36 protein-coding genes and 3 pseudogenes are annotated in these 46,712 nt (G+C 38.2%); 17 read left to right on the top strand and 22 right to left on the bottom strand.

The genetic code is table 11. The features are described from left to right. Positions 1–105: 105 nt before the first annotated feature. Positions 106–1,480 (top strand): annotated as a pseudogene (locus tag L654_RS01000000125410) (IS4 family transposase). 47 nt (positions 1,481–1,527) lie between these two features. Here L654_RS01000000125410 and glnB read toward each other — a convergent pair. Further along, positions 1,528–1,866, bottom strand: a complete 339-nt coding sequence (glnB, locus tag L654_RS0103430; RefSeq protein WP_002962211.1) for a nitrogen regulatory protein P-II — start codon at positions 1,864–1,866, stop codon at positions 1,528–1,530. A 160-nt stretch (positions 1,867–2,026) separates the two neighbouring features. On the opposite strand from glnB, the gene L654_RS0103435 reads away from it, so the two are divergent. After that, a complete protein-coding gene (locus tag L654_RS0103435; protein ID WP_024607275.1) occupies positions 2,027–2,578 on the top strand; it encodes a GspH/FimT family pseudopilin in 552 nt (183 codons plus the stop codon). 79 nt (positions 2,579–2,657) lie between these two features. Then, positions 2,658–3,188 carry a GspH/FimT family pseudopilin gene (locus tag L654_RS0103440; protein ID WP_024589415.1) on the top strand — a complete coding sequence of 177 codons (531 nt, stop codon included), beginning with the start codon at positions 2,658–2,660 and terminating at the stop codon, positions 3,186–3,188. Between the two features lie 6 nt (positions 3,189–3,194). On the opposite strand, the gene L654_RS0103445 is transcribed toward L654_RS0103440, so the two are convergent. The 13 genes from L654_RS0103445 to murJ form a co-directional block, all read right to left on the bottom strand. Further along, positions 3,195–3,611: a type IV pilin protein gene (locus L654_RS0103445; protein ID WP_024607276.1), complete on the bottom strand. Its 417-nt coding sequence runs from the start codon at positions 3,609–3,611 to the stop codon at positions 3,195–3,197. A gap of 9 nt (positions 3,612–3,620) precedes the next feature. Beyond that, positions 3,621–6,803, bottom strand: coding sequence for a PilC/PilY family type IV pilus protein (locus L654_RS0103450; protein ID WP_024607277.1), 3,183 nt, complete (start codon positions 6,801–6,803; stop codon positions 3,621–3,623). 1 nt (position 6,804) lies between these two features. Next, the gene (locus tag L654_RS0103455) at positions 6,805–7,308 is read right to left on the bottom strand and encodes a hypothetical protein (RefSeq protein ID WP_024589418.1); all 504 of its coding nucleotides are present in this window, start codon (positions 7,306–7,308) and stop codon (positions 6,805–6,807) included. After that, positions 7,296–8,291, bottom strand: coding sequence for a PilW family protein (locus L654_RS0103460; RefSeq protein WP_007581375.1), 996 nt, complete (start codon positions 8,289–8,291; stop codon positions 7,296–7,298). Before L654_RS0103460 ends, L654_RS0103455 begins: the two co-directional genes overlap by 13 nt. A 1-nt stretch (position 8,292) precedes the next feature. Then, positions 8,293–8,853, bottom strand: coding sequence for a type IV pilus modification protein PilV (gene pilV / locus L654_RS0103465; RefSeq protein ID WP_007581374.1), 561 nt, complete (start codon positions 8,851–8,853; stop codon positions 8,293–8,295). Positions 8,854–9,036: 183 nt separating this feature from the next. After that, complete coding sequence (locus L654_RS0103470; protein ID WP_024607278.1) at positions 9,037–9,738, bottom strand: LytTR family DNA-binding domain-containing protein; 702 nt, start codon at positions 9,736–9,738, stop codon at positions 9,037–9,039. Further along, complete coding sequence (locus L654_RS0103475; RefSeq protein WP_010555108.1) at positions 9,735–10,769, bottom strand: histidine kinase; 1,035 nt, start codon at positions 10,767–10,769, stop codon at positions 9,735–9,737. The genes L654_RS0103470 and L654_RS0103475 overlap by 4 nt, the downstream gene beginning before the upstream one ends. A 39-nt stretch (positions 10,770–10,808) precedes the next feature. Beyond that, positions 10,809–11,738 carry a 4-hydroxy-3-methylbut-2-enyl diphosphate reductase gene (gene ispH / locus L654_RS0103480; RefSeq protein ID WP_007581370.1) on the bottom strand — a complete coding sequence of 310 codons (930 nt, stop codon included), beginning with the start codon at positions 11,736–11,738 and terminating at the stop codon, positions 10,809–10,811. Beyond that, on the bottom strand, positions 11,738–12,178 hold the full coding sequence (gene fkpB, locus L654_RS0103485; RefSeq protein WP_002958231.1) for an FKBP-type peptidyl-prolyl cis-trans isomerase: 441 nt from the start codon (positions 12,176–12,178) through the stop codon (positions 11,738–11,740). Before fkpB ends, ispH begins: the two co-directional genes overlap by 1 nt. Further along, the gene (lspA, locus tag L654_RS0103490; protein ID WP_007376920.1) at positions 12,175–12,675 is read right to left on the bottom strand and encodes a signal peptidase II; all 501 of its coding nucleotides are present in this window, start codon (positions 12,673–12,675) and stop codon (positions 12,175–12,177) included. Before lspA ends, fkpB begins: the two co-directional genes overlap by 4 nt. A 12-nt stretch (positions 12,676–12,687) precedes the next feature. Further along, positions 12,688–15,495 carry an isoleucine--tRNA ligase gene (gene ileS, locus L654_RS0103495; RefSeq protein ID WP_024607279.1) on the bottom strand — a complete coding sequence of 936 codons (2,808 nt, stop codon included), beginning with the start codon at positions 15,493–15,495 and terminating at the stop codon, positions 12,688–12,690. Positions 15,496–15,500: 5 nt separating this feature from the next. Beyond that, positions 15,501–16,451 carry a bifunctional riboflavin kinase/FAD synthetase gene (ribF, locus tag L654_RS0103500; protein WP_024607280.1) on the bottom strand — a complete coding sequence of 317 codons (951 nt, stop codon included), beginning with the start codon at positions 16,449–16,451 and terminating at the stop codon, positions 15,501–15,503. 84 nt (positions 16,452–16,535) lie between these two features. After that, positions 16,536–18,113: a murein biosynthesis integral membrane protein MurJ gene (gene murJ / locus L654_RS0103505; protein ID WP_024607281.1), complete on the bottom strand. Its 1,578-nt coding sequence runs from the start codon at positions 18,111–18,113 to the stop codon at positions 16,536–16,538. Positions 18,114–18,366: 253 nt separating this feature from the next. On the opposite strand from murJ, the gene rpsT reads away from it, so the two are divergent. After that, entirely contained in the window at positions 18,367–18,627 is a 261-nt protein-coding gene (gene rpsT, locus L654_RS0103510) for a 30S ribosomal protein S20 (protein WP_002958225.1), read from the top strand. Positions 18,628–18,702: 75 nt separating this feature from the next. Here the strand turns inward: rpsT and L654_RS0103515 are convergent, their stop codons facing one another. Beyond that, a complete protein-coding gene (locus tag L654_RS0103515) occupies positions 18,703–19,086 on the bottom strand; it encodes a response regulator (protein ID WP_002958224.1) in 384 nt (127 codons plus the stop codon). Between the two features lie 113 nt (positions 19,087–19,199). On the opposite strand from L654_RS0103515, the gene L654_RS0103520 reads away from it, so the two are divergent. Both L654_RS0103520 and L654_RS0103525 read left to right on the top strand, forming a co-directional pair. Further along, on the top strand, positions 19,200–19,643 hold the full coding sequence (locus tag L654_RS0103520) for a hypothetical protein (RefSeq protein WP_024589425.1): 444 nt from the start codon (positions 19,200–19,202) through the stop codon (positions 19,641–19,643). A 106-nt stretch (positions 19,644–19,749) separates the two neighbouring features. Beyond that, entirely contained in the window at positions 19,750–19,995 is a 246-nt protein-coding gene (locus tag L654_RS0103525) for a hypothetical protein (protein ID WP_002958222.1), read from the top strand. A 178-nt stretch (positions 19,996–20,173) separates the two neighbouring features. Here L654_RS0103525 and L654_RS1000000128105 read toward each other — a convergent pair whose 3' ends face one another. Both L654_RS1000000128105 and L654_RS0103535 read right to left on the bottom strand, forming a co-directional pair. After that, a complete protein-coding gene (locus tag L654_RS1000000128105) occupies positions 20,174–20,320 on the bottom strand; it encodes a hypothetical protein (RefSeq protein WP_007581365.1) in 147 nt (48 codons plus the stop codon). 97 nt (positions 20,321–20,417) lie between these two features. Then, positions 20,418–21,338 carry a glyoxylate/hydroxypyruvate reductase A gene (locus L654_RS0103535; RefSeq protein WP_024607282.1) on the bottom strand — a complete coding sequence of 307 codons (921 nt, stop codon included), beginning with the start codon at positions 21,336–21,338 and terminating at the stop codon, positions 20,418–20,420. Between the two features lie 129 nt (positions 21,339–21,467). Between L654_RS0103535 and L654_RS0103540 the strand changes: the two genes are divergently transcribed. Beyond that, positions 21,468–23,174: a lysophospholipid acyltransferase family protein gene (locus tag L654_RS0103540; protein WP_024607283.1), complete on the top strand. Its 1,707-nt coding sequence runs from the start codon at positions 21,468–21,470 to the stop codon at positions 23,172–23,174. A gap of 47 nt (positions 23,175–23,221) precedes the next feature. Here the strand turns inward: L654_RS0103540 and dapE are convergent. Continuing rightward, positions 23,222–24,404: pseudogene (dapE, locus tag L654_RS01000000125415) on the bottom strand (succinyl-diaminopimelate desuccinylase). 263 nt (positions 24,405–24,667) lie between these two features. On the opposite strand from dapE, the gene L654_RS0103550 reads away from it, so the two are divergent. Beyond that, on the top strand, positions 24,668–25,321 hold the full coding sequence (locus L654_RS0103550; protein WP_002958218.1) for an OmpW family outer membrane protein: 654 nt from the start codon (positions 24,668–24,670) through the stop codon (positions 25,319–25,321). Between the two features lie 81 nt (positions 25,322–25,402). Here L654_RS0103550 and L654_RS0103555 read toward each other — a convergent pair whose 3' ends face one another. Next, entirely contained in the window at positions 25,403–25,936 is a 534-nt protein-coding gene (locus L654_RS0103555) for a thioesterase family protein (RefSeq protein WP_002958217.1), read from the bottom strand. 105 nt (positions 25,937–26,041) lie between these two features. Between L654_RS0103555 and L654_RS0103560 the strand changes: the two genes are divergently transcribed. Continuing rightward, complete coding sequence (locus L654_RS0103560; protein ID WP_024607284.1) at positions 26,042–26,536, top strand: hypothetical protein; 495 nt, start codon at positions 26,042–26,044, stop codon at positions 26,534–26,536. Positions 26,537–26,564: 28 nt separating this feature from the next. On the opposite strand, the gene tyrR is transcribed toward L654_RS0103560, so the two are convergent. From tyrR to bcsE, 3 genes are all read right to left on the bottom strand, one after another. Further along, complete coding sequence (tyrR, locus tag L654_RS0103565) at positions 26,565–28,121, bottom strand: transcriptional regulator TyrR (protein ID WP_007581355.1); 1,557 nt, start codon at positions 28,119–28,121, stop codon at positions 26,565–26,567. Positions 28,122–28,314: 193 nt separating this feature from the next. Beyond that, a complete protein-coding gene (gene bcsG / locus L654_RS0103570) occupies positions 28,315–29,895 on the bottom strand; it encodes a cellulose biosynthesis protein BcsG (RefSeq protein ID WP_024607285.1) in 1,581 nt (526 codons plus the stop codon). Between the two features lie 169 nt (positions 29,896–30,064). Then, a complete protein-coding gene (gene bcsE / locus L654_RS0103580) occupies positions 30,065–31,687 on the bottom strand; it encodes a cellulose biosynthesis protein BcsE (protein ID WP_024607286.1) in 1,623 nt (540 codons plus the stop codon). A 114-nt stretch (positions 31,688–31,801) separates the two neighbouring features. Between bcsE and bcsR the strand changes: the two genes are divergently transcribed. From bcsR to L654_RS0103620, 8 genes and pseudogenes are all read left to right on the top strand, one after another. Then, positions 31,802–31,990, top strand: a complete 189-nt coding sequence (gene bcsR, locus L654_RS0103585) for a BcsR/BcsP family cellulose biosynthesis protein (protein ID WP_007581346.1) — start codon at positions 31,802–31,804, stop codon at positions 31,988–31,990. A 20-nt stretch (positions 31,991–32,010) separates the two neighbouring features. Further along, a complete protein-coding gene (gene bcsQ, locus L654_RS0103590; RefSeq protein ID WP_024589432.1) occupies positions 32,011–32,727 on the top strand; it encodes a cellulose biosynthesis protein BcsQ in 717 nt (238 codons plus the stop codon). Between the two features lies 1 nt (position 32,728). Next, positions 32,729–35,401, top strand: a pseudogene (gene bcsA / locus L654_RS01000000125420) (UDP-forming cellulose synthase catalytic subunit). Next, on the top strand, positions 35,394–37,640 hold the full coding sequence (gene bcsB, locus L654_RS0103600; protein ID WP_024607287.1) for a cellulose biosynthesis cyclic di-GMP-binding regulatory protein BcsB: 2,247 nt from the start codon (positions 35,394–35,396) through the stop codon (positions 37,638–37,640). Before bcsA ends, bcsB begins: the two are co-directional and overlap by 8 nt. Continuing rightward, positions 37,640–38,770, top strand: a complete 1,131-nt coding sequence (gene bcsZ, locus L654_RS0103605; RefSeq protein WP_024607288.1) for a cellulose synthase complex periplasmic endoglucanase BcsZ — start codon at positions 37,640–37,642, stop codon at positions 38,768–38,770. Before bcsB ends, bcsZ begins: the two co-directional genes overlap by 1 nt. Beyond that, the gene (locus L654_RS0103610; RefSeq protein WP_024607289.1) at positions 38,761–42,579 is read left to right on the top strand and encodes a cellulose synthase subunit BcsC-related outer membrane protein; all 3,819 of its coding nucleotides are present in this window, start codon (positions 38,761–38,763) and stop codon (positions 42,577–42,579) included. The genes bcsZ and L654_RS0103610 overlap by 10 nt, the downstream gene beginning before the upstream one ends. Before the next feature lie 247 nt (positions 42,580–42,826). Continuing rightward, positions 42,827–44,320 carry a peptide MFS transporter gene (locus L654_RS0103615; protein ID WP_024589437.1) on the top strand — a complete coding sequence of 498 codons (1,494 nt, stop codon included), beginning with the start codon at positions 42,827–42,829 and terminating at the stop codon, positions 44,318–44,320. 147 nt (positions 44,321–44,467) lie between these two features. Continuing rightward, the coding region (locus L654_RS0103620; protein ID WP_024607290.1) for a metallophosphoesterase at positions 44,468–46,712 on the top strand (2,245 nt) is incomplete at its 3' end.

Here is a 46,712-nt window from a genome sequence, read left to right on the forward strand (position 1 = left end):
AGCTGTCTCTTATACACAAATCCCTGCTAAGAAATTAGCGGGGATTTTTTTGAACTAAATCTCAATGTCATGATCAGATCTTCAAATCTTGTTTGAGGGCACATTATGATTAACGAACATACTCATTGGGCAAAACAACAATTCGGTAAATCGGACTTAGGTGATCCAAGAAGAACAGCGCGTCTGGTAAAGTTAGCATCAACGCTTGCAAATGAACCAGGAAAACCACTTGTGAACATCACTCAATCCCCCGCCNGATATGGAAGGTGCCTACCGCTTTATTCGCAACGAGAATATTGACGCAACGGCTATAGCAGAGTCAGGCTTTAAAGCCACGGTTGAACAAGCAAAAAGTCATAACTTATTGCTCGCATTAGAAGACACGACCACACTAATTTATAAACATTCCTCCATTCGAGATGATTTGGGTCATGTCGGACGAGGAGCAAAACAACGAGGCTTGTTAGCTCATAGCGTATTACTGTTTGCGCCAGACACAAAGCAAGTTGTGGGATTAATTGAACAGTCTCGCTGGAGTCGTGATATCAACACGATTGGAAAAAGAGAAAAACACGCGACGACTTCTTACGAAGAAAAAGAAAGTTACAAGTGGGAGTCAGCGTCACGAGCGATGGCAGAGCGGCTGCAAGGACAAATGGCGAACGTGATATCGGTGTGTGACCGCGAAGCGGACATCTACGAATACTTGCAGTATAAACTGACCGAGCAGCAACGATTCGTCGTACGCTCGATGCAAAGTCGTCATATTGAAGAAGGTGAGGATAAGCTCTATGCGTTCGCAAGCGAGCTGATGAGTGCAGGCACCAAACACATCCACATTGCACAAAAAGGAGGAAGAAAAGCCCGAAGCGCAACACTGGATATCACCTATGCGCCAGTGACACTCAAAGCGCCTTACAATAAGAAAGGACGCTCCCTACCAGTTTACTATGTCGGCTGTGCAGAGCGAGGAAACGCTGAGAACGGCTTAAGCTGGCACCTATTAACCAGTGAACCAGTCACCAGCAAAGAAGACGCCTTAGCTATCATCACCTACTATGAGCACCGTTGGCTTGTAGAGGAATACCATAAAGTCTGGAAAAGTGATGGCACGGATATCGAAAGTTTACGCCTTCAAAGCCAAGATAACATGGAAAGATTGGTGACGATTAATGGCTTTATTGCGACGCGAATATTGCAACTAAAGTTCACCAATGAGCAGCCTGATTCTCCAAGTTGTGAACAACTGTTATCTCCCAAAGCATGGAAGTTATTGTGGTTAAAGAGAATAAAAACACCATTGCCTGAAACTGCTCCAAATATGTCATGGGCGTATCAGGAACTGGCAAAGTTAGGAGGCTGGAAAGATACCAAGCGCACAGGGCGTGCATCTGTGAAAGTGTTATGGCAAGGATGGCTTAAGTTACAAGCCATCCTTGAAGGCTACGATTTAGCAAAATCTCTTGAGTCAGACTTGTGATCAAGAGACAGCTTAGTAAGCGCCTTTTTACTGCGTAGAAGAAAATCTTAAATAGCTTCTTCATCTTCCTCAGCAGTACGAATACGTATAACGCGCTCAACATCAGTGACAAATATTTTACCGTCACCGATTTTTCCTGTTTGTGCCGTTTTTACAATAACTTCAATTGCACGGTCTACATCTTCATCAGTCAATACTATATCAAGTTTTACCTTAGGTAAAAAATCGACCATATACTCTGCACCACGGTAAAGCTCAGTGTGACCTTTTTGACGCCCAAAGCCTTTAACTTCGCTTACCGTCATACCTGTAATACCTACATCCGACAACGCTTCACGCACATCGTCTAACTTAAAAGGTTTGATAATTGCTTCTATTTTTTTCATATTAATTACTTTTGAAAGCTCCAGTTGCCTCGATTTTAGACAATCATGATGCTCATAGCAAACAAAGCGATTGAATTACGGTGATAAAACAACCGATCATGGTATAATTTATTGTATAAAAATAGCGATACTTAAATGACTAGCAGTAAATGAGATTAATATGAAAAATAAACAAAACGGATTCACTCTTTTAGAACTCATGGTAACCGTTGCTATCGTTGGGATCATTGCATCCATTGCGATCTGGAATAGCAGCGATATGCTAGAAGAAAATAGAGCTGAGAATTTTTTGTTGGAATTAAAAAGAAGTATTACTTATGCACGCTCTCAAGCGGCAAGTACGGATGAAATAGTTATTTTATGTCCCGCACAAGAAGGCGCTATTAAACAAGCTAAAGATGAGTTTGAATGTGAACCAGAATGGGACACGAATAAAATCATTGTTGTTTTTGTTGATGCTGATAACAATGGAAGTTATAACGTAGCTAACGATGCCTTGTTGAGAGTTATAGAAAATATTCCTGCAACTGATAGCCTTAGTTATAGTGGTAACGAGACAAGTCTTCGTTTTAATACCAGTGGTCGTATTACAACAAATCCGGGAGACTTTATCTATTGCCCTAATAGTGATAATGAAAATAACAAAGCTTTAACAGTATCTCAATCTGGTACTTCTTTTTATACTGGTGATACAGCTCAGACTTGCGGTTAAAAAAAATACAAATTAATCTTGTCATATTTGTATCATTTACTAGACTGAGTTAATCATTTATTAACTCAGGTCTTCAAGGATGAGATTATCAATATCAAAAAACAAGGGAGTGACACTTCTTGAATTAATGGTTTCAATTGCTGTTGTCAGTGTAATCAGTCAATTATCGATGTGGTTTTATCCAGACTTCTTGGCTAAAAACCGATTAGATAACCATGTGAATCTACTACACCGAAATATAAATTATGGCCGTCTTTACGCAATTGAAAATGGTACTTACGTCACGCTTTGCGCACTAAAAGGCAGTCAATGCACAAAGGACGAGTGGGATGGTCAAATGTCACTATTTATCGACAAAGATAAATCAACGACTCTAGATGATGATGAGTTACTCTTAAGCACTTTCGAGGATGTTCATGATGCTGATACTTTAGAGTATCCGCGCAACGCCATTACATTTCGTCCAGATGGTTCTTTAAATGGTTTTCAAAATGGGACTTTTATATATTGCCCCAATAGCGATAAAGCCAATCTCGAAGGATTGGCTTTATCTGTAAGTCAAACGGGTAGAATTCGCATCAAATCAACTGATAAGTGTCAGAAGAAGTAATCTAGGCTATCGACCCCAGCAATAGTCAACATCTGAGTCTCCTTTAGACCCTTTTGCACCTTTGAGGCCTGTGTCAGTAATTGTAAGCTCTTTACAATCATTATCGCCTTTTACAGCACCGTCTATAGGTTTAGCTGTAATAGTGAAGGTATTGCTATCGACTACCTTTATGGATAGCTCAAAATGGCCATTTTCGGTTTTACTTTGCAATCCTAAATCAGTAAATGTCTCTGTATATTCCCTATTATCGACAAAATATTGCTCTTCCTTGTTTGCAGCATCTAACAATGCTGCAGCAGCTTCAGCGCGCGAAGCACGCTTTACATATTCAGTATAGTTAGGTAGCGCAATTGAAGCGAGTATGCCGACGATAGCAACGGCTATCATCAGCTCAATTAAGGTAAACCCGTGTTGTTTTTTCATCTAATTTCCTTAATTATTAACTTCGTCATTTTCTTCACGTTTATAGATATATGTTTGTTGGGTTTTAAAGCCAAACCCTACTGCATTGTCATTAACCAACACAACTTTACCATCAACAACAGTTAAACCAGGACCTTTTATTTCTACAGGTTTCATTGGATTTTCCGCATTTTCACCTTTAATACCAGGCCCAATTAAATAAAACTGACTTTCTTGTATTACGTCAACTGTTGGGTTGTCATCACATTTACCATCGCCATTACCATCTACACATGAAGGGCTTTCACCAAAGTATAACTGAGGTGTGTCTGGTACATCATAGCTGGTTGTAAATTTAAGGTCGTCATACACCTTAGTACCGTAATGTAAGTGAAAAGCGTATAAAGAACCGCCACCACCACTTAGCGAACATTGATTTTCAGTCGATGTATCTGATGCAGGTGTGAAGCTTGTAAAATAGGCAACACCTCCAACAACTGTGGCAGCAGCTAGCGACTTTTCACCCGTTCCTAACTCATATCTCCAGCCATTAAATTTAGCCAAGTCTACTTCTAAGTCAACAAAATCATCAACGTCATCTAGGGCATTACCAAATGGATCTGAGTTCATTTGCATTAAATCAGCAGGCACAATAGTATCTGGTGCATTCGTTTTATACGATTTAGTAACCGTATTTTCATCTCTGATCATAAACAATTGATCTTTCTCATTGGTGCCGGTTGGTTTTGAGCGGTTACCGCTACCAATAACTATCGCATCATACGGTGTATCTAAGCGTGTTATAACGGTACTACCATCAACTGTTGTCTCGCTTACTTTACTATAAATGGTTCGTGCAACGAGTGGTTTATAAAAAAAGCGTCGATCCTCAGTTGCTTTATTACTACCAAGCTCAGCTAATTTAAAGTGACTAAATTCACTAGTACTAGTCCCTGGCATATCTATACGCCAAATATCTCCACCTGTATCTGCCGCATAAATTCGGTCTATATATCCATCATAATCAGAGTCAAGCGTGGTTATATCTGCAGCAATACTATGCTTACCTTTAAAGCCATTAATATCGGGTGTTAATGCCCATACTCTTTTACCTGTTTCGGCTTCAACAATATAGATACCTCGCCCTGTACTATCTTCACTACGGATAGCTGCGTCTTTATTAGTATCATAACCAGCACCAAAAACTAATAAGGGTTTATCCCCAAATGCTTTAATGTAGGCTATTTGTGGCTTTGACCAGGTTTGTGCAAGCTCTTTAAAATCACCTTTACCACCTTCGATTGGAGCGTCCCATAATTTTTTCGGTATGTTCGGATTTGTTATATCAAGTCCGTAGTAATTTTTACCACCGCGACGCATCCCCGCAAAAGCCCACACTTTATCGTCGCCACTCGCATCAATAATACCGTCATTTAAACCATCACTATTTAAGTTTTTATTATCAAAATAAATACTAATAGGACCATCCACACCATATACTTTCGTATCGGCTTGATTTTCACGTAGAGGTTCAATAATGTTGTATAAAGCAGACGGTATAAATGCCCAACTTTCACTTACACTATCATCTGAATCCTTAAACATATGTAAAAAGCCAGCATTAGTTCCTATCAAAACTCGAATATCATCATTACCATAATCGATTGCAACAGGTTTAGAATGCAGAGGGTCACCAAAAATATCTTTGCGCTGATCAACGCTAGACCCATCGCCATCTTCATCATCAACGTCTATACCCATTGCCCATTTGATATCATTACTCGATAAGCTTAGCGGATTGTTATCGACTAAATTGAGAATATCACTCACAACTGAGGTATTAAAATTTACTATAGTTCCCTGATTGTCAGTGTATAAATTACGGCTATCTGAATCTAATGTCGTTAAATGAAGGTTCACACCACCTTGTGCAACTAAGTTACCATCCGCTGGCTCCCCACTTGGCAACCAAAATGTTTCTGCATTTTCGTCAATTAAGCCATTCTCATCAAGTGCCGACAATCCTTTTGAATCAACAATTTGATTCCCTGATACTTTCAGTTTTTTTAAGTTTCCACGCCAACGAGCACCGGTTTCAGGGTAAAACATGGCAAAATAAACAGCATCCCGGCTACGAGTTTGATCTACATTATTACTCGCAACTGAAGGCGATGAAAAACTATCATTTACTTCTCTAATTCTTGAAATAGTATTTTTTAATGCTTCAGATAAAGCTTCTGAAGTTCGCGCCTCTAAGTACTGGCCTCCACCAACTGATGCAGCTTTCTCTAGTAAGTCGATACCGCCCTCGCTCATTCCTGTGCCAAAGCCAATGGTAAAAACTCTACCAGTATCTAGCACATCACTTGTATCAGAGTATAAATCTACTTTTGTATTATTTGTTCCATGTATTATTTTTGATAGAGCAACTAAATAGCTATTAGAATAATCACCGCTCACAAAAGGGATTGAATCATTAAATAAATTATTATGTACACTTTTAATCTGATCATCACGACCATCATCGTTAGTAGGGTCTCCATCAGTCATCAAAATAATATTAATTGAGTTATCGCACCTGAGAGGATCTCCTGATTCCTTTTTAAATGGTGACTTATAAGTTCCATTAGCATCGGCTGCTTTATCTCTGCTGTTAATACCATACCCATAATAAAGGCTTTGCCCAGTAATATACCTATACGCCTCCCATAATGTTTCAGTTAAAGGAGTTGCACCACTTGCAGGCAAATCGTCAACTTCATTAAGTAAAGTGTTTTTGTTAGCACCAAGCCTTGCTAGTACATAGCCACCTGAACTTTCTCTAAATCTCATTAAACCAAAATCAATATCATCATTATCGGTAATAAGTTGGCTAACAGCGTTTTTTGCTACTAATAAGCGGCTATCTTCACAAACAGCTTGTGCATATCCGTTTACAGACTTGTAACATTGCTGTGTGTAACTAAAGTAAGTCTGACTTTTAAAACAATCTGATGTATAAAACTGTCCATTTTGATATCGACGATAACACTGGCCTCCATCTACAACATCCCAGGCCATACTCCCAGAGGTATCAAATATCATTAACACTCTTGGATTTTCGTCTGTCTCTACATCATGATTTACATAAAGCTCAATATCCTCAGCGAATACCGACATACTTATTGTTAAGCCAAGCAAAGAGGCTAACACTTTGTTTAATTTAAATTTCATCTTAAATCCCCTTGCTTACGCTAGCCATTTCTTGTGCTATACCTGTAACAATAGTTAGTTCATGTTTACTTTTAGATCCATATTCTATTGTTGTGGCAACCTGTAACATATTGCACGATATACCTGCAGTAAAATTAAAGCGTCGAGGACATTCTAAATCTAACGCCCCCTTGTTCAGGTTAGTCATTTTGCTTTGCATATCTGCATGATTTGCAATCACCATACCTTTGTCATCACCATCCGCGATTGCAGTTACTTCATCGGGAGTCAGGAAGAACTGATTATTAGCGCCTTGATTTGCCTCATCAGAGATCATGCGCTGCACTTCACCAATGAGTTCATTTTCGGCCACTTCGCGCTCTTGTGCTGCATTGGTAATTTTAATATCAATACTACTACTGCTCATAAGTGTCACAGCAATACCGGTCACTGCAATAACCATTATTAAAGCTGTAATTAGAACTACACCTTGCTGTTTTTTTTGTGATTGTTTTAAATACGCCATAAATTTGATCCAACATTATTTAATCGAATAGTAGTAGTAAACACAGTACGTCTGAAATTATCGGTAAATGTTAATACACGCTTATCTTCATCCTCACCTAACGTATAAGTTTGGTTTTTAATTTTAACTCCTGGGTCTGGCTGTAATGCGCGTATTAATAAAAAAACCTGAACAGTTAAAATACCTTTACGATTTTCCCAATCTGTATACTTCATATCTTGAATACTTCGGTAGGTATCTACACGATTATCACTGTTAGTATCAAGACCAAAAACAAACCGCATGTTCTCAACACCTTCCATAATAGTTTCTGTGTTGATGCTTCCACCAACCAGGCGCTTTCTCATTAATGCAGGTACAGTTAAATTTTTATTATTAACTTTATAAGTTTGTTCTGATAGATAATAAACATGATGGCTGTAAGGCCAAACGGTTGCATTAACATTAAGAGTCGCAGCGTTAACCGTTCCACGGAAAAATTGAGCTTTCTCTTGCTCAGCTACAAAGTAGTTTTCATCGGCCTGAGTCTCATTAGTTACTGTATTAACTGTTAAACTCTTACCTTGTAAAAATTTTAATTGAATAATGTCAGTGCTTTTAATCGGATTATTTAGGCAGTTAAGCTCTTTTGATTCTCCAGCAACCTTTGCGTAAATAGTTCTAAAATTACTAGCTGTAGCAAAATCAGGAAAACTCCCATTATTTAACCCTTCAAAGCAGTCTGTTCCAGGGTTTGCTAGTGTATCTGTATTTACTGCAGTGAACGAATCGTCATAATAAGTTCCCCAAAAGCCAATTTGTTCAATATCACGTTGCATTATGTTAATTGCAAGGCGCCCTGATTCTTGAAGTTCACCGATAGTCATCGTATCTTTAGTGGTTACTTTCATACCTATATAGGTGAACATAACGCCACCTAGTATTAATCCACCAATAAATAATGAAATCATCATTTCTACAAGTGTAAAACCTTTTTGCTTCATGTTAGCTCCTAAGGTAAATGTAACTAGTTAAAACAACTAAGCGGCGCTTTTTGTCAGCCGTTCCACACTTTATAGCGCCAGTAGCATCATTTGCATTAAACTCTTGTCGACCTTGCCACGAAACAATTACTTCTAAATTAAATGCCTTACCACCCGAGCCAGCAACTGCTGTAGGTGCAATACATACGGTAGCACCATCTAAAGACCCCGTATTTTCTCGAGCTCTTATAGCCCTTTTCCACTGCTCAAGATCTAAGGCCGCAACTTGCGCTGCGCTACAAGTATTTGTAAAGCACGTTTGCGAGGTTGTCGTTGCAGTTTCACTATCAAATGTTTGTGTGTACAGTCCGGCTATTTGAGGGGTATCGTTAGCACGGATACGCTGCACAATATCATTACCAAGTGCAACTGCAGCAGCACGTTGCATAGAATCAAAGCTTGCTTGCTTTGCTTTTGCTTGCAGGGCAACTGCGCCTAAAAGGCCAAAACTAAGAATAATAAATGCAATTAACACTTCAATTAGAGTGAAGCCTCTTTGCACTTTTGTTTGAGATGACTGCATAGTAGAACCAAATAAAAATTATCTGATTATAAGTTTATGCTATTTATTTGAGGAATCAATGAGGACTAAGACAAGCGGTTATATTTGTTGATAAACGGTTAATTAAATCGGCTCATTCAACAAAACAGTAGTAATTAAGCGTAAATGCATTTAAGTCAGAGGCAACTTAATTGCGAAATAAGTCTAAAGCGTATTTTTAACTAATTTAAGCTCGCGGCGGCTCACTGGCAATAACTCACTGCACCCTTGTAGCTCAATCATATGATTGCCATTCCCTTTTGAATGCAAGGCTATTACTTTTTGTTTATTCACTAAAGTATTGCGGTGAATTCGTAAAACATATGCGGGATATTGCAGCTCTAATTGCTTTAGGCTTTGCTCCAGTAAAGCTTCTCCACCCGAGAATATCATTTTGGTATACTTTTCTTCGGCACTAAAATACAAAACATCATTTATATCAACACTACGTAGAGTACCCGCTAACTGATAAGATACTTTTACATTTTGTTGTTTTTGAATATGTACTTTATTTAAACGGCCTACTTGCTTAAGTACCTTCTGCAGTGATTGCTCTGAAATAGGTTTAACTAAATAACCTGCAGCGCTTAATTGTAAAGCATCGAAGGCATGCTCAGGGTGGGCAGTTATAAAAACAATAGCAGGAGGTAGAGTTAGACTATTGAGCTCATTAGCAACTTGTAAACCATTCATACCAGGCATATCAACATCTAAAAAAATCAAATCAGGCGTTTGCTTTTTAGCAAGTACTAGAGCTTCCTTACCATTACTTGCCTCACCTTGTACAACTATGCTTTTATCATGTGCCAACAAACGGATTAAGCGAGATCTCGCAAGAGGTTCATCATCAACAATGAGTACATTCATACACTGCCCTCAATTAGCTTAGGGATAACGACCTTGACCCTAAACACATCATTTTTATTAGTAATTGTTAGCTGCGCTTTATTTTTATAATAAATATTTAATCGCTGGCGAATATTTTCAAGCGCCATTCCGTTATTAGGCCTAGTTTGAGCATTAGAAATTGTTATAGGGTTAGAAACAATCATGGTTATATAGCCGGTAGTGATATGTAGCTCTACTTTTATTTCTGCACCATGCTCACTTGTTTCAACGCCGTGGCATACCGCATTTTCAATTAATGGCTGCAGGGTTAAGCAAGGAATACTCAATGCGGGTAGTTCATTAGGTATTTGCCAATCAACTCTTAAGCGATTACCAAAACGCCACGTTTCAAGTGCGATATATTGCTTACTCAACGTTATTTCATCTTCAAGAGATACATTCTTCCCCGAGTGCATTGCAGCCTGCGATAATGCGGCTAATGCTAAAATAGCCTGTTCTGCCGCATCGGCATCATGATGAGTAAGCTCTGCAGCAGTGTTTAAACTATTATATAAAAAATGAGGACGTATTCTAGCTTGTAGGGCATCAAGCTCTGCACGAGAAAGTGCTTTAGTTTGCTGCTCTTTTTCAAAATGAATTAATAAAAACTGGACGAATAAAGCAGCCAGCAAAGCCACTATAATGCAATTGCGAAGTGTGAAATAAATTAAGTTATTTGTATCATCTATATCAAAAGCAAAATGAGAAAATAAAATACTAAAAATACAGGTAGATAATAAAAAAAAGGCAAAAAATAGACTTAATTGAAAAGTTTGAGTACGTTTTTGTAAGAAAAATCTACAGAAGTATAAAGAAGAGGTACCGACTAAAACAATTAAATGCATAAACAAACTAATGATCCCAAGTCGTAGCCAAATATCTCCTTCTACATTAGGTGCAAAAGCTAAAACAATAGCAATAACTTGAGAAACAATAAGCGTGGCTAATACGCCTCGTTCATTAAAAAGAGCCGAAAAAAGCAAACCATCATTTTGAAGTGACTTGCTCATAACGACTCTCCTTTAATCTAAATGTTTAATATATTTAAATTAACGTAGCTCTACAGGAACAGCAAATACTATATTTTCTACTTCACCTGGGTTCTCAACAACCTGTGTGCCACCTAGCTCTTTTAATCGGCTTATTACTTGTTGTACAAGTACTTCTGGCGCAGATGCACCCGCAGTTACACCAACTGATTTAGAGCCTGAAACCCACTGCTCTTGTACATCAGTTGCGTCATCAATTAAATAAGCAACTGTGCCCATTTTATCTGCAAGTTCACGTAAGCGATTAGAGTTAGAGCTATTTTTAGCGCCAACAACTAATAGCACATCAACTTTATCAGCTAAGTCACGAACAGCGTCTTGACGATTTTGCGTTGCATAACAAATGTCATCTTTACGAGGTCCGTCAATTGATGGAAACTTATTGCGTAGTGCATCAATAACATCTGCTGTGTCATCAACTGAGAGTGTTGTTTGGCTGCAATAAAAAAGATTTTCAGCATTTTTTACATTAAGCGCAACAACATCATCAACGGTTTCAACAAGATAAATGCCACCGGCTGAGTTATCATATTGTCCCATTGTTCCCTCTACTTCAGGGTGGCCATGGTGTCCAATTAAAATACACTCAATACCTTTACGACTCGCACGTGTAACTTCCATATGTACTTTAGTTACAAGCGGACACGTTGCATCAAATACTTTTAAATCACGACGTTTAGCCTCTGAGCGAACAGCTTGCGAAACACCATGTGCACTAAAAATAACAATGCTGTCGTCAGGTACTTGATCAAGCTCTTCAACAAATACCGCACCACGACTTTTTAATCCATCAACCACATAGCGGTTATGTACTACTTCGTGGCGCACATAAATTGGCTTTTCAAAAATATCTAGGGCGCGCTCAACAATACTAATAGCACGGTCAACACCAGCGCAAAAGCCGCGTGGATTAGCTAGTAATATTTCCATTAACCTTCCACCTCAATAATATCAACTTCAAACGTTAAACGTTGGCCAGATAAAGGGTGATTAAAATCAATCGTTACCGACTCACCTTGCACTTCGCGAACTAATCCAGGAAGCTCAGTACCGTCTGGTTGAGTAAACGCAATAATTGCACCTACCTTAGCTGGTGTTTCTGGGCCAAATTTACTACGGTCAACGTAGTAAATATTATCTGGATTTGGCTGACCAAACGCATCTTCAGGTTCTAATTCAAACGTTTTACTTTCGCCTGCAGTTAAACCTAATAAACACTTTTCGAAGTTTGCCGTTAAGCTGCCATCGCCCATTGTTAATTTAGCAGGTTTGTTGTGCACCTTGGTAGAATCAGCGGCAGAGCCATCTTCTAATTTAATAGAAAAATGGAAAATAACTTGCGAGTTTTCACCAATTACAGCTTGGCTCATGCTTTATGCTCCTTCGGACTCTCGCCGGTAAAGGCATCAAATAACAATAATGCTGCGCCAATACAAATAGCGCAATCAGCAATATTAAATACAGGAAAATGTGAGTCTTTATAAAATACGTGAATAAAGTCGATTACATAACCATACGCAATACGATCGTATAAATTACCAATAGCGCCTGCAAGTACCAGTGCATAAGCACCGCATAGTACTTTGTTTGTTGCAGGTAAGCGTTTTAGCCACCACACAAGCAAAGCACTAATAGCAATAGCAATCGCACTTAAAAACCAACGCTGCCAACCACCCGCTTCACTTAAAAAGCTATAAGCAGCACCATAGTTATGCACATAAGTAATACTAAAAACAGGGAGTAAGTTTATCGACTCTTGATAAGCCATAGTCCCTACAACAAGTGTTTTACTGGCAAAGTCTATTACTAATAGTAATAGACTCAACCAAAGCCACACTAAACCACTTTTTTGGGCTAGTTTGCTCACTAAGAATAACTCCTAAGCGAATTGACGCTTTTCGCCTTCGCCGTCAACATTACTTACACAACGACCACAAATTTCAGGATGAGCAGGGTTAACACCTACATCTTCACTGTAATGCCAACAACGCTCACATTTAGCAGCATCTGTTGCAGCAACACTAATGAATAAACCTTCAATTTCGGTAGCTTGTGTATCAGCTGGCTGACTATCAACTTCAGAAACATTTACGGCCGATGTTAATAATACAAAACGCAGTTCATCACCAAGTGCATTTAATTTAGCGGCAAGCTCTTTACCCGTGAATAAATTAACCGTTGCTTGAAGCGTTGCACCAATGACTTCTTCTTTACGTGCAGCTTCTAATAAGCGGTTTACTTCGTCGCGTACTGTTAGAATTTCTAACCAGTCATCGTTACTAAATTGGCTATTTGTTGGCGCTTGTAAGCCATCATACCAAACAGATGTAAATACGTAGTCACTACGCTCACCCGGTAAAGCTTCCCAAATTTCTTGTGCGGTAAAGCTCATAATAGGTGCCATCCAACGCGTCATTGCTTCTGCAATATGATAAAGCGCTGTTTGACAAGAACGACGTGCATGGCTGTCACTCTTAGCTGTGTACTGACGATCTTTAATGACGTCTAAATAGAACGAACCAAGCTCACCCGTACAGAAGTTCATTAGCTTTTGCGTTACTAATAGCATTTGGTAGCTATCGTATGCGGCTAAAATTTCGTCTTGCAACTGAGCAGCACGACCAACAATCCACTTATCAAGCTCAACCATATCATCAACAGCAACTTGATCTGTTTTTGGATCAAAACCATTTAGGTTAGCAAGCAAGTAACGGCTANGATCGGCAGAGCGTTTAAATATTTCATCCGACACAGTCATTTCTGCCGTGTAATCGGTAGAGGCAACCCATAAACGTAGAATGTCGGCACCTAGTTTATTCATCACATTTTGTGGTGAAATAACATTGCCTAGTGACTTAGACATTTTTCGGCCGTTTTCATCAACAGTAAAACCATGAGTCAATACTTGGCGGTATGGCGCATGACCATTAATAGCCACTGATGTCATCATTGATGACATAAACCAACCACGGTGTTGATCAGAACCTTCAAGGTATAAATCAGCTGGACCAACCAAGTCTTCACGTGCATCTACAACACATGCGTGTGAAACACCTGAGTCAAACCATACATCTAGCGTATCTTGCACTTTCATGTATTGCTTGGCATCTTCTTCACCAAGTAATGTAGCTGGTTCTAAATCGTACCATGCCTGAATACCAGATTTTTCAACTAACTGTGCAGCTTGCTCAATGAGTTCTTGAGTATTTGGATGAAGTGCACCGGTATCTTTATCTGCAAACAATGCAATTGGCACACCCCAAGTACGTTGGCGAGATATACACCAATCTGGGCGGCTTTCAACCATGTTCGAAATACGGCTTTCGCCCCACTCTGGCAACCACTGCGTGTTTTTAATTTCTTTTAAAGAATCTTCACGCAAGTTAGCCTGATCCATACTTACGAACCATTGCGGTGTAGCACGGAAAATAATTGGTGTTTTATGGCGCCAACAATGTGGGTAACTATGAGTTATAGCATGATGATGCATTAATGCACCGTGCTCTTTTAATACTTCAATTACGCTCGCATTTGCTTTAAATACATGCTGACCTGCAAAAAGTTCAGTATCTGGTAAATAAACGCCATTAGCGCCAACAGGGTTAGCTACTTCAAGGTTGTAATTTAAACCCGCCACGAAATCTTCTTGACCATGCCCTGGTGCTGTATGTACAACACCGGTACCTGAGTCAGTCGTTACGTGTTCTGCAACAATCACGGGTACATTAAAATCATAAAAAGGATGGGCTACTTGTAAGTTTTCAAGTGCAGCACCTTTTACATAACCTAATACGTGGAAGTGATTAAAACCAAAGCGGTCCATTGCATCTTTAACAAGCTCAGAGCCTAAAATTAGACGTTGTTGTACGCCTTCATCTTCAACCTGCACCAATGCATATTCTAAATCGGCATGCACAGCTACTGCGCGGTTTGCTGGAAGCGTCCACGGTGTTGTTGTCCAAATAACAGTACCAACACTGCCTTCACCTTTATGACCATCAGCCAAATCAAATGCACTTACAACAGCATCTTGATCAACAAATGTAAAACGTACATCAATCGCTGGTGATTGCTTGTCTTGGTACTCAACTTCAGCCTCTGCTAATGCAGAACCACAATCTGTACACCAATGCACAGGCTTAGCACCTTTATGCAAATGACCTTTTTCAATAATACGACCAAGTACACGAATTGCATTCGCTTCAAAGTCAAAGTTCATTGTTAAGTAAGGCTTATCCCAATCTGCAAATACGCCTAAACGTTTAAAATCAACTTTTTGACCTTCAACTTGTTTTTTAGCGTATGCACGGCATTTTTCACGAAACTCGCTCGCGGTTACTTTTACGCCCGGCTTGCCTACTTTTTTCTCAACCATTAACTCGATTGGTAAACCATGACAATCCCAACCTGGGACTAATGGTGAATCAAAGTCAGATAATGTTTTAGACTTAACAATAATGTCTTTTAATATTTTATTAACTGAGTGGCCTAAATGGATGTCGCCATTTGCATACGGAGGGCCGTCATGCAAAATAAAGGTCTTTTTACCTTTCTTAGCGCTGCGAATTTGACCGTACAGGTCGTCTTCATACCATGCTTTAAGCATTTTTGGTTCACGTTGTGCCAAATTGCCACGCATTGGAAACGGTGTTTCCGGTAAGTTCAAAGTATGTTTATAGTCGCTCATTTATCCTACATTCCGTCTCTATCGGCTACCTGATTTAAACCAAAACACTGCTTAGCGGCAGCAACATCAGTTGCTATTTGCGCCGTTAATTGTGTTAATGTCTCGAATTTTTTTTCATTGCGAAGTTTTTTTATTAACTCCACATGCATAAATTGTCCGTAAATATCCTGTGCAAAATCAAAAAGATGAACTTCTAATAATGCACGAGTTCCATTAAATGTCGGCTTATTGCCTACATTTGCAACTCCAAAAATCTGTTTTCCTGCAATCGTTGCTTGCACTGCAAACACCCCGTTGACAGGACACACTTGGCGTTTTAGGGCAATATTTGCCGTTCTAAAACCGAGTTCACGTCCTCTTTTCCAGCCGTGTATAACACGCCCAGAAATAGCATAATCGTGACCAAGCATTGTTTTAGCACTTGCTAAGTCACCAGATGCCAAAGCATCTCGTATTAAAGTGCTGCTTACTCTAGCATTTAATTGACGAAAACTCGCGGTGCTTTTTACGTCCATGCCCGCTTGCTTGCCCATGCTAGCAAGTAAGTCAAAGTTACCTTGGCGCTGCTTTCCAAACTTAAAATCATCGCCAACAGTGAGAGCTTTAACACCTAACTTTTTAATCAAAATATCATTAACAAATTGCTCAGCATGCATGTTTGCAAATTGCTGATTAAAGCTAATGCAAATAACTCGCTCAATACCTAAATCACTAAGCAAACGTAGCTTATCTCGTAAGCGCGTTAGCCGTGCTGGGGCATTGTTTTTAGCAAAAAATTCTTGTGGCTGGGGTTCAAATAGCATTACAGTGCTAGACAAACTATGCGCTTTAGCATCAGTAAGTAAGCCTTTTAGTACTTCTGCGTGGCCTAAATGAACACCGTCAAAATTACCAATAGTTAACACACAACCAAAGTGGTGTGGGCGAATATTGTGTATACCTCTAATTAACTCCATGCCACCTAATGCCTTGTTTAGCGAGCTATTAATTACGACTAAAAATTAATTAAAGCCGCAGAGTTGCCGATTATAATCTTTTTTTTAGTTTGATTCAGTAATTGCTACACTTTTTATCGTATTTAGTCTAACGCCCATCAAAAATAGCATTGCAAAGTAACTAATACCTGCCAAAGCCACGAGTGCTATTAATAAGACTACCTGCTGTGTAAAAGCCCATGTAGCCCAGTAATAGTAACTGCTCACAAACCATGTAACAGCTCCCATAACCATACTTGCAACAACACATTTTAGTGTAAAGCGCATACTCATTGATGAAAATTGATACACATTTTCTTTTTTAAGCTGCCTATACAGCAAAAATGCATTACAACNCGATAGCGAAGTAGCGAGTGCTAATCCTAAATAACCAATGAAAGGAGCCAGCATAATATTAAATACCATATTCAACACTAAGGTAATAATACCAATACGCACCGGCGTTTTTGTGTCTTGACGAGCATAAAAGCCAGGAGCAAGTACTTTAATCAGCATAAAGCTTACAAGCCCTACTGAATATGCGACTACGCCTAAACTAACTGCTTTAACATGATCAACACTGTCTTCTTTAAACGCACCGTGGTCGAACAATACGGTGATAATAAGCGGGCTGATGATCATTAGACCTATCATTGCTGGTAGGCCTAAAAATATAACAAAACGCACCCCCCAGTCGAGGGTATGCTGAAAGTCACTACTTTTTTTACTGCTATGTAACCTAGAGAGCGCCGGTAAAATAACTGTCGCAATACCAATACCAAATAAGCCCAACGGAAATTCAATTAAACGGTCTGAATAATAAAGCCATGCAATCGAGCCTGTCATCAGTAATGAAGCAATCATGGTATCAAGCAACAAATTAATTTGGCTAATAGATACACCAAACAAAGCAGGAAGCATAAGTTTACGTACTTTTTTTACGTTTTCGTCTTGCCATGCCCAGCGTGGACGCGCCAACATTTTTGCACGGTATAAAAATGGAAGTTGAAACAATAACTGCACAACGCCACCAATAAATACGCCAATTGCGAGAGAATAAGCCCCGACACTAAATTTATCATGTAAAAAAATTGCACACGTAATAATAGAAACATTGAGTAGAACAGGTGTAAATGCAGCAACAGCAAAACGGTTATACACGTTCATTACCGCACCACTAAGCGCAACTAAGCTTACAAAAAACAAATAAGGGAATGTAAATTTAAGTAATGAACTTGCAAGTTCAAACTTTTCGGCATTGGGTCCGCCTTGCCACCAATCTATAAACCAACCGGTGCCAAACAATGCTGCAATAACGGGTGAAGCAACAACACCTATAATAGTGACAATCAGTAAAATGGTTCCTAATGTGCCTGCTGCTTGCGCAACAAAAAGTCTGACCTTGTCGTCGCCTTGCTGTTCTTTAATTTCACTCAGCACAGGTACAAATGCTTGTGCGAAGGCACCTTCTGCAAATAAACGACGTAAAAAATTAGGAATACGGTTAGCAAATAAAAAAACATCAGCCGCCGCACTTGCGCCTAATAAATTGGCAACAACAGCATCTCGAACGAGCCCTAAAATACGCGATATCATAGTCATACAACTAACAATCATACCGGATCGAAATAAACCTTTTGACACCTTAAACCTACTCAAAAATCCTCAAGATAGGCGATTATGCCACAGTCTTTTTTATAAATCGCTTTAAAGCACTAGGCTGGGGGTCTGTGCTTTGTTACAATGTCGGTATTAACTGCTAAAGCGGCAAATTGATGCTCGTTATATGGTGCAGTTTTTCTTGGATTGTTAAATTTAAATTGACATCCATGATAGAAACAGGCATATTCCACGGCCTTTAATTTAAGCTTTATTTTAAGATTGTTAGGAGCAAACCTTGGCTAACATCAAGTCTGCAAAAAAACGCGCTATCACAAGCGAAAAAAACCGTCAGCACAACGCAAGCCGTCGTTCAATGATGCGCACTTACTTCAAAAAAGTAATTGTTGCTATTGAAGCGGGCGATAAAGAAGCTGCACAGCAAGCTTTTTCTGTTGCTACACCTATCCTAGACCGTTACGCAACTAAGGGTCTAATTCACAAAAACAAAGCAGCTCGTCATAAGAGCCGTATAGCAGCTAAGATTAAAGCTCTATAATTTGTTTTTGATAGAATATAAAAAACCGGCTTTTGCCGGTTTTTTTTTGTTTAAATTTTAAATGTACTTACTTTATTAGACATTTTCTAAATCTGGATAAAACTTCTTAAGCATTGCCGCTATTTTTTTAGGTGTAAATGGCTTTACTACAAACCCTTTAGCGCCTTTATCAATTGCATCCTTAACATTCTCAATACCTGAATGTGCAGATACCATAACCACATTTGTCTCTGGGCTTAATTCATTGATTTGTGCAATCAAATCTTTACCATCACCGTCTGGCAATTCAATGTCTAAAAAAATGATATTATAATTTGCAGCTTGGCACTCACTAATACATTGTGAGGCAGTAGATGCTTCCTTTACGTTATCTATCCCTAAGTGCATGAGCGTTTGGCTCAAAAAACTACGCACTGTGCTAACGTCATCTACAATTAAAATTGATAGCTGCGTATTCATCTTTATTCCTCGTAGGCTATAAGCTAACTTTAAGTTATCATAATAATTAGCTTAGTATATAAATTTACTCATTTAATTATAGAGACCTACGGAAAAAAGGCCAGATTTGCTTTATGTCTAAAACCCCAAATAAACAATCGTTGCTAGGTAAAGCACCGGCAAGAAAAAAAACAGCGCAAAAAAGAAAACCTCAGCGTTCTACTCAGCGCCCTTCACCTGGCGAGTTAAATTCCAGTGCAAAGAATGATATAAGCCAAAAAAAAACGCAAAAAAAAGGACTGTTTATATCACTCGCTGTCGTTGCTGTAATAATTTTAGCTTTTCCAAAACCTACCTTACTCACCTATAAAAAATTAGGGATGGTAAGTGAGAGTGTTTACTGGCCCGGATTCTTTGGCAAGGGGGCTACTTTAATTGATTCAAACCTACACCCCACCTATGATTCTAGCCGTGAGTCCCTTTATTTATGCAGTGACTTACAAAAACCGCAGAGCTGCCAAAAGTATCAAGTAATTGCTGATAATGGTTTATTTTCAGCAATCGGTAGCTACTTTTAGCATTAAAAAAACTAATCTGAAAATTTAAAATTACTTGGTTGAAAGGTGCGCAAAAGATCAACATAATGGCGCTCCTTTTTTCAACAACTGAACTATTGAAACGACCATGCTAAACGAGCTAGATTGGCTTTTAAATACTACACTACTTGCACTAGGTTTAGGTGCATTCTTTATTAACCAGATAACACTGCTGCGCGTTGCCGCCATTAGTGCGTGTGGTTTATTATTCTTATCATTTAGCTTAGATCTTATGTCGTCGAGTGTTATTTCAAATATGAGTTTAGTGTTGATCAATACTTTTTACTTGTTTAAAGTTTATACATTTGGGCAATTTAATGTAACCCAAAGTTAACAACTTTTCCCTAGAATATTTAATAGCCCAGCATTGCTGGGCTTTTTTTTGTTAAGAATTTAAAAATATTAAAAAGCACTTTCAATCAAGATGAAAATTAGAGCTTCAGGGGCACACAAGCACTACTGTGAAAATAATGCTTGTATACTGCTAAAAAGAGGAATACATAGTAAGTAGGCTAGTCCGCTATTGTTAACTCGCTTTGGGTTTGTATTTTAGAAGGAGTATCCTCTGCATTAGCCTGATTAAACCAAGCTGAAACACCAAGTATAATAATTGAAACAATAACTAGGCTTAATTTAACGCCACTTTGACTCGATTTCATAACACCCTCTTTGTATTTTTTATTAGTGAGAATACCTTTTACACTAATGAAAATTACAAATGTTAACAAGCTGTTTTTTAAACTAATTAGCTATCAGCTAATAACCTTTAGTTCTATCTATTGGATTATTAAGTACTAACCCCTTATTCAAGCATTCAATATTATCGGCTATTTGCTCTATAACACTATTTAAATCAGAAATCGCCGCGCAATGTGGTGTAAGCGTTATTTTGGGGTTTCCCCAGTAAGGGTGATTCGACGCTAAAGGTTCTTGATCAAATACGTCGAGTGTAGCTGCGCGTAAGCTATCGTTATTTAATGCACTTAGTAAGTCTTGCTGAACAACATGAGCACCGCGTGCCACATTAATAACAACAGCATGTTTAGGTAGCTTTGCGAGCATTAAGTGATTAATAATGCCTGTCGTTGCTTGCGTAAGGGGTAATAGACATACAAGGTAGTCAACATCAGAAAGCATACTATTGAGGCCTTCCTCGCCATAAAAAATTTCGACATTAGTCGCGCTTTTATTACTTTGCGCCCAGGCACTTACCTTAAAGCCATTATTTATAAGCTTTTGCGCGCATGCTTTACCTAATTCACCAAACCCAAGTATGCCGACATGTTTATTACTATGCGCCCGCTTTGGCTTCCATGTTTGCTGTGTTTGTTTAATGTAATATTCTTTTAAACGTAACTTTTGAGCTAACACATGTGTCAGTACATATTCCGCCATATCTTCAGCTAGTTGCATGTCAACAATACGAACTACTTCAACACTTTCCTCGAGTAATGTTAAATCGATACTGTCTACGCCAGCACCAAATGACGACACAGCCTTTAAGTTAGGTAGCTGTGGCCACATAGATTCTGGCGCTTTCCACGCAAGTACAAAATCCACATCATGTGCGTTTTTGCAATCAGGCCATTGCTCTATCAGCGTATTTGGTAATCGCTCTTGTAACTTCGTTATTAGTTTTGTGTTGTCACGCCCAGTTATAGCAACCAATACCGACATAAATTCTCCTAACAATACACAGTTTATAAGTTAGCACTTTAAAAAGTCACACTACTGCAAAGTAACTGTCACACCCTTTTTTTAATCTTACATGTATGGCGAATAGGCCAAACGGAATATGAGGTTAATATGATAAGTGTTGATAAAGTAATTGCTGCAAACTTACCACAACTAGAGAACTCTCCAAAAGTAAAAGGTTTAGTAAAAAAAGGCCTAGGCTACTTATTACATGAACAAGAGTTTGTTGCTTTTGGTGATGCCTACCCTCACCTACAAGGATTAGAATTTGTTGAACAAGTGCTCGATGAACTCAATTTTGATACGCGCTATAAACCTAAGCAGATAGAACATATTCCTAATGAGGGTAAACTTGTTATCGTTGCTAACCACCCTATTGGTTCATTAGATGCTTTAGCACTTATCAAAGTACTTTCAACTGTAAGACAGGATTTAAAAGTAGTGGCAAACCGCATGTTGATGTCGGTTACTCCAATGCACTCACTTTTACTCCCCGTAGATAACTTATCAGGTATGAGTAAGAAACAAGAGCTTAGTAATATACAAAACCATTTAAAGGATGAAGGCGCATTACTTATATTTCCGGCAGGAGAAGTATCGCGATTAGGGCCAACAGGTATTAAAGACTGCAAATGGAATAGTGGCTTTTTACGTATGGCAAAAAAAGCTAACTGCCCTATTTTACCTATTTATATTAAAGCCAAAAACAGTCCACTTTTTTATGGCACATCAATGATTTATAAACCTTTGGCAAGTTTACTATTAGTGGCCGAGATGTTTAAGCAGCGCCAAAAATCTTTAGAGTTTGAGATTGGCGCCTCTATCCCTCCTGAATCTTACTTAATAGAAAATCTTAAAGATAAAGAAGTTGTAAACCTCATCCGTAAACAGCTTTATAGGCTTACAACAAAAAAAGCACTGCCGCTAAAAACACAAACACCTATCGCTGTTCCCGAGTGCAGAAAGGAGCTAAAAAAAGCAATTGAGCAATGCCAACTACTTGGTAAAACGCAAGACGGTATGCATATTCATCTATACCAATATGCAGGTAGCTCACCTATTTTTAGAGAGTTAGGGCGCCTGAGAGAAATAGCATTTAGAGCAGTCGGTGAAGGTAGTGGTAAGCGTCGTGATATAGATAAATACGATATGGATTACCAACACCTTGTACTGTGGGACCCAATACATCTAGAGCTGGTAGGTGCTTATCGATTAGCCTGTGCACAACAGATAATACAAAAACATGGCCGCGAAGGTTTGTATACCGATAGCTTATTTTCTTATAGCGACGCTATGACGCCCTATCTAAAACAAGGAATTGAGCTTGGTAGAAGCTTTGTACAGCCAAAATATTGGGGACGTAAGAGCCTCGACTATTTATGGTATGGCATTGGCGCTTTTATAAAAAGCTATCCACAGTACAGATACTTGTTTGGTGCTGTAAGTGTATCAAATGCTCTACCCGAGCAAGCAAAAGCCATGCTCGTTTATTACTATCAGCATTACTATAAAAGTGGTATTGAATTAGCTACGCCTAATAATGAATTTAAATTAACTGAGCAACAGCTAACCCAGTGCAATACTCTTTTTTGCGGCAATGACGTAAAAGAAGATTTTGTAGAGTTAAAGCATGTGTTAGCTAATATGGGGGCTCAAGTCCCTACTTTATTTAAACAATACACTGAACTTTGTAAACCAGGTGGCGTGCAATTTTTAAGCTTTAGTATTGATCCCGATTTTAATAATTGTATTGATGGATTGGTATTGGTCGATCTTGAAAATGTAAAAGAAAACAAAGCCAAACGTTATTTAGAATAGCCAATAATAAGTGAGTGCTTTATATTTATAAAGTACTCGATTTATATTTAATTATTTATAAATATCTGCTCAAGTAAAGTTGTATAAATAGCTTCAATTTTAAGTAAATCACTAATAGATACGTGTTCATTAGCTTGATGAATCGTATTGTTTCGCACACCACATTCAATAACTTGAGTATGGGGGCTGGCAAAAAATCGTCCATCTGATGTCCCTCCATTTGTACTTAGTAATGGGTAACTTGAAGTGTTTTTATAAATAGCCTGCTCAATATGAGTAAGTAAACTCCAACCCGTATTATGGCTTGTATAATAAGGCTCGCATGGGCGTTCCCACTCAATTGTAAAATGCTCAGCAAACTTGTTTAGGGTATTCATTAATTGCGTTTTAACTGCTGCGCTACTGTAACCGTGGCTATAACGTACATTAAATGTAATCTCACAATGACTTGGCACTAAATTATCGACCACATTATTTATGTTAATTCCAGTCACTTGCAGTGTGGTTTTTGAGCTAGCCACATCGAGTAACCAGATCTGATCACTCAAGCTATTTACTATTTTTGCAGCAATATGAGCAGCATTGAGTGTGTTTTGAGGATAAGCTACATGACCTGCCTTACCAGTAACTAAAATCCGAGCTGAAAGCGCACCACGACGGCCATTCTTAACCGTATCGCCAACTTGTGCCACACTTGATGGCTCCCCTACAATACAGCCATCTAATACAACACCTTGCTTGGCAAGCTTATTAACTATTTCTTGGGAACCAAATTCAGCCTCTCCCTCCTCATCTGACGTAATAAGCCAGTAAAGAGTCCCTACTTTAGCGGATTCACTATTAATTAACTTTTTTGTGGCGCTAAGCATGGCGGCAACACCACCTTTCATATCNCGCCCCTCTACCGTATATTGCATCATTGCGCACTCGCCCTTCAAAAGGAGGACTTAACCAACCGCTACTTGTTGCTGGTACTACATCAATGTGCCCTGAAAAAGCAACACATGGGCCATCTTTGAATTTTATGCAGGCAATTAAATTGGTTACACCATTTATAGTAAATTGCTCGCAACTTAACCCTAAATCCACCAATTTATCTGCAAGCCAATCAATTGCACCCGCTTGGTTAGGGGTTACTGATTCAAAGCGAATTAGTGTTTGTAAGTGCTCTACAACTTCTTTTTGAATATCCGTTGTTTTTGATTTTTTTTCGAATGCTTCTAAAAACATGTTAAACACACTTTATTATTTAATGTGCCTTTATTAAAACGTGAGTTTATGACTAAGCGATGTCAGCCTTAATACATTCATATGACTGTTGATGAAATAAATATGTCAATCTTTTCAAAAGCAGAACGACGCTAAATTTAATCTAAATCAATAAAGCATTCCACAAGGTTAAAATGTTTTTTAAACTTTGATCTAGAACAAGTTTTCATTTTTATTGCTCGGTAATAATAGCGCCAATCAAACAGTAGTTCTTGGAGAACAACATGAAAACTCAAATTAGCATCGCATTATTAACCTCTTTATTAGCACTCTCTCCAGCTGCACACGCTAACTTTAGCGTAAATGTTGGCGCTATTAACGTAAACCCTGATAATAGTAGCTCAGCAATTAATGAAGCACCTACGCTGGGCCTTAAAGGTGATTCAGATACTCAACTAGGTATCACTGTAGATTATGCATTTAACGATCAATGGGTGTTAGAACTAATAGCAGCAACACCTTTTTCACACGATGTAAATGGCGCAGGCGGCTTAGCAGGCAACAAAATTGCAGATATAAAACAGCTTCCTCCTTCTTTAGTTGCGCAATACCACTTTTTAGACACAAGTTATGCGCTAAGACCTTTTATAGGCGTAGGCATAAACTACACTGCATTTTTTGATGAGCAACCTTCTCAAGCACTTAAAGCGACGCTAGGAACAGACGATGTAGAAGTAAAATTAGATGATTCGTTTGGCTTTATGGCTCAGGTAGGTGCTAACTATAAAATTGATGCAAACTGGGGTCTACACGCCATGGTATCAATTATGGATATTGATACCGATGCCACTGTTTATGCTAATGGTGCAAAAGCACTTACATCAACTGTTGAGCTTGACCCCGTTGTTGCTATGTTCGGTGTTAGATACAGCTTTTAAAGCATATATAAAGTAGTACGTAGTTACCCAATTACAATGTGTGTTAAAAGGCCGAAAGGCCTTTTTTTTCATTTGTAGAGATTAGGGCAGGTTACTTAACTTTTTCTGCTCTAGCATTTCTTTCCAGTGCATAACTTCACTTGGCAATATAGGTGTTTGGCCATCAAAACCAGCCACTTCAAGCATTTCTTCAATACTTATAATACCTTTTTTACTTTTAAATACACCGCGTACATAAGCAATAGCATGTAAGCCTCGTTCTGAGTGAAACTTTTGCTCAATATAAAAGTATTTATGATCCCATCCAACTAGCTTAGTACTTATTGTATATCGCTGCATAGGCTTAATATCACGAATATAAGTAATAGCAGTTGCGTTAACAATCGGAAACCAGCGACGCTTCATTATTTGTTTAAGCAAGCCAACGCGCTCAGTCATCCAAGTTCGAGATAAATCCATCATCGCGAGGTAACGTGAGTTTGTTAAATGTAAATTAATGTCACAATCAGTAGGTAGAGCTTTGTAATCAATATCTACCGTATCAAGTAAATTTTGATATTGCTTGTTACGTTTAATTTTAAAAAACAATAATAAAAGTCGAATATATAAGTTCACAAAAAAGGTCTTACCAGTTAAATTTATTCGAGTGTAGCATAGCCCCTTGCGAAGACGAATATTCTACTTTAATCTTAAATCACTATTACAATAAAAAGATAACTCATGAAGTCAAAACTAAAAATTATTACTGCGCTAACTCTATTAGTGCCTAGTTATAATGCTTTTGCCGATTTTTCATTACCGGGTAAAGGCTCTGTTACTTACCCTACTGGTGTAGTTAAAGAATTTAAATTTGGTTTTGAATGGCAGCAAAAAGCTGAAAAATTCACTATTGGCTCTAAAAGTTACAATATGGAGCAAATCCCTAGCTCTTACTCGGTAGCTATAACGCTTTCAAAAGATAACAGCCAAATATGGGTGCAAGAATTTAATAATGGATTTATTGAAGAGTTTGAATGGCAAATTGGCGAACATAAGATCACTTTAAAAAAGCAGCAATTTAGCGACCCCGTAAAAGGCGATTATGTTATTGAACTTAATGACCGTAGCTATTTTTTCACTCGTAATAACGCCAGCATTGTAATGAACTTTAACGAAGAAGGTATCGAGACGATTGCAATTGACGGGGTAACAAAAAATATGGGCACTAAAAATTAGTCCCCATATTTTAATTTATTTAGGCCAATTACACTTTTACTGTTTTTCGGTTAATACCGTAATCACGTAACTTATTAGCTACAGCGGTGTGACTTAGGCCCAATCGCTTAGCTAACTGACGTGAGCTTGGATAAGCTGGGTAGAGTTTGCGAAGTAAAGTCGCTTCAAAACGTTTAACAGCTTGATCTAGTGAGCCTTCAAAATCAGATTCTAAATACCCTAAATCATGGGTAAAAGTTGGTAACTGTAAATGCTCTACGCGAAGCTCGCTATCATCTAGTAACGACACTGCACGGTAAATTGCATTTTCCAGCTGACGAACATTTCCTGGCCACGGATACTCTTGTAAAAAGCTCAAACACTCTTGTGATAAAACAGGAATTGCATGACCATTTTGTTGCGCATATTTTTGAATAAAATGCTCTGCAAGTGGTCCTACATCTGCTTTTCTATCTCTTAGTGGTGCTATTTCTAAAGTAAGCACGTTTATACGGTAATATAAGTCTTCTCTAAAAACCCCTTCTTGTACCATTGCAGGTAAGTCTTTTTGAGTAGCGGCAACAATACGTACATTTACTTTAACTTCGTTCTCATCGCCTACTTTTCTAAACGTACCATCTTGTAAAAAACGCAGTAACTTAGTTTGTAGTTGAGTCGACATTTCGCCAACTTCATCTAAAAATACAGTTCCACCATCGGCTTGCTCTAATACACCGCGCTTTGGCGCTGCATTTTCTTCGTACCCGGCATAACCAAATAACTCAGACTCAGCAACATCATCAGGAAGTGAAGCACACGACAGTGCAATAAAAGGTTTAACAGAACGATTAGATGCGTAATGGCACGCTCTAGCTAATAACTCTTTACCTGTTCCTGTTTCACCAGTAATCAAAATAGGGGCTTCTAGTTGCGCCATTTTGCGTGCTTCGCGCACAACTCGGCGCATTGCCGTACTAAAGTTATGAATAGTAGCAAAGCTTTCTTGCCCGTAACGTCTAAATGCACTGACTTGCTGCCCTAACCGACTTTGCGATTTAATGTTAATAACCGCACCAGCAAGCACATCACCTTCACTACCTTGAGGCACTGCAATTGGCAAAATGTCTGCAATAAAATCCTCACCCGCCACTTCAACGCGAGTGGTTTGTCCGAGTACTTCTTTACCTTCTAACCAGCGTGTAAAGTTAAAGCCTTTAAGCAGGTTATTAATATTTGCACCAATCACGTCTTTTTCAATTAGCTGTAAGTCTTTACATGCTGCATCGTTACATAAACGTACCCAACCTTTGGCATCAATAGAGATAACCCCATCAGGCAATGCACGTAGTAAAGTATTTAATTCGTTGTGTTCACGCTCAGATGGTAAAAATGCAGTGGTACGCACATCATGTACACCGTCGATTAAACGTATCGATGGCATAATTTTTTGGAATTGTTCAAATTCAATTTCGGGAAAACTAACGTACATACGACAATTTATAGAATCGACTTCAATTCCTTTCAAATCAACGCTGTAGTTAACTAATATATTAAGGATCTCTTGAGCAATACCAATTCGATCAGCACAGTGAATATCTAGACGCATACATCCTCAAAGAAGGAAAAACTATATTAGCCGAATAATACGCTAAGTCGCTTTGAGAAGGTAGTTTATTGTAAACATTTTTGGACAAAATAGCTTTTAAAGCCAAAGGGTGGGATGTAATTAAACGAGGAAAAAAAGCACTGATATTTATATTTAACTATACCAGTGCTGTTTATTAAATCTTATTATGAGACTACTTACCTTGTGGGTAAGCTGACCAATCACCACCATCTAATTGTATGAATGGTCGTTGGTTAACATACATCATTATTGTGCCTTCATTTTCAGCAACTTTAGGTGCTTTAGGTAGGTTTTCAAGTAAATTAGCAACACTATTATTCCCACCAAACACATCAGTTTGCAGTGCCTTACTTACCAGCTCTGAAAGCGCAAAGTAACTTGTTGAATCATCAACCACAATTTGCGAGTAGTTTTGTACATCAGGACCTATAAATTTAATTGCTACAGGTACCGACACAATTGCTGGACTAGGGATTTCACGTAATCCTGCAAACTGTACTTTATCACCTTTTAAATTAGCGCCGTGTTCAGGCACTATCATTAACATAACGTTGCGACCACGCTTTTCTAATTTTTTTACAAATTGGTTAATATCAGCAAACAAGTTTTTATGTCTGATTGGGTATGTCTCTTTACTATTCACCCTTGGTTGATTCTCTAGCTGATTACCGTCATGTAAACTTGTGGTGTTGTAATACATTGCACACGGCTTACAATCATCAGCTTGCTCTAACCAACCATCCAGCACAGCTTCATCTGAGTAAATAGGGCTATTATCAAAACCTCGAAGCGCCACTGGCATTGAATCGATATTAAATGGCGTGCTATCTAGGCCACCGTACTTATTTATTAAACCTTTAAACTCATCAAAATGTCCGTCGTGATTCATCACAACATTATTTTGATAACCTAGTTTCTCTAGGTTTTTAAACAAGTGACATTGTTCAGGTGCCTCTTTAAATAATGCTGTTTGACTAGTTTGGCCACAACTAGCGCGCAGTAGCCTTACCGCAGCTGGTCCGCTGTATGATGTAGCCGAGTTAAAGTCTGAAAACACCACATCAAAGTCTTTATACATATCAGTAACACTTACACCAATGGCATTTAAATCAGCAACAGCCATTGAGCATATGTTCAAAATAATTACATCAAACAGTTCACCATTTACTTGGTTCGGAAAGTGACTCATTAATAAGCTTTGTTGTTGATAAAAATCAGCTAATTTTTGATCAGGAGATTGTGCTGCCTGAGTGATCACTTGTGTTTGAGGATTACTTTGACTCTGTGTAACCGGCTCAGGGTTAGCCACATTATTAACAAATTGTGATTGAGAGTTACCCCCTTGCCACCCTACAACTAACAGCCCAACGATAGTGACTGTTGTAAAGCGTATCCATTGCGATGTATACCAAAAACATACACTAATTACGAACAAAGCCAATAACATATCAATGTTAATAACACGGGTTAATAACTCAATAAAGTAACCAAAACTAAAATCTTGAACGTTACCCGCTTGTTTAGTCAACCTGTTTATTGGTGGCAACCATGAGTCTTGGTAAAGTAATACCACAGCAAACACAGCACCTACTATATGTTTTGCCTTCTCTATTAATGGCTGTTTAAATTTAATCGCAAGCAACGCAGCAAAAGCCGCATTAGTTAATACGTTAAAATCAATTGCACCATAATAAAACAGAGCAAACTTAACTAAAAAATAAAGGTTCCAAACCCCTAAACCTGATAATTTCACTTCTTATCCTTTTTTACTGTATTTGGTGTATAAGGCTCTAATACTTCATGTTTAAAAGTAAGCTTATAATAATATTTTGTTATTTGAGATAAAATGTATTTGCCTAGCATACAAAGCACCGCGCCAAGCACCATTGCAAGAAACACGGTAATTAAAAGCTGATTCATACTCATAAGTTATCTCTTAATTTCATTATAAAAGGCTTAGCATCTGGGCGGATTTTGCTAGAAAATTCAGGTGTGTTAATATTTTCAGTAACGCTGTTTGCTATATCAGGTGCAAATTTATAGCTATCATTCTCGGCAAGTTTTTGCGAGAAATCTACGACACTCTTACCTTTATAAAAACGCCTTAATTGTTTACATTCTTGTTGAATGTAAAAGTGATCAGAAATTACATTTTGCTGTACAAAAAAATCGCTTGTTTTTAATTTAAACAAATGCTTAATCGCATTATCAACGTCATTCTCTCTACAAGCATGCAAATATAAATAAACTGTATTATCTGCAATACTAAATACATCACCTTCGCGTTTAATATGAAATAAATGCAAAGGGTGTATTGGGTCGATTCGTGGCAGTAATTCAAGCTTTACTAGCACACCGCTCACACCTAAATTAACGGCTGAGTCACTATGAATTTCTACTTGTTTTGTAAACTCAATGAAAGGTAAATATCCTTTCGAAAAGGTGTTTTCGGTGTATTTCAATACGTCCTCAACTGAGGGAGGTAAAGGCCTAGAAAACTGAAAACCTTGAATAGATTGAATTTGAGAGAGCAACCGAGAAGGCTCTGAAAAACTATATAGAATAAGGTTTACACCCAATGTTAAAAATAAACATTCATCTTGATGGCGAATAACACCATCAACATTTTGAATAACAAGCTTTAACCAGCGCCCACAGTTTTTTCTAAGCTCAAAACACTGCTTACCTAATAACGCTAAATCAGTGTAGCGCGTTACTGCAAAAATTAAGGTGGCTGCTTCTACCTTTGGGCCTTTATTAAATAAGTCATTATTATCTTTTACACTATTATAGTGCATTGGTAGTTTAGTACCTTCGGGCACCGCACTTTGCACAAGCCAAACATCGTCTTCATCGGAAAAGTCTGAACTTTTAGGTGCTTTGCTCTCGCTTATTATTCCCTTTTGAACAACAAACTGATTATTACTTAATAATAACGGGTAATGCTCACCAGCAATAACACCCGTGCTATGGCGCCAATAATCATATTCAAGAACTCGCATTGCAGAATCATTATCAACAAAAACCAGCCCATCAAATACATTATTTAATCGTCTAACTAAAAAACGGTAGTTAGCAATATCAGGCCCAGATATTAAAAATAGTAATGTAGCTCCGGTACGACGAACAAAGCCGTTGTACTCATTCATCATCAGTTTTAAGCTTTTTTCGCCAGCACTGTTTAACTGTGTTGTATTAAAATGAACAAAAATGAGTGCTTCGTTTAGACGTTTATAAGCACTTATCTCTTTTATAATACCTGAATTGATTCGCTCAATTGAATAGTGTTGTGTTTCTGGGGCCAACGAAAAAGGATGTACTCGATTATGTTCATAAGCATAATTTAACGATGCAGAAAAAGAAGAATCAAAAAATGATTCAGCCTCTTGAGAAACTATATATATATCATTAGCTAAACTTTGGTTAATTGAATGTAACGCTAATTCGATTGCAAAATTATCTAAAGGGGCTAAAACAGCATAACTTGAAGCCGATTTTAACTCTTTTGCAGCAGGCTCTAATCCCGTTATGTTAAAGTTATGCACTTAAAATGCCCTATAAAAAATACTTTTTTACTAGTTTTAACCGTTATTCTATATATAATAGCCAAATATTGTCCACTTTTAATCAAAATAATTAAAGTAACTGTAAAGGTAAAGATGAACAACTTAACATCTAAAAACTCACAAACGTTAACATCGAGTGATATAGAAAACCTTACACTGCGTTTTGGTGGAAAGAGTGATGACTACATAGAAATTGTAAACAAGCAGCAAAATAATAATACAATTAATAAATACGCATTGCTTAAAGAGATAAACAACGAACTAAACACATACACTAGTTAAACTAAGGATAGGTAACCCCGTTGCAAAGAGTTTTCATTAAAGGTATCAAAGGCGGTTTAGGCAGCACTTCTGTAGTTGCCAATCTTGCATGCGTGCTAAAAAAGTCTGACGTTGACGTTGTTGCTATCGATTTAGATGCAAAAAGTGACTTAGGTTTACATTTTGGTTTACCGTGGAAATACACCAAAGGCTGGAGTAATGAAGTGCACTTTGAAGATGCACTTACGCATTTTCACCAAGATAACGATGGCATTATATTTTTACCATTTGGCGATAACGACGACACTAGCACCGATAACATCACTAAAACGGTCAATAAATGCAAAAACCTAAATTATAACAACGAAGCTTGGATACTTTTTGACTGCCCTTCACATATTAACCTTTCTCACTACCCATTAGAGAAAGACGATATTGTAATTGAACTTGTTAATTGCGACGCTATTTGTCACAGCTTAATTTATAGGCGCCTGCAAAAACTTAAAAATTCAGATACCAATTGGAAACATTACTTTTTAGTTAACCGCTATAACTCTGCATCAACGCTAGAATTTGACTTATTTTCTCTATGGCAATCGACACTTCCCCTTATGGCTCCCTTTTTTATTAACAGTGACGAAGTTATTAAAGAGTCAACCGCATACAGAAATGTAGCACTTAACTGCGCGCCATATAGTGTCGCAAACGATGACTTTGAAACACTAGCTGGTTGGCTAGTTAGTAAAGCGACCTTATAAAATGAGCATTACACTATTTTATCAGCGCCCTATTCACAGCACTTTATACTTGCTGCTGAGCATTTTATTTACTGATAAGTTAGTTCGGTACATTTTATTTAAGTTTCATAGCTACTTTAATCAACATAAAGTAAATGTAATTGAAGCTTTCTTAATGCCTTTTATTACGCTTTTAAGCTCGCTATTTATAAACATTAAACAGCATAAAATCAGCTTTGAGTTTACCCTTTATAACTACTACCCTCATTTAAGGCTGCCTTACCGAACCTATATTTACTCCAATATATTACGCTTTATTATTCAAAGTGTTTTTTTAGTGTTTTTTAAAAATCAGCTTAAATCTAGTTCAGTAAAAGAAGATGCAGTTAATTATTTTTATGATGGCGTTAGCTACCTTTTAAGGCAATTACGTTGGTTTGATTTAAAGTTAGGTAAATTATTAAAACGCCTACTATCAAAAAACAAAAAAGGCCCTAAAAAAAGTGCATTTAAAGCCATGGCTGATGCACGTGTATGGCAAAATAAATTAGTTAAATACGTCATCCTCGCGTTTATTTTATTTTTATTAGCAATATTCATTACAATTCCTTTTAGCTTGGAAGCTCAAGCCGTATTTATAAGCTTTATTTTATTAGTTGCGTACGCACTTAAACGAGTAAAAGGCCAAATGGCAACCATTGTCATGATCACCCTGTCAGTAACTACGTCTTCTCGTTACTTATGGTGGCGTTACACTGAGACTTTAAACTGGGATGATCCGCTTGCACTTGCACTAGGTGGCGGTTTACTACTTGCTGAAACGTATGCATGGCTTGTACTGATTTTAGGTTTTTTTCAAACAGTTAATCCGCTTGAGCGAAAACCAGTGCCTTTACCTAAAGACACTGACCTATGGCCAACTGTTGATGTATATATTCCAACTTATAACGAGCCGTTAAGCGTTGTAAGACCCACTACTCTCGCTGCTTTAAGTATCGATTGGCCTGCAGACAAGTTAAATGTTTATATATTAGATGATGGTAAGCGCTCAGAGTTTAAGGATTTTGCAGCCGAGATTGGAGTGGGTTATTTAGCGCGTTCGGATAACAATCATGCTAAAGCCGGTAATATGAATAGCGCTATGCGTTATACCGATGGCGAATATATCGCAATTTTTGATTGTGACCACGTTCCTGCTCGCTCGTTCTTACAAATGACAATGGGACAGTTTTTAAAAGACAGTAAAGTGTGTTTGGTCCAAACACCGCATCACTTTTTTTCTGCCGATCCATTTGAGCGAAATCTTAATAACCACAGTCAAATCCCTAACGAAAACATGTTGTTTTATGGATTGATTCAAGATGGTAACGACATGTGGGATGCAACCTTCTTTTGTGGTTCTTGTGCCGTATTAAAACGAGAAGCGCTTGATAATATTGGTGGTTTTGCATTTGAAACAGTAACTGAGGATGCTCACACGGCCCTTCGTATGCAGCGCGCAGGTTATAAAACTGCATATATAAACATTCCACAAGCCGCAGGCCTTGCAACCGACAGCTTGTCAGCGCATATAGGCCAACGTATTCGCTGGGCGCGTGGTATGGCGCAAATATTTAGGCTTGATAACCCATTGATGGGTAAAGGTTTAAGCATCCCTCAACGATTATGCTATATAAACGCAATGTTGCATTTCCTTTCGGGTATTCCTCGTATTGTATTTTTAACAGCTCCTTTGGCGCTAATATATTTTAATGCCTACATAATTTATGCTCCTTTTATTGCTATTTTTATCTATGTGGTACCGACACTAATTCAAATAAAAGCGACTAACTCACGTATTCAAGGTAAATACCGTTACTCTTTCTGGGGTGAAGTGTATGAGTCAGTACTTGCTTGGTACATACTAAAACCAACTACCGTTGCTTTATTTAATCCTAATAAAGGTAAATTTAACGTAACCGAAAAAGGCGGTTTAAATGATGAAGAGCATTACGACTGGGGGATTTCTAAACCGTATTTAATTCTCTTACTTATTAACTTACTTGGAATAATAGTGGGTGTATTACGTCTGTTTTTAGGTGATTCAAGCCAGATTGGCGTACTTATAATAAGTATGGGTTGGGCTTTTTATAATATTATTATTTTGGGTGCTGCGGTTGCGGTTGCTGCTGAGGCTCNCGCCAAGTGAGGCACTCGCATCGTATAAAGGCAAACTTTCCTGCCGGCGTTCGTTTAGCAAATGGTCATACTTTAAAAGTAAAAATAACGGATTATTCAGATAACGGTGTAGGTATAGAGACTGAACACGCACATTTATGCCGCGTTAACGATAAAATTGAATTATTAATGAGTCGCGGTAACAAGCAATTTTCGTTTACAACTTATGTATGTAATACCCGTAAAAAACAAATTGGCCTTACACTTAAAGATTTATCTCTCGAAAAGCAAAGAGCTTTTATACAATGTACTTTCTCCAGAGCAGATGCTTGGCTAGATTGGCAAAATAACTTTAGACATGACCGTCCATCGTATAGCTTCAAAGAAGTGCAAAAAACCAGTTTACGGGGCTTTAGTAATTTATTATTTCATGCCCCAAGAGCGTTACAACCAATAATTAAGTTTATGACTAATACTGTCATTTACATAAATTCATTTACTCCAAAAAAAACCGATAGTGCATAATAATTATGATTAAAAAGTTACTTAATACATTTCTAACATTGTTACTTATTAGTAGCGCATATCAAGTGCTCGCTATCGAGCCTATGCACGACAAAACTATGTTTGTAAATGGCTACCCTGAGAGCGCTCAGCTTTCTAGTTTACGTCTTAGCTTTGAAAAGTTAGGGTTCAACGACTATAAACTCGACGGCGTGAATAATAATTCTCGAGTCGATTTCACAAATAGAATTGATAAATTAAGCACTAATCTAAAGCTTAACTTTTCGTACACCAACTCACCTTCATTGCTGGCTAATGTATCGCATTTAAAAGTTTATTTTAACGATAACTTAGTTACTGTTTTACCTATTAATGAGCAATTAAGTATTGTAAAAAATACGGTAAGTCATAGCCTAGACCTAAATGCTAAATACATTCAAGACTACAACCAAATTCGCTTTGAACTAGTTGGCTACTACGACTTACGATGCCAAGATTACTTTAGCCGCTCAATTTGGACTGAAATAAACAAATCAAGCCACATCACGCTTGATCAAAAACAGTTAGCAATTGATAGCCGCCTTGAATATTTACCAGAACCATTTTTTGATGCTAAAGATTACAACAAATTAAACTTACCTTTTGTATTTGCAAGCACACCTAATACACAAGCAATAGAAGCTGCAGCCACTTTATCTAGTTGGTTTGGCGCACAAGCTGACTGGCGTGGCGCTAACTTTCCAGTCGTTTTAAATAAAGCACCAGAGCAGCATAGTGTGGTGTTTATTACTAATGACTCAAAACCTGATTTTTTAAAAGATTATCCAGATGTTGAAAAGCCAACCGTCGAGCTAATTTCAAGCCCTATTCACAGATACAATAAAATGCTGTTAATTTTGGGGCGTGACGAAAAAGACTTAAAAACAGCGGTCACTGGTCTTGTATTTGGTCATAAAATTATGACTGGCCGAAGTGCAAGCATCGAGGCTATTAACAAACTCCCACTGCGTAAAGCTTATGATGCGCCGAGATGGCTAAGAAACGATCGTCCCGTGCACTTTGACGAGCTTATTGACTACCCAACTCAGTTACAAGCTGAGGGTCTTAACAACGGCCCTATAAAATTAAATGTTCGTTTTGCACCTGATTTATTTACTTGGCGTGAAAAAGGTATTCCTATTACTTTGCAATACCGTAATACGCCAGAGAGCGAAACATTAAATTCACGTTTAAACATGCTAATAAACCAAGAATTTATAAGTGGTTTTTTACTTGATAAAAAAGACACATCGTTAACTACCGCTAAAACGTTGCTTCCTTTAATTGCTAATACAGACACAACGCAAAGCGCTGAAGACTTTTCATTAGACGGTATTAATCTTGCCAGCCGAAATGAGTTAAATTTTGACTTTAGATTTGCAGTACTTAAAAAAGGCGAATGTGCCATTGCTCCACCTGGTGGCGAATACGGAGTAATTGATGGAAACTCTAACATTGATGTAAGTGGGTTTGACCATTACATGGCTCTGCCTGATTTAAATGTATTTGCAAATAGCGGATTCCCATTTACAAAATACGCAGACTTACAACAAACTTTAGTATTGATAGATGAAGTTCCATCACCTAAAGCACTATCTGTATTGTTTAATTTAACAGGCCACTTTGGTGCTATTACAGGCTACCCAGCTCATAGAATAAGCGTTGCTCATTTAAATCAAGATGCCAACTTAGATGATAAAGATATCTTAGTTATCGCAAAACCTAATAGCATTACTAATAACTTAGATGAAGATGCGCAAACCAATATCTTGCTTGATAACAATCAGCGCGCTATAAAACAAGCCATATACAATGGTGCTTACGATGAGCAGACAACAGATAAAGTCCAAGTAAGTATAAAAAGTAGTGGTGATATGGCCGTTATTACTGGCTTTCAATCACCGTTTGATTCAGAGCGTTCAATTGTATCGCTTAGTGCAACATCACAAAAAGCCTTTACTCTACTAGATGATGCGTTAATGAGTTCAGAAGCTCTTGCGCAAATTAAAGGCAGTGCTGCGGTCATAAATTCTCAAGGCATTAAGACAATTAAAACTGATGAGCAATACTTTGTTGGTCATATACCTGTGCATACCCTAATTTGGTTCCATTTATCGGATCACCCATTTGTACTGGCGCTATTGTCTATTTTAACACTACTGTTGATCTCATTTATAATATGGCGATTACTGCAAGCATTAACATACAAGCGATTAGCTGAAGGAGATAAGTAATGAAGTCACTCATTAAAGTATTTTTTACCGTGATTGCATTATTTACCTTTAATGCCAATGCACAAATAGAGCAATGCCAACCATGGGATGCATGGCAAACGTTTAAAAGTAACTTTATAAGCCAAAATGGCCGCGTTATTGACTTGGGGAGTGAGCAAAAAGTCACAACCTCTGAAGGCCAATCTTATGCCTTATTTTTTGCTGTCGTAGCAAATGACAAAGCAATGTTTGACCTAGTCCTGGATTGGACGCAAGAACATTTGTCAGAGGGTGATTTAAGCACTCGTTTACCGGCATGGCAATGGGGTGTTAACAATCAAAATGTTGGCGGAATTTTAGATTCAAATCCAGCGTCTGATTCTGACTTATGGATAGCATATAGTTTATCGCAAGCTGCTATTCTTTGGGATGACCGCCGCTACAGCATATTAGCAGCCGTACTTGCACAACGGATAATGCGTGAAGAAACCGCCTATATTTCGGGCCTAGGTTTATCATTACTACCCGCCCCTACTGGTTTTGAATTTGATAATGAGCGTTTTAAGTTAAACCCAAGCTACTCACCGTTATTTATTTATCAGCAGTTTAAAAAGCTTTATCCACACTCGCCTTGGCATCAACTGCACGAAGGCTCAGCAAAGTTGATTTTAGATACAGCAAAGCAAGGTGTTAGCCCTGACTGGGTAATGTTTGATGCAGATAACGGCTTTTACTACGATAAAAAAACGAGCGACTTGGGCAGTTACAACGCTATTAGAGTATATTTATGGGCAAGTATGATGGCAGACAACGCACCTTATAAAAAAGAGCTATTAGCGCAATTTAACCCTTTTATAGAAACAATTAATAAACGTGGTTACGTGCCTTTAAATACTTTTGCTAAATCAGGAAAATCTGAAAAAAGAGGCCCTCTAGGCTTTAACTCAGCTCTATTACCTTTACTAGCGACTAATAACGATAATTCTACAGTAATGGCTATTCAGCAAAAACTAATGATTGATAAATCATTTACCCAGACTCGTTATTACGACAGCGTACTTAACTTGTTTGGTGCAAGTGCTTTAAATAAACGTTTTTCAATTACAGCAGATGGGACGCTACAACCGGTATGGAGCACTGAATGCCGTTAAGGTTTGCCCTCGCTTGCACATTAGCGCTTAGCTCTGGATTAAGCGCTAACACAGTCAACGATATTGATACGCAATCTGTTGATTGGTTACTAAGCCAAATAGGTATTGGTGAAGCACAGCAAAATAAAAAACTAGTTGAAGATAGCTTGCGAAAGCTAGTCGCTATTGCCCCTGCCCGAATAGAAACACAGTGCGCAGTAGCGCGTTATAATTTTGCCAATGGCGAATCAGTGAAAGCCAACCAATTATTAAGCAAAATAGATAACGGACTCACTAAGCAAGCCCCTTGTGTTGAAAAACTTAAAATACTCTCTCGTATTGAGGGTAAAGATAAATCTTTAATTCATGAAGCTAGGCTACTTTCTCGAGCTGGACGTTATGAACAAGCCCGTGAAATATACAATAAAATATTTAAAAACACCTACCCTACACTTAATTACGAGCTTGAGCATTTAAGCTGGTATGGGCAAGACAGCGACCAATGGAAAAGTGTTAAAAAAGGCTATGAAAAGTTATTAAAAAGCTATTCTAATATCGCTCAAGTAGAAATACCTTATGCTCGCCATTTACTGAGGAAAAACCCAGCAAATAATAAAGCTTTAGATATTTTAAGTAATTACGGAACTAGCCCTTCTTTTATTAATGAAGTTGAGTTTATTTGGCTTGCAACTCTTAAGAGCATGGATCTTACTCAAAATACAGTTGAGCAATACCAACGATACTTCTCTGTGTACCCATTTAGTAGTAAAGGTAAGTTACAATACGAAGATTTCCAACGAGATTTTAAAGTAAGGCAAGCATTACTTGCCGATCCTGCGTATCAGCTTTGGCTTAAAGGTGATCGTTTACTTAATAATAAAAAATTAAAAGAAGCTGAGCCCCTACTATTAAATGCTTTAAAAGGGCGGCTAACCGATAAAGAAGTTATGCGCAGCTTAGGGTATTTGTATTTAGCGAAAAGCGACTACAAAAAATCTTATTACTATTTTTTTACCGCGCAAAAATATACACCTAATTTTGATGAGCGTGAAGGACTTAAAGAACTCGCGACAGTTGCGAAGTTTTGGCTGTATATGTCTGAAATGGAAGATGCTATAGAGCAATCTGATTTTAAAACAGCACAATTAAAACTAAATCTAGCTGAGCAATTAAATCATGACCAAGAAGCTTTTCTTTATAACAAAGGCCTATTATTAGTAGCTCAAGGAGATTACACACAAGCTGCTACCGCCTATCAAGCTGCCCTAAAAACCAATCCTTTATATGAAAATGCCTTACTTGGCTTATTAAATATCGCGCAACTAGATCAAAACCAAAAATCAATTCGCAACTTTTATAATTCATTAAATGCAAAGCAACGAGATTTAATCTACCCCTCATATGCACTAGCTACCAGTAATACTCTAAGAGATAAAGCAAGTCAGTATACTAATGGTGGAGAGCTAGAAAAAGCAGAAGAATTACTTAAGCAAGCTATTGAGCTTTCACCTGAGCAACCTTGGTTATATTACGATTTAGCTTTTATATACCAACAAAAAGGCCTCACTCAACAAGCACGTGATTTATTTAATAATGTATTGTGGCAATTTCCGCTAAACCCCCAAATTAGATATAGCCATGCTTTATTTTTGCGCTCTATAAATGATTATGAAGGTGCTTTAGATACACTTAAATATATTCCTTTTAAAAATCGAGATACAGATATTATTGCTTTAGAGCAGCAATTGTTGCTTAACGAGTCTCTTACACAAAGTCAGCAATATCTTGATTTAAAAAATAAATCTGTCGCTATCTACCATTTAAGTAACTTAGAAGCAAGAGAGCTAACACCTGAAATGCAAGCTGAGCTTTCTAATAGTTGGTACAAAATTGATGAAAAACGACATGCTCTTAAATTACTTTCAAGTGCCCTTTCATCTGACTCATCTTTGTCGCCTTATTGGCACCTTTTACAAGGCCAGTGGATACTAGAGCAAGGTAACCAAGTTGAAATAAAACGCTGGTTTGAGGGTTACGTGTTACCAGAAAGCGCTTCTGAAAACGAAACGGCTCAATATGTTCAGTTACAAAATAACTACCTAAACCAGTTTTACACTGGCAGTGATTTAATTGCTAAGCTCAATCAGCTTGATCAAAAATATAAAGATATTCCAGCAACAACTACTGCCCTTATTAATGCAAATTTAGCGCTAGAACAATATGAAGCGGCCGTTATTTTGTATCAGCAAAAAGTACAAAATAAACAAACCATAGAGCCTCAAGCACTACTCGCTATTGCTAATGCATACATAGAACTTGGAGACGACTTTCAAGCAAAAGAAGTTACGCAAAAAGCGATAGCGCAAACCACATCGCAAGAGGGTTATTTGCAACGCCAAATCATGTCATCTCTCAATGAGTTTAATTACTCTGGAGACGCACTTTATTTAGCTAAGCAACTTGTTGAAAAGTCACCCAACGATCAAGAACTACGTTATTTAGGCGCTCAAGTAGCCAGTAAGTTTAATGAAACCGAACAAGCACAATCTTGGTACGCACAAACCCTGTCACCTAATCGTACTTTAAACGAAAAAGAGCTTTACGGAGCGCTTTTAAAAATAGATGAAAACGATCAATGGTATGTAAACGGTGCTAAACGTGAGCTAATAAACGAGCAAAACAAAAACCAAGCATACATTGCCATGGGTGTTAACTTTAGTGGGCAAACAAGTACCGAAAGTGAAGCAACACTTGGTGCGGGCTTAGTACCGATTGAAGCTTACTTTCCACTTTGGCAAGGCCAAGGATTTATTAAAGTAGACCCGACTACTATTAGCGCACAAACAACTCGCTTTGATGAGCAGTTCGCTGGTAGTCGCTACGGACAAGGTGCTTTATGTATTTTCACTTGTTCAGTCGATGAAGTGACACCAGAGGAAAGTGGTGTAGATATAGGTATTGGTTGGCAAAACGAAAACTGGCGTGTAGATGTAGGCACTACTCCACTTGGCTTTTTAATTGAAGATATTGTATGGGGTGTAAATTACGCAGACAGTTTTGGCGACTTTGGATACAGCCTAGAACTTGAAAAACGCCCAGTTACAAATTCAGTGCTTTCTTATGCGGGCTTAAAAGATGTAAATACAGGTGAAGTTTGGGGGGGCGTACGCTCTACAGGCCTAACAGCTAATTTATCGCACGACTTAGGCGGAAAATGGGGTTTTTGGTCAAGCGCCGACTTTACCCTATATAAAGGCCAAAATGTAAAAGACAACCAACGCTATCGTATGATGGGCGGTACTTATTACCGTGTAATTAGCAATCAAGAGCGTGAATTCACCGCAGGCGCTAGCTTATTACATTGGGCATACAAGTATAATTTAAGTGAAGAAACATGGGGCCATGGTGGTTATTACAGCCCACAAAACTATGTAGGTTTATCTGTGCCACTCACTTATGACGCGCGTTGGGGCGATGATTTTGTTTATCGATTAAAAACCGGTGTTTCGTACTCGCAAACAAAAACTCAATCTATTGATTTCTTCCCTAATGATGGCGATTTGCAAATAGCTGCATATGATAGAGAGTCAATAACAGGTGTTGATCCTGTATTTGAAGGTGAAACAAGTTCTGGTGTTTCATATAATCTTGAAGGTAGTTTTGAGTATAGAATAACGCCGAATTGGTTCTTTGGTGGTTACTTAGCCATCGATCGTTCTGACTTTTACGAACCAAATTTTGGTCAGCTTTATATACGTTACTACTTTAATCCTGTGTACGGAACACTTGAGTTTCCAGGCACCCCTATTGTTCCTTATGCTGAGTTCTAACTTGGCATAAGGTGATACACCGCGCAATACTTCCCCTAGCACTAAGGTATATGTATACTTGAGCGCAATTGTAACTAGGATAAGGGTGTGTCTCTTACCTTGTGGTGTTACTGCCATATAGCAAATCATTATCTTAGCTACAAATAATATACTGATGGTCGAGCATTTTAGTGGTTACAAATTCTAAAATAGCTAAAGCAAAAAATTATAAGGCCATCATAACAATACTTAAAGTTAGGAAGTAAATATGAGTTCAGCTCCAGATAGTGGTTGGTTTGGCCACCCTAAAGGACTTTCAACATTGTTCTTCACTGAAATGTGGGAACGAATGAGTTATTACGGTATGCGAGCTATGCTCGTATTATTCATGACAGCAAGCTTACAAGAAGAAGGTTTAGCCTTTACTGTTGCCTCAGCTGCTGCAATTTATGGTTTATACACAGGTGCGGTATACTTTTTAGGTTTACCAGGTGGCTGGCTAGCAGATAGATTGTTTGGTGGTCAAAAAGCAGTTTGGTATGGCGGTATAATCATTATGATTGGCCATATTATTTTGGCTATTCCACATGATTATTCTTTCTTCATTGGCTTAATATTTGTAGCGACAGGTACTGGTTTGCTAAAACCAAATATCAGCGCAATGGTCGGCCAACTATACAGTGATGCTGATGAGCGTCGTGATGGCGGTTACGCTATTTACTACATGGGTATTAACTTAGGTTCTTTAATTGGTTACTACGTTTGTGGTTACTTTATGGAAAACGTAGGTTGGCACTGGGCGTTTGGTGCAGCCGCTGTTGGTATGGCTATTGGTTTGGTGCAATATAAGCGCTCACTTAATAACTTACCAGAGCATAGCGCTTTACCAGCTAATCCATTAGGTCCTAAAGGCACTTCTCGCGCATGGGTTGGTATTGCTGCGTTTGTAATTGCAGCTGCTGCAGTTACTACGGCTGCAATGACCGGCGCAATTGTAATCAATCCAACAGTGGTTGCAGGGTACGTAGCTGTTGTATTTACTATTATCTTTTTTGTTTATTTTGGTGTTATTTACTTTACAGGTAAATTAACAGATGCTGAAAAACAAAGAATGTGGGCACTATTTTTAGTCTGTATTGCATCTGCATGTTTTTGGTCTGGCTTTGAACAAGCGGGTTCATCATTAAACTTATTTGCTCGCGATTATACTGACCGTCTTATTGGTACTTTTGAAATCCCTACAACGTGGTTTCAATCATTAAACTCACTGTTTATTATTGCTTTATCGCCATTTTTTGCAGCGCTTTGGATTAACTTATCTAAAAGCTTAGTGTCACCTAGCTACAGCGTTAAGTGTGCAATTGGTTTAATTATCATGGCATCAGGCTTTTTAGTGATGTTTATGGCAGCTCATTACGCAGCTGAAGGCTTAAAAGTAGCGCCTTACTGGCTTGTTACTACGTACTTTTTACATACTGTGGGTGAGCTTTGTTTAAGCCCTGTAGCATTAAGTGCTGTAAGTAAGTTATCGCCTAAACGTTACACAGGTCAAATGATGGGTGTATTTGTATTAACTTACTCAATCGGTAATATTATTGCAGGCTTACTTGCTGGTAATTTCGATCCGAATAATGTTGATGAAATTCCTAACTTATATTTACAAATTGCATTATTTAGCATTGGTGTTGGTGTTGTTTTAGTACTAATGACCTTTAAAGCTAAAGTATGGGAAAAACAAGGGTTAGAAGAGAAAGCCTCTTAATTATTGTTTATTTTTAATGTAGCAATATAACCTAAGACAATTCCTCCATAGCTCCTATGGGGGAATTTTTTATTCAACTTTGCCCTGCTCCCGTTAACTGATATTATGTCCTGATTGGTTATTGAATAGACTCAGGGACATCCGTAGATGCAATCGTTAACGATATCACGTGTTATTATATTTATATTTCTTAGCTTTATTTTAACTGCCTGTGGTAGCGGCGATGAAGTGACGGTTAATCCAAACGATCCTGTTGAGCCTGAACCAAGCAAATTAACACTATCAAGCGCTAATGGTTTAGACGCTACATTAGACGAAGGCAATTTTATATTTAATGCACCTTCCAGTGCTATTTCTAGTGATGTAGAGCTTACCTACGAGAAAACATTATTAGATGAGACGAATATACAACAAAATATAATTTCTGATTTACATGCACTTACGCCCTCCACGCTTACTCTTTCAAAACCTATTACCATTACAATAAAAATCCCTGATGACTATGCATTAGGCGGACAACTGTTTATCGCAAAGCAATCGGGCGCTAATTGGGACACAGTTACAAATTCAATCGTTTTAGATGGATTTGTTAGCGCTCAAGTAACAACATTGGGCACATATGCAATACAAATGCAGCGCAATGAAGCTTTCGCAAATATCGGCCCAACTTGCGATGCTAACGCAACAGAGCAGTCAGTAAGGTTTGTCCACGTTGCAGACTTACATGCTCGCTTTGGCTATGAAGAGCAATATTTCAGTCGTATAAAAGCCTACTACAATCAAGTAGCAAGCCAAACCCCGCACACCTTATTTACAAACGGTGGTGACGACTATGAAAAAGGCACTGTTGCTGAGCAATTATCACAAGGTACTGCAACAGAAGAAGCAATTAAAGCAATGCAGTTTGACCTACGAGTCGTTGGAAATCATGATTATGCTTGGGGCCCAGAAAAATTACTAAGTTATTCTCAAGACGAGAATGCAATCGTACTTGCTAGTAATACTCGTTATGAAGCAGAGCAACTACAAGATTTTGCAGGCGTAGGATTTGCAAAAGTACAGGTAGGGTGTATTACACTTGGTGTGTTTGGCATGACTTCTGTGCCGTGGAATGAGCTAGATGAACCAATTCAAGATGATCCGATCCCTGATTTTATTAAACAATTTAAAATGAGCTGGCAATGGCAACAAATCGCACAAAGCATCGTAAACCAATACAGTGGTGATGTAGATTACATGATTATGTTGAGCCATTTAGGTGTAGGCTTAGATACTGATATGGCAACAAACGTACCCGGTATCGACTTAGTACTTGGCGGCCATACACACGGTGGGGAAAGCTACACAACCCTTGATAACGGCGCTATTGTTTTACAACCGGACTTTTACGCTAAAGGTATTACTGACTTAACGCTTAATTTTAATTTAGCTGATAAATCATCTCCAGTTGTTGATTACAAAACGATTGAAACCGATACAATTGTTGAACGTGATGAGACAACAAAACTAGCAATAGATGAGATAATGGGGCGTTATGCTCCCGATGCAGAAACTGAAATCGCTATTTCTGAAAACTACCCAACTGATGCGCAGCTAGCCGAAATCACCGCCTTAGCCGCAAAACATTCAAGCACAATTAGCGCAGCATTACTTAATCCTGAACTAGTACAAAAGCGCTGGACACCTGGCACACTTACTCAAGAAGACTTCCATAAAGCTTTTTACGTAGAAAGGCAGCCATCAAATACGCCAGGGTTTAACTCTATTTATAAAGTAACAGTATCGGGAAGCGACTTAACAACGATGTTTGCAAGTCAACCAGATTGGTTTTTACTTAAACCTGAAGATATACAACCTACTAATAATTACGAAGTTGCACTATTTAAAGGGGCAGCTTTAAATCCTGATTTATTTTTTAATAGTGTTACATTCTCAAACGTAGAGCCAATAACCGAAGCTTGGTGGCTACTTGATAAATATGCACGTGCCAGAACAAGTCAGTGCCTACACCTTGACACTGACACCGAACTTTATTCATGCAACAACTTAGCAAATGTAACCGTATGGAATTTTGACGATACTAACAACCCGTTAGCTGCTGATTTTGGACCTTCGATACTTAGCTACTTTGATCCAGATGAAACAAATTGGGGCACTGCAGAGACACAATATAGCACCACGACTCAATTAAATATTGATGATTTAAGTAATGGTCCTTCAGGTGTTATGGCGTTTTCTCGCCACGCTCCAACAGAAGGCTTACTTATTGACTTAAACACACCAGCAAATGGTGACTTTGCAAATGAAGGAATGGTGTCTGACTACACTTTGGTAATGGATTTATACTGGCCCGCAGAAGGTAAAGATATTTACCGTGCAATTATGCAAGCCA

The organism is Pseudoalteromonas sp. TAB23 (assembly GCF_000498075.1).
Lineage (GTDB): Bacteria > Pseudomonadota > Gammaproteobacteria > Enterobacterales > Alteromonadaceae > Pseudoalteromonas > Pseudoalteromonas arctica.

Coding starts and splice junctions, on each gene's coding strand:
- glnB (WP_002962211.1), bottom strand. CDS start 1,866: ATGAAAAAAATAGAAGCAATTATCAAACCTTTTAAGTTAGACGATGTG.
- L654_RS0103435 (WP_024607275.1), top strand. CDS start 2,027: ATGAAAAATAAACAAAACGGATTCACTCTTTTAGAACTCATGGTAACC.
- L654_RS0103440 (WP_024589415.1), top strand. CDS start 2,658: ATGAGATTATCAATATCAAAAAACAAGGGAGTGACACTTCTTGAATTA.
- L654_RS0103445 (WP_024607276.1), bottom strand. CDS start 3,611: ATGAAAAAACAACACGGGTTTACCTTAATTGAGCTGATGATAGCCGTT.
- L654_RS0103450 (WP_024607277.1), bottom strand. CDS start 6,803: ATGAAATTTAAATTAAACAAAGTGTTAGCCTCTTTGCTTGGCTTAACA.
- L654_RS0103455 (WP_024589418.1), bottom strand. CDS start 7,308: ATGGCGTATTTAAAACAATCACAAAAAAAACAGCAAGGTGTAGTTCTA.
- L654_RS0103460 (WP_007581375.1), bottom strand. CDS start 8,291: ATGAAGCAAAAAGGTTTTACACTTGTAGAAATGATGATTTCATTATTT.
- pilV (WP_007581374.1), bottom strand. CDS start 8,853: ATGCAGTCATCTCAAACAAAAGTGCAAAGAGGCTTCACTCTAATTGAA.
- L654_RS0103470 (WP_024607278.1), bottom strand. CDS start 9,738: ATGAATGTACTCATTGTTGATGATGAACCTCTTGCGAGATCTCGCTTA.
- L654_RS0103475 (WP_010555108.1), bottom strand. CDS start 10,769: ATGAGCAAGTCACTTCAAAATGATGGTTTGCTTTTTTCGGCTCTTTTT.
- ispH (WP_007581370.1), bottom strand. CDS start 11,738: ATGGAAATATTACTAGCTAATCCACGCGGCTTTTGCGCTGGTGTTGAC.
- fkpB (WP_002958231.1), bottom strand. CDS start 12,178: ATGAGCCAAGCTGTAATTGGTGAAAACTCGCAAGTTATTTTCCATTTT.
- ribF (WP_024607280.1), bottom strand. CDS start 16,451: ATGGAGTTAATTAGAGGTATACACAATATTCGCCCACACCACTTTGGT.
- L654_RS0103515 (WP_002958224.1), bottom strand. CDS start 19,086: ATGAATACGCAGCTATCAATTTTAATTGTAGATGACGTTAGCACAGTG.
- L654_RS0103520 (WP_024589425.1), top strand. CDS start 19,200: ATGTCTAAAACCCCAAATAAACAATCGTTGCTAGGTAAAGCACCGGCA.
- L654_RS0103525 (WP_002958222.1), top strand. CDS start 19,750: ATGCTAAACGAGCTAGATTGGCTTTTAAATACTACACTACTTGCACTA.
- L654_RS1000000128105 (WP_007581365.1), bottom strand. CDS start 20,320: ATGAAATCGAGTCAAAGTGGCGTTAAATTAAGCCTAGTTATTGTTTCA.
- L654_RS0103535 (WP_024607282.1), bottom strand. CDS start 21,338: ATGTCGGTATTGGTTGCTATAACTGGGCGTGACAACACAAAACTAATA.
- L654_RS0103540 (WP_024607283.1), top strand. CDS start 21,468: ATGATAAGTGTTGATAAAGTAATTGCTGCAAACTTACCACAACTAGAG.
- L654_RS0103550 (WP_002958218.1), top strand. CDS start 24,668: ATGAAAACTCAAATTAGCATCGCATTATTAACCTCTTTATTAGCACTC.
- L654_RS0103560 (WP_024607284.1), top strand. CDS start 26,042: ATGAAGTCAAAACTAAAAATTATTACTGCGCTAACTCTATTAGTGCCT.
- tyrR (WP_007581355.1), bottom strand. CDS start 28,121: ATGCGTCTAGATATTCACTGTGCTGATCGAATTGGTATTGCTCAAGAG.
- bcsR (WP_007581346.1), top strand. CDS start 31,802: ATGAACAACTTAACATCTAAAAACTCACAAACGTTAACATCGAGTGAT.
- bcsB (WP_024607287.1), top strand. CDS start 35,394: ATGATTAAAAAGTTACTTAATACATTTCTAACATTGTTACTTATTAGT.
- bcsZ (WP_024607288.1), top strand. CDS start 37,640: ATGAAGTCACTCATTAAAGTATTTTTTACCGTGATTGCATTATTTACC.
- L654_RS0103610 (WP_024607289.1), top strand. CDS start 38,761: ATGCCGTTAAGGTTTGCCCTCGCTTGCACATTAGCGCTTAGCTCTGGA.
- L654_RS0103615 (WP_024589437.1), top strand. CDS start 42,827: ATGAGTTCAGCTCCAGATAGTGGTTGGTTTGGCCACCCTAAAGGACTT.